Origin of the sequence: Ensifer sp. Root423, assembly GCF_001426275.1 — a bacterium.
GTDB lineage: Bacteria > Pseudomonadota > Alphaproteobacteria > Rhizobiales > Rhizobiaceae > Ensifer > Ensifer adhaerens.
On sequence record NZ_LMEG01000015.1, the window covers coordinates 57,168 to 105,464 of the forward strand.

Annotated in this window: 49 protein-coding genes, 3 tRNA genes and 2 pseudogenes; 29 read left to right on the forward strand and 25 right to left on the reverse strand. The window is 61.2% G+C overall.

Annotation, left to right across the window (positions count from 1 at the left end; translation table 11 throughout):
• Positions 1 to 685: 685 nt before the first annotated feature.
• Positions 686 to 1,327 (reverse strand): recombinase family protein, encoded by a 642-nt coding sequence (locus tag ASD01_RS16035; protein WP_060644139.1) that lies wholly within the window; start codon positions 1,325 to 1,327, stop codon positions 686 to 688.
• A 187-nt stretch (positions 1,328 to 1,514) separates the two neighbouring features.
• On the opposite strand from ASD01_RS16035, the gene ASD01_RS16040 reads away from it, so the two are divergent.
• Positions 1,515 to 1,871 (forward strand): hypothetical protein, encoded by a 357-nt coding sequence (locus ASD01_RS16040; protein ID WP_060644140.1) that lies wholly within the window; start codon positions 1,515 to 1,517, stop codon positions 1,869 to 1,871.
• Between the two features lie 211 nt (positions 1,872 to 2,082).
• Positions 2,083 to 3,672 (forward strand): DUF262 domain-containing protein, encoded by a 1,590-nt coding sequence (locus ASD01_RS16045; RefSeq protein WP_060644141.1) that lies wholly within the window; start codon positions 2,083 to 2,085, stop codon positions 3,670 to 3,672.
• A 168-nt stretch (positions 3,673 to 3,840) separates the two neighbouring features.
• On the opposite strand, the gene ASD01_RS16050 is transcribed toward ASD01_RS16045, so the two are convergent.
• The 3 genes from ASD01_RS16050 to ASD01_RS16060 all read right to left on the reverse strand — a co-directional run bounded on the left by ASD01_RS16050 (position 3,841) and on the right by ASD01_RS16060 (position 6,842).
• Positions 3,841 to 5,211 (reverse strand): DUF6538 domain-containing protein, encoded by a 1,371-nt coding sequence (locus ASD01_RS16050; protein ID WP_060644142.1) that lies wholly within the window; start codon positions 5,209 to 5,211, stop codon positions 3,841 to 3,843.
• A gap of 277 nt (positions 5,212 to 5,488) precedes the next feature.
• Entirely contained in the window at positions 5,489 to 6,091 is a 603-nt protein-coding gene (locus ASD01_RS16055; RefSeq protein ID WP_127889043.1) for a hypothetical protein, read from the reverse strand.
• A gap of 118 nt (positions 6,092 to 6,209) precedes the next feature.
• Positions 6,210 to 6,842, reverse strand: a complete 633-nt coding sequence (locus tag ASD01_RS16060) for a hypothetical protein (protein ID WP_127889042.1) — start codon at positions 6,840 to 6,842, stop codon at positions 6,210 to 6,212.
• Between the two features lie 323 nt (positions 6,843 to 7,165).
• Between ASD01_RS16060 and ASD01_RS16070 the strand changes: the two genes are divergently transcribed.
• Positions 7,166 to 7,462, forward strand: coding sequence for a hypothetical protein (locus ASD01_RS16070; RefSeq protein WP_034791202.1), 297 nt, complete (start codon positions 7,166 to 7,168; stop codon positions 7,460 to 7,462).
• A gap of 236 nt (positions 7,463 to 7,698) precedes the next feature.
• Positions 7,699 to 8,421 (forward strand): transcriptional repressor LexA, encoded by a 723-nt coding sequence (lexA, locus tag ASD01_RS16075; protein ID WP_034791199.1) that lies wholly within the window; start codon positions 7,699 to 7,701, stop codon positions 8,419 to 8,421.
• A gap of 88 nt (positions 8,422 to 8,509) precedes the next feature.
• Here lexA and ASD01_RS16080 read toward each other — a convergent pair whose 3' ends face one another.
• The 4 genes from ASD01_RS16080 to ASD01_RS16095 form a co-directional block, all read right to left on the reverse strand.
• A complete protein-coding gene (locus ASD01_RS16080) occupies positions 8,510 to 8,851 on the reverse strand; it encodes a hypothetical protein (RefSeq protein WP_034791197.1) in 342 nt (113 codons plus the stop codon).
• 197 nt (positions 8,852 to 9,048) lie between these two features.
• A tRNA-Cys gene (locus tag ASD01_RS16085) sits at positions 9,049 to 9,122 on the reverse strand.
• 152 nt (positions 9,123 to 9,274) lie between these two features.
• Positions 9,275 to 10,009, reverse strand: a complete 735-nt coding sequence (locus ASD01_RS16090) for a thermonuclease family protein (protein ID WP_034791192.1) — start codon at positions 10,007 to 10,009, stop codon at positions 9,275 to 9,277.
• A gap of 211 nt (positions 10,010 to 10,220) precedes the next feature.
• A complete protein-coding gene (locus tag ASD01_RS16095; RefSeq protein ID WP_034791391.1) occupies positions 10,221 to 10,514 on the reverse strand; it encodes a hypothetical protein in 294 nt (97 codons plus the stop codon).
• 150 nt (positions 10,515 to 10,664) lie between these two features.
• Between ASD01_RS16095 and ASD01_RS16100 the strand changes: the two genes are divergently transcribed.
• The 5 genes from ASD01_RS16100 (at position 10,665) to ASD01_RS16120 (ending at position 14,403) form a co-directional block, all read left to right on the forward strand.
• Positions 10,665 to 10,739 (forward strand) — tRNA-Asn (locus tag ASD01_RS16100).
• 98 nt (positions 10,740 to 10,837) lie between these two features.
• Positions 10,838 to 12,301 carry a cryptochrome/photolyase family protein gene (locus ASD01_RS16105; protein ID WP_034791171.1) on the forward strand — a complete coding sequence of 488 codons (1,464 nt, stop codon included), beginning with the start codon at positions 10,838 to 10,840 and terminating at the stop codon, positions 12,299 to 12,301.
• An 85-nt stretch (positions 12,302 to 12,386) separates the two neighbouring features.
• Positions 12,387 to 13,640 (forward strand): SAM-dependent methyltransferase, encoded by a 1,254-nt coding sequence (locus ASD01_RS16110; RefSeq protein ID WP_090428172.1) that lies wholly within the window; start codon positions 12,387 to 12,389, stop codon positions 13,638 to 13,640.
• Positions 13,641 to 13,718: 78 nt separating this feature from the next.
• Positions 13,719 to 14,090: an SMR family transporter gene (locus ASD01_RS16115; RefSeq protein ID WP_034791133.1), complete on the forward strand. Its 372-nt coding sequence runs from the start codon at positions 13,719 to 13,721 to the stop codon at positions 14,088 to 14,090.
• The gene (locus tag ASD01_RS16120) at positions 14,077 to 14,403 is read left to right on the forward strand and encodes an SMR family transporter (RefSeq protein ID WP_034791131.1); all 327 of its coding nucleotides are present in this window, start codon (positions 14,077 to 14,079) and stop codon (positions 14,401 to 14,403) included. The genes ASD01_RS16115 and ASD01_RS16120 overlap by 14 nt, the downstream gene beginning before the upstream one ends.
• Here the strand turns inward: ASD01_RS16120 and ASD01_RS16125 are convergent.
• Positions 14,391 to 15,233 (reverse strand): SDR family NAD(P)-dependent oxidoreductase, encoded by an 843-nt coding sequence (locus tag ASD01_RS16125; RefSeq protein ID WP_051659213.1) that lies wholly within the window; start codon positions 15,231 to 15,233, stop codon positions 14,391 to 14,393. The genes ASD01_RS16120 and ASD01_RS16125 overlap by 13 nt on opposite strands.
• 304 nt (positions 15,234 to 15,537) lie before the next feature.
• Between ASD01_RS16125 and ASD01_RS16130 the strand changes: the two genes are divergently transcribed.
• From ASD01_RS16130 to ASD01_RS16150, 5 genes are all read left to right on the forward strand, one after another.
• Positions 15,538 to 16,578 (forward strand): cysteine synthase A, encoded by a 1,041-nt coding sequence (locus tag ASD01_RS16130; RefSeq protein ID WP_034791127.1) that lies wholly within the window; start codon positions 15,538 to 15,540, stop codon positions 16,576 to 16,578.
• 7 nt (positions 16,579 to 16,585) lie between these two features.
• Complete coding sequence (locus ASD01_RS16135) at positions 16,586 to 17,335, forward strand: alanyl-tRNA editing protein (RefSeq protein WP_034791125.1); 750 nt, start codon at positions 16,586 to 16,588, stop codon at positions 17,333 to 17,335.
• A gap of 16 nt (positions 17,336 to 17,351) precedes the next feature.
• The gene (sseA, locus tag ASD01_RS36750) at positions 17,352 to 18,206 is read left to right on the forward strand and encodes a 3-mercaptopyruvate sulfurtransferase (RefSeq protein ID WP_034791123.1); all 855 of its coding nucleotides are present in this window, start codon (positions 17,352 to 17,354) and stop codon (positions 18,204 to 18,206) included.
• Between the two features lie 4 nt (positions 18,207 to 18,210).
• Positions 18,211 to 18,774, forward strand: coding sequence for a GNAT family N-acetyltransferase (locus ASD01_RS36755; RefSeq protein ID WP_034791121.1), 564 nt, complete (start codon positions 18,211 to 18,213; stop codon positions 18,772 to 18,774).
• Between the two features lie 92 nt (positions 18,775 to 18,866).
• The gene (locus tag ASD01_RS16150; protein WP_034791118.1) at positions 18,867 to 19,334 is read left to right on the forward strand and encodes a DUF1203 domain-containing protein; all 468 of its coding nucleotides are present in this window, start codon (positions 18,867 to 18,869) and stop codon (positions 19,332 to 19,334) included.
• A gap of 53 nt (positions 19,335 to 19,387) precedes the next feature.
• On the opposite strand, the gene ald is transcribed toward ASD01_RS16150, so the two are convergent.
• The gene (ald, locus tag ASD01_RS16155) at positions 19,388 to 20,506 is read right to left on the reverse strand and encodes an alanine dehydrogenase (RefSeq protein ID WP_034791117.1); all 1,119 of its coding nucleotides are present in this window, start codon (positions 20,504 to 20,506) and stop codon (positions 19,388 to 19,390) included.
• A gap of 155 nt (positions 20,507 to 20,661) precedes the next feature.
• Here ald and ASD01_RS16160 point away from each other — a divergent pair, with 155 nt between their 5' ends.
• Positions 20,662 to 21,123, forward strand: a complete 462-nt coding sequence (locus tag ASD01_RS16160; protein WP_034791115.1) for an Lrp/AsnC family transcriptional regulator — start codon at positions 20,662 to 20,664, stop codon at positions 21,121 to 21,123.
• 14 nt (positions 21,124 to 21,137) lie between these two features.
• On the opposite strand, the gene ASD01_RS16165 is transcribed toward ASD01_RS16160, so the two are convergent.
• Together ASD01_RS16165 and ASD01_RS36010 are read right to left on the reverse strand one after the other, a co-directional pair.
• On the reverse strand, positions 21,138 to 22,385 hold the full coding sequence (locus ASD01_RS16165; RefSeq protein WP_034791114.1) for a GGDEF domain-containing protein: 1,248 nt from the start codon (positions 22,383 to 22,385) through the stop codon (positions 21,138 to 21,140).
• 23 nt (positions 22,386 to 22,408) lie between these two features.
• Positions 22,409 to 22,585: a hypothetical protein gene (locus ASD01_RS36010; protein ID WP_156552957.1), complete on the reverse strand. Its 177-nt coding sequence runs from the start codon at positions 22,583 to 22,585 to the stop codon at positions 22,409 to 22,411.
• Between the two features lie 42 nt (positions 22,586 to 22,627).
• Here ASD01_RS36010 and ASD01_RS16170 point away from each other — a divergent pair, with 42 nt between their 5' ends.
• A complete protein-coding gene (locus ASD01_RS16170; RefSeq protein WP_034791390.1) occupies positions 22,628 to 24,601 on the forward strand; it encodes a bifunctional 2',3'-cyclic-nucleotide 2'-phosphodiesterase/3'-nucleotidase in 1,974 nt (657 codons plus the stop codon).
• A 171-nt stretch (positions 24,602 to 24,772) separates the two neighbouring features.
• Here ASD01_RS16170 and ASD01_RS16175 read toward each other — a convergent pair whose 3' ends face one another.
• Positions 24,773 to 25,093 carry an HlyU family transcriptional regulator gene (locus tag ASD01_RS16175; RefSeq protein WP_034791108.1) on the reverse strand — a complete coding sequence of 107 codons (321 nt, stop codon included), beginning with the start codon at positions 25,091 to 25,093 and terminating at the stop codon, positions 24,773 to 24,775.
• 74 nt (positions 25,094 to 25,167) lie between these two features.
• On the reverse strand, positions 25,168 to 26,415 hold the full coding sequence (gene ilvA, locus ASD01_RS16180) for a threonine ammonia-lyase (protein ID WP_034791101.1): 1,248 nt from the start codon (positions 26,413 to 26,415) through the stop codon (positions 25,168 to 25,170).
• 155 nt (positions 26,416 to 26,570) lie between these two features.
• Between ilvA and ASD01_RS16185 the strand changes: the two genes are divergently transcribed.
• From ASD01_RS16185 to ASD01_RS16205, 5 genes are all read left to right on the forward strand, one after another.
• Positions 26,571 to 28,025 carry a TrkH family potassium uptake protein gene (locus ASD01_RS16185; RefSeq protein ID WP_034791099.1) on the forward strand — a complete coding sequence of 485 codons (1,455 nt, stop codon included), beginning with the start codon at positions 26,571 to 26,573 and terminating at the stop codon, positions 28,023 to 28,025.
• Positions 28,026 to 28,106: 81 nt separating this feature from the next.
• Positions 28,107 to 28,697, forward strand: coding sequence for a hypothetical protein (locus tag ASD01_RS16190; protein WP_034791097.1), 591 nt, complete (start codon positions 28,107 to 28,109; stop codon positions 28,695 to 28,697).
• A gap of 4 nt (positions 28,698 to 28,701) precedes the next feature.
• Positions 28,702 to 29,412, forward strand: a complete 711-nt coding sequence (locus ASD01_RS16195; RefSeq protein ID WP_034791095.1) for an HAD family hydrolase — start codon at positions 28,702 to 28,704, stop codon at positions 29,410 to 29,412.
• Positions 29,413 to 29,559: 147 nt separating this feature from the next.
• The gene (locus ASD01_RS16200; RefSeq protein WP_127889037.1) at positions 29,560 to 29,772 is read left to right on the forward strand and encodes a hypothetical protein; all 213 of its coding nucleotides are present in this window, start codon (positions 29,560 to 29,562) and stop codon (positions 29,770 to 29,772) included.
• A 70-nt stretch (positions 29,773 to 29,842) separates the two neighbouring features.
• Positions 29,843 to 29,927 (forward strand) — tRNA-Leu (locus ASD01_RS16205).
• A gap of 84 nt (positions 29,928 to 30,011) precedes the next feature.
• Here the strand turns inward: ASD01_RS16205 and ASD01_RS16210 are convergent.
• The 3 genes from ASD01_RS16210 to wrbA form a co-directional block, all read right to left on the reverse strand.
• Entirely contained in the window at positions 30,012 to 30,230 is a 219-nt protein-coding gene (locus tag ASD01_RS16210; RefSeq protein ID WP_034791089.1) for a hypothetical protein, read from the reverse strand.
• 80 nt (positions 30,231 to 30,310) lie between these two features.
• Complete coding sequence (locus tag ASD01_RS16215) at positions 30,311 to 30,553, reverse strand: DUF2188 domain-containing protein (RefSeq protein ID WP_034791085.1); 243 nt, start codon at positions 30,551 to 30,553, stop codon at positions 30,311 to 30,313.
• Positions 30,554 to 30,782: 229 nt separating this feature from the next.
• Positions 30,783 to 31,382, reverse strand: a complete 600-nt coding sequence (gene wrbA, locus ASD01_RS16220; RefSeq protein ID WP_034791083.1) for an NAD(P)H:quinone oxidoreductase — start codon at positions 31,380 to 31,382, stop codon at positions 30,783 to 30,785.
• 164 nt (positions 31,383 to 31,546) lie between these two features.
• On the opposite strand from wrbA, the gene ASD01_RS16225 reads away from it, so the two are divergent.
• Entirely contained in the window at positions 31,547 to 32,302 is a 756-nt protein-coding gene (locus ASD01_RS16225) for a competence/damage-inducible protein A (RefSeq protein WP_034791070.1), read from the forward strand.
• A 129-nt stretch (positions 32,303 to 32,431) separates the two neighbouring features.
• Positions 32,432 to 32,929: a xanthine phosphoribosyltransferase gene (gene gpt, locus ASD01_RS16230; protein WP_034791068.1), complete on the forward strand. Its 498-nt coding sequence runs from the start codon at positions 32,432 to 32,434 to the stop codon at positions 32,927 to 32,929.
• 68 nt (positions 32,930 to 32,997) lie between these two features.
• On the opposite strand, the gene ASD01_RS16235 is transcribed toward gpt, so the two are convergent.
• Both ASD01_RS16235 and ASD01_RS35605 read right to left on the reverse strand, forming a co-directional pair.
• A complete protein-coding gene (locus ASD01_RS16235) occupies positions 32,998 to 34,473 on the reverse strand; it encodes an NAD(P)H-hydrate dehydratase (protein ID WP_060530032.1) in 1,476 nt (491 codons plus the stop codon).
• Positions 34,474 to 34,567: 94 nt separating this feature from the next.
• Positions 34,568 to 34,717, reverse strand: coding sequence for a hypothetical protein (locus ASD01_RS35605; RefSeq protein ID WP_156552955.1), 150 nt, complete (start codon positions 34,715 to 34,717; stop codon positions 34,568 to 34,570).
• A gap of 99 nt (positions 34,718 to 34,816) precedes the next feature.
• Between ASD01_RS35605 and ASD01_RS16240 the strand changes: the two genes are divergently transcribed.
• The 3 genes from ASD01_RS16240 (at position 34,817) to hspQ (ending at position 37,243) form a co-directional block, all read left to right on the forward strand.
• A complete protein-coding gene (locus tag ASD01_RS16240) occupies positions 34,817 to 35,155 on the forward strand; it encodes a P-II family nitrogen regulator (protein WP_003528058.1) in 339 nt (112 codons plus the stop codon).
• Positions 35,156 to 35,220: 65 nt separating this feature from the next.
• Positions 35,221 to 36,630 (forward strand): type I glutamate--ammonia ligase, encoded by a 1,410-nt coding sequence (glnA, locus tag ASD01_RS16245; protein ID WP_034791062.1) that lies wholly within the window; start codon positions 35,221 to 35,223, stop codon positions 36,628 to 36,630.
• 283 nt (positions 36,631 to 36,913) lie between these two features.
• Positions 36,914 to 37,243 (forward strand): heat shock protein HspQ, encoded by a 330-nt coding sequence (gene hspQ, locus ASD01_RS16250; RefSeq protein WP_034791060.1) that lies wholly within the window; start codon positions 36,914 to 36,916, stop codon positions 37,241 to 37,243.
• 79 nt (positions 37,244 to 37,322) lie between these two features.
• On the opposite strand, the gene ASD01_RS16255 is transcribed toward hspQ, so the two are convergent.
• Entirely contained in the window at positions 37,323 to 37,952 is a 630-nt protein-coding gene (locus ASD01_RS16255; protein ID WP_034791027.1) for an invasion associated locus B family protein, read from the reverse strand.
• A gap of 272 nt (positions 37,953 to 38,224) precedes the next feature.
• Between ASD01_RS16255 and ASD01_RS16260 the strand changes: the two genes are divergently transcribed.
• Together ASD01_RS16260 and ASD01_RS16265 are read left to right on the forward strand one after the other, a co-directional pair.
• The gene (locus ASD01_RS16260; protein ID WP_082572999.1) at positions 38,225 to 40,039 is read left to right on the forward strand and encodes an extracellular solute-binding protein; all 1,815 of its coding nucleotides are present in this window, start codon (positions 38,225 to 38,227) and stop codon (positions 40,037 to 40,039) included.
• Positions 40,040 to 40,127: 88 nt separating this feature from the next.
• Positions 40,128 to 40,790 carry a DsbA family oxidoreductase gene (locus ASD01_RS16265; RefSeq protein WP_034791385.1) on the forward strand — a complete coding sequence of 221 codons (663 nt, stop codon included), beginning with the start codon at positions 40,128 to 40,130 and terminating at the stop codon, positions 40,788 to 40,790.
• Between the two features lie 77 nt (positions 40,791 to 40,867).
• Here ASD01_RS16265 and mfd read toward each other — a convergent pair whose 3' ends face one another.
• Together mfd and ASD01_RS16275 are read right to left on the reverse strand one after the other, a co-directional pair.
• Positions 40,868 to 44,371: a transcription-repair coupling factor gene (gene mfd, locus ASD01_RS16270; RefSeq protein WP_034791384.1), complete on the reverse strand. Its 3,504-nt coding sequence runs from the start codon at positions 44,369 to 44,371 to the stop codon at positions 40,868 to 40,870.
• Positions 44,372 to 44,378: 7 nt separating this feature from the next.
• The gene (locus ASD01_RS16275) at positions 44,379 to 44,684 is read right to left on the reverse strand and encodes an FAD assembly factor SdhE (protein WP_034791024.1); all 306 of its coding nucleotides are present in this window, start codon (positions 44,682 to 44,684) and stop codon (positions 44,379 to 44,381) included.
• 155 nt (positions 44,685 to 44,839) lie between these two features.
• On the opposite strand from ASD01_RS16275, the gene recG reads away from it, so the two are divergent.
• The gene (gene recG, locus ASD01_RS16280) at positions 44,840 to 46,945 is read left to right on the forward strand and encodes an ATP-dependent DNA helicase RecG (protein WP_034791021.1); all 2,106 of its coding nucleotides are present in this window, start codon (positions 44,840 to 44,842) and stop codon (positions 46,943 to 46,945) included.
• 40 nt (positions 46,946 to 46,985) lie between these two features.
• On the opposite strand, the gene ASD01_RS16285 is transcribed toward recG, so the two are convergent.
• From ASD01_RS16285 to ASD01_RS34740, 3 genes and pseudogenes are all read right to left on the reverse strand, one after another.
• Positions 46,986 to 47,687 (reverse strand): DUF502 domain-containing protein, encoded by a 702-nt coding sequence (locus ASD01_RS16285; protein WP_034791018.1) that lies wholly within the window; start codon positions 47,685 to 47,687, stop codon positions 46,986 to 46,988.
• 18 nt (positions 47,688 to 47,705) lie between these two features.
• A pseudogene (locus ASD01_RS16290) lies at positions 47,706 to 48,202 on the reverse strand (GNAT family N-acetyltransferase).
• Positions 48,202 to 48,297: pseudogene (locus tag ASD01_RS34740) on the reverse strand (SIS domain-containing protein); the annotation flags it as partial. The pseudogenes ASD01_RS34740 and ASD01_RS16290, both read right to left, overlap by 1 nt.

Below are 48,297 nucleotides of genomic sequence, written 5' to 3' on the forward strand. Positions count from 1 at the left end.
TCGGTGTGAGCGATGGAATGCTCTTGCGTGGATGCCACGGTGGATCACCTGCGAGAGGGAGCCTCAGGACGGCCCATGACGGTGCCGCAGGTTTGGACCGTGGCTAACTGCGGTGGGGCTCTGGTGATGGGAAGGAGAGGTGATGGCACCCTCCTCCTTTCGAGGGAGCTATGGTCAGGACCCTCAGTGCATCTGGGTGGATACCTAAGCTATAACTATAGATGAACCCCCGGCCCACCTACTGTTGTCCCTATTGCCCGGAGCGCTGTTGTCGGGCTTCCCGGCGCTCCTCGAAGTCTGCCCCGTCTATCTCGACAATCTCCATCCGGTCGGCATCGGGTGGCACGTTTGACCGAGCAATACGCTTGGCGCGGCACAATCGTTTCGAACGGAAGACCGACTGACGGCCTCCACTCACGGTCTCGTCCCCGTCGAAGTATGTCACCGCGAAGTAGCGGACTGGTCGTGATTGCGTGGCATTGCGGGTCGGTGTCATAGCGGCGAAATCCTTTGGTGAGGTCGGCGGGACGTGTGAGGTGCAAATCGAAATGAAATGCTCCTGTTGCCCCTATGGGACCTCGCCTCATGACGCCGTACGGAGCACCTGAGCGCGTTCTGCGGTTCCGGCTGGGGTAGTTGCAGGAAGACGCCCAATGAACTGAAACGCCACCACCGCACCGTCAGGTCAGCTTTTCGTCGGCTCGGCGACCACGGCCCCAGCCCTAACCCGCTGCAAGAGACGGGACAGGGTGGACCTTGAGCAACCGGTTGCCGCAATGATGCTGGCCCAACTTTGGCCGTTCGCGAGCATCGTCATGATGGCCGCATTGCGCTCGCTATCCTCTGGTCTACCCTTGTAGGTACCATCGGCCTTGGCTTTGGCAATTCCCTGCGCTTGCCGCCTTCTGCGATCCTCGTAGTCCTTCCGAGCAATTGCCGCTAACATGTCGAGCATCATGCCGTTGATCGCGTCGAGCATCCTGCCCGTGAAGTCGTCGCCAGAGTTGGCCAGTTGGTAGGAGGTCGGGAGGTCCAGCGCCACAACGCGAACCCGCTTTGCAGCTATCTCGGTCTTGAGCTTCGACCAGTCCTCGGCATTAAGGCGGCTCAGGCGATCCACCTGCTCAACCAAGAGAATGTCGCCGGGATGGCAGTCCGACAGTAGCCGGAATAGCTCAGGGCGGGCCAAGGAAGCGCCGCTCTCGTTCTCCACATACCAAGAGACGATCTTCAACCCGCGCTCACCTGCGAACCGCTGGAGGTCATCTCTGGCGCGGCTCGCGTCCTGCTCTTTGGTGCTGGCACGGAGATAGGCACGAAAATGCATCGGGAACCTCTAAGTTCGATTTAGGTGGTTCGTTTATCACCGGTTCCCTTTGGGTTGTCAATCGGCATTTATCGAACCGCCTTTGCACCGGTTCTCTTGAAGCACACCCAAATCGAGCTGGCTCCCAACAGGCATTGCGAACAGATGCGAAAGCGATAACCTGGGCCCTCAGTTCAAGGGGGAAGGAATGAACAGCGTCTTAGTTGTTGCGGTCAGTGCCGGGTGTTTGTTTCTGGCGACCGCAAGTGGTGTCTTCGCTTACTGTTCGGAGCCGTCGACTACAATCTCGCTACCCGACGCGCCCGGGTCTTTCTCGAAGCCTGATGTTCCCCACTGCCTGTCTGACTTCCGCTACTCTGGAGGGCACACCTGTTCGGATTGGGAAATCTCCAGCTACCAAGATGAGGTCGACAGCTACATCAGGAAGCTCAACAACTACGTTAGCGAAGCGGCGGACGCTGCAAAGGAAGCGGCAGACTTCGCAAGCGAAGCTGAGCAATATGCCCGATGTGAGGCTGAAGAGGTTGCCACCCAACACAAGTAGCCCCCCGATCTGGGATCACCTGCCCCCAGCCGGGGGGGGGGAAACTTTGTGATCTCACGATCTGAATGGGGCTCTCAAATATTTGCGTTGAAAATTCCGGGCAGCTTGAAGAAAGAGCTATCCGAATCCTGCGCCATCGTGCTTTCTGGATCAACCCAGAGTAGGCTCCGTTCAGCACGGCAAGCCTTCAAGTTAGCATAAGGACATGTAAATGGTGGCGCACGTAAGGGGCAGACTGACGACTGACCCTCTGAACTTCGAAGACATCATCGCTGATATTCGAAAAGGCGAGATCAAGATTCCGAAATTCCAACGTCCGTTCGTGTGGAAAGAGGACCAAGCGATCAAGTTGGTCGACAGCATTGCTCGGGGTTATCCTGTGGGGAGCGTCTTGCTCTGGAGAACTGCTGACAAGCTCAATTCCGAAAGAGAGCTCGGGACGTTTCAGCTACCGCAGACGGATGAGATGACGCCAACCAAGTATGTCTTGGATGGGCAACAGCGAATCACTGTGGTCTACTCATCGTTTGGTGCCGCCCCGACAGACCCGGGTTTCAAGCCCGTATACGATTTGCGCAACGAGACGTTTCACGTAGGCACCGACGCACTGCAAATTCATCACTTCCCTCTTCGCTACGTTTACAGGACGACAGACCTTCTCAATTTCCGAACCGCCCTTCAGACACTTGATGATCGAGAGGTCCTGCAGGAGCGACTTGATGCGTTGATCGGGGCAATTACCGGCTATCGCATTCCAGTCGTGGAATTGCGCGACCTTACCGTTGAAGAGGTCTGCCCAATCTTTGAAAGGATCAACAGTTCGGGGACACGACTGTCCACCTTCGACTTAATCGCTGCGGCAACTTGGTCAAAGACATTTGATTTGGCCGCCCACGCGGAAGGAATAGCCAGCGAGCTCGCCCCAAAGGGGTTCGATGGGATTTCGAACGAAACGATCCTCAAGTGTATCTCTGTTGTCCTGATTGAAAGCGTGAAAAAGGAGGACGTTCTCCGCATTCGAGAGCTCGGGGAGCAGAGAATATCTGATGCTACAAATCGGACGAAGGAGGCTCTCCGCAAGGCGATTGACCTACTTCAGAAAGAGTTCTCGATCCAAGCCATGTCATTTCTGCCCTACGAGGCTCACATGATTTGCCTTACGAAGGTGTTCAGTGAGGTCAAATCTCTCGAAGCGGCCCAATTGAAGCGGTTACGGCAGTGGTTCTGGCTAACTTCGTTCTCAGAACATTTCAGGGGTGCATCGGAAGCGTTTGTCACTTCGTCCAGCAGGGAGGCTGTAAACTGGATCGTAAAGGGTGAAGGGGAGTGTGCCAGGTTCGGGAGAGCGCCCACCGCCGCAAACCTAATTGACACCAAGTTTCACTTCCGCGCCGCCGTGGTGAAGGCTTACGTGATTGCGCTGGCCAAAGCCAAGCCCCGAAACATCACGAATGGCGCGACGGTGGACTTGGTGGAGTGCCTTTCGTCGTACAACGCTAAGCAGTTCCATCATATTTTCCCCCAAGCGTGGCTCAAGCGGGAGAATAAGAAGAACATCGATTCACTGGCGAACATCTGTATGCTGGCAGCCGCAGAGAATCTCGCAGTCTCAGATACGCCAGCGACGGAGTATATCCCGAAAGCGATTGCAGGGCACGGTGTGGACGTCGACGATGTGTTCTTTGCAAACCTGATGCCGTCGACTACCGAGCTCGACTACTCCGCCGTCGACTATGAGACCTTCCTGAAAAAAAGAGGTGAGAAGATCGCCACGCACATCGGGAAGCTCTGCGAAGGCTAACTCAAGTTCGCCTGACACGTTCGAAGTACATATCACACCGGGGTGGCAGAGTGGGTCCACCCCGGAGTTGACTGTATTTTGCTTCTGAGACATCAGTTGCCCACAGTCACATACCTGACCCGGACTTGGACCGCCGCCGCTATGACGGATGCTCGCTGGGGCGAATGATTAAATCGGCAGCTTCACGGCCTCGACACACTGACGGGCCTGTTCCAAGAGCGGTCCAGCGGAATAGAGCCCAAGCGTGATACCGCTCCGCTTCTGGCCGACGACTGCGGCAATGATACTTTCAGGCTGTCCCGCCTGTTCCGCCTTCGTGATGAACCAGCGGCGGAACGAGTGGAAGTTGACGAGGCTGCGGCGCTTCCCTTCCCTCTGATCGTCGACACCAACGTCTCGCCGGTAATCGGTGAACTGGTTCGATGTCTTGAATGAGCGCTCACGCAGCGAGCCGGGTTTCTTCGGCCCCGGCCATTCGGGGAAGATGTCGTCCATGTCTTGTTTGCCTTCAGACCTCCGAGCGATGATCGCTGCCAAATCAGGATGGATCGGACAAAGGCGCGACCCGGGTTCCTTCTTCTGAGGCTTGAAAGTGAAGGTGTCGTTCTGGCAGTCTTTCACCTTGAGGCAAACGATGGCGTCCAATCTTGCGCCCGTGAGCGCCCCTATTCGCATAACGTCGTGCATAGCTTGGGTGGCCGGCCCCATCAGCAGCTTCCGCATCTCCTCGTTCGTGAACGGTCGTTCCTTGTCATCCGTTATCTGTAGTGGCTTCTTGAACCTGCGGCCCTGCCAGATGTTGGTGTCCACCACATGCCGCCTTTCGAGCCAGCCCCAGTACACGGAAAGACGACCGATGTACTTGTTCAGTGTCGCAGGGTCTGTCTTGCCGACGAGACCGGGAAGGTCGTCACAGAACCGGACCGCTTCCCGTTTTGAGATGGCCTGAAGGTAAGGGGGCACACCATTCGCCTTGCACCAGTCCTTCAGATACTTGATGGCTCGTTTGTCGTCGGCGGCAGTTCGGGCCTTCACCTGAGACATCGACATGTACTTCGCATGTTCGAAATCGACAGGAGTCCTCTTGCCCTTTGCAACAGCGAGAAACTCCATCGCAAGGGCATCGCGTTCCGGTTCATGGATCGGGTGACCGTTATCGCCAACTTCGACCGGATCGCCAGCCAATGCTTCGGCATAGTCCTCAATCGCGTCATCGACCCGTCCGCGCTGCTCGGTGCCGAAGGCCACCACTCGCTGTTGAGAGAGCCGCCGCGCTTCCTCCATGGCTTTCACCCGGGCGCTGGCAAGAGCTGCTTCCTTCGAGACATTCGGACGCCTCGCTTGATCGATGGTCGCTCTAAACTCTGCCACAACGTCCCACTTCAGGCGGTTGGCCTCGCTGAGGCTATCCGTCCCCAAAGACCGCTTCAGTTTCGTCCCGAGCTTTCCCTGGAGTTGCCTCGGCACGTTGAAGACCACCCGCCACTTGCTGCCGTGTACTTCGAGATATCTGGTATCGGCTGACGATGGGGCTGGCATGAAATCCTCGGTGAGTACCCAAAAAAGTACCCAGACTTAGTCCCAAAGACTGTTGAAATTCAACAACAATTTGAAAAGAAACGAGAAAAGAGGTGGAAAGGTTGCCCTCCCTTCGGCTCCACCAAAACGATCAGAAGGTGCCCGGTTGCCGAGGTATCGGAACAGCGGCTGATTTGTCATCAGCAGATCGCCAGTTCGAGTCTCTCTGGGGACACCGCCATGCTAAGCCACCGTCCGGCCTTCGCGAAACGCTGCCCGATCCCGTGGCCACCTGCTTTCAGAGGCTGAACGGATCCCGCGCCGAGCGCTTCTCGCTCGGTGCATTGAACGGGTCGGCTTTCTTCTCCTTGGACTTGCGGCCCTCGTCGGCGATAATCTCGTCGACCGCCCGCTGGCACTTCATCAGCTCGTCGGCCGCCGGGCCGGTGCCGCGCAGGCTGAGATTTGCGATGACGCGATCTTCAAACGCGATGGCCAAGGCCCGCTTGCGCACGAAGCCCGTCAGGAACTCGGCGTCGGTGACGTTCACGAACAGAAACTTTCCGCTCGCATCACCGGCAGCGGTCGCCGAAGCGCTCCAGGGATCGGTCTTGTCGAAGCGGAAGGTCAGGTCGTACTCTTTGCCGACCTCAAGCGACCTCCAGTCGTCGCTGGCGAAGCTCATATAGAGCGGCGACTCGGAGCCCTTGGGATAGAACCCAAGGCGCAAGGTGACCCCGCCGTCGAATACCGATGAGATGAAGCAGGAGCCCTCCATCGAGGTGTCGGAAGCAACGGTCCAGCCGTCGACATCCTTCCACTTGATGATTTCGGACTCCTCAGCCGCGGCCGATCCCGCGGCGATCAGACAGCTTACCAATCCGACCAGCAATCTACGCATGCAAAACCCCCGTTTGCCCGCATTTTGATAGGTCCCCCCGTCACTGTCGAGGGTACCTAGCCGATCCCAGGCAATATTTTAGGAATATTCACCTCTCTGCGGCAAGCGGACGCGCCCATCACATGGCGAAAGGATCTTTCGACGACTTGGTCTGGCCGCCGCCGGCAAAGGGATCGTTGTTCGGCGCATTGCCACCGGCACCCGCAAAGGGATCGTTCGCCGCTCCCTGACCGCCATTCGGGATCAAGGCGCTCACCGCCTCCTGGCACTTGAACATCTCGCTTACCGCCTTCATCGAATCACGCAGGCTGAGGCTCGCGACGACGCGCCCCTCGAAGGCCAGCGCCAAGGTGTTCTTGCGAACGAATTCGGTAAAGAAGTCGGTGTTGGAAAAGTTGACGACAAGGGCCCTGGCGCCGGTCAGATCAACACCGAACGCAACGGCCGGCCACTGACGACCACGGTCGAGCTGCAAGGCAACATCGTATTCCCGCTGCGGCTCGATGGACTTCCATTCGGCATTGCCGATCGAAAGAAACGCCAGGTTCGTCGATCCCCGCGGATAAAAGCCGATACGAAGGATAGCGCCGGCGTCATAGCTCGTCGCCGCGTAACACGAGCCGCCCAGGGAGCGATCGGATCCCACCGTCCAGGCGTTGATCCGTTTCCAGATATTCGAACGCCCTTCTTCGGCAGACGCCGCTCCAGCCGTGAGCAACAGGCCGAGCACCACCAACGACAATCTATGCATGCAACCACCCCACTTTCCACGCAAAGTTATCTTTTTTTAGAGGCCTGTCGAGACGGTGAAGGCCCTTCCCCGCAGGGATTTTTGCGCGCCCCAGGCCCGATGCGAAAGCTGGCAGCTCCGATGCATTCTCCGCGCCGGTCCATGAAGAACGGCCGAGACGAGGTTGAGATCGAGCGGCTGGCGCAAATCAGCCACAGCCTGCGGGCAAAGAGCTGTTGAACATGGCAGAGTGATCGCCATGCTTGCTGGACTTCGGAACGAAAGCGCGGTTCACATCGTTTACCAACCCGTAGTCCCACCCCTTCATCAAGTGGACGATCACCGTGCTTGCCGCCCTGCTTCTCGCTTCGATAGTCGCATCGCCCAATATGCCTGACGTCAAGCTCAGTGCCGCGACGGTGGATGAACTCCAGACCGATTTCGAACGGGCCGTGCCGTGCCATCAGATCGATGGACGCAATGTTTGGAAGGGCGCGCTCGCCTTCTACATCCAGTCCTTCGTTTATGACGGCGATACGCCCGTTGCGACCGATGCGGCCGACGCAGTGCTTCCGGAAGACAACAGCGCCGAAACGGTGAAGGAGTTCGAAGACGCCTGCTCGGCCTCGCAAGCGACTTAAGTCTCTCCGCGAAGAGAGCCGCGATTCGTTCGAATCACGCGCGCGATTGACCTGCCCGGCGCTGTTTTGGGACGCAACCGTCGCCGAAAACCGCCCCGCTCCCGCAAAAGTGACCAATCGCCCCCCACAGAAGCAGCCAATTGCCTGAATTCACGGAATTTTAGGCACTTGCGGAACACATATGGAACAGATAGTGTCTGTTCTTGATTTGTTTCACGCCTCTGGAGCGACGTGCCATGCTGACCCGCAAGCAACAGGAATTGCTTCTGTTCATCCACGAACGCATGAAGGAGTCGGGCGTACCGCCGTCTTTCGATGAAATGAAGGATGCGCTCGACCTTGCGTCGAAGTCCGGCATTCACCGTTTGATCACGGCGCTCGAAGAACGCGGGTTCATTCGCCGGTTGCCGAACCGGGCGCGCGCGCTCGAAGTCATCAAGCTTCCGGAAGCCTACGCCGCCGGCCAGCAACAGCCGCGCAGGGGCTTCTCGCCGAGCGTGATCGAGGGCAGCCTCGGAAAGCCGCCGGCCGCCGCTCCTGCCACGCCGAAGCCGGCGCCGGTCGCCGAAAGCACGTCTGTTTCCGTCCCGGTGATGGGGCGCATCGCTGCCGGCGTGCCGATCTCGGCGATCCAGAACAACACCCATGACATTACCGTTCCGCTCGACATGATCGGCAGCGGCGAGCATTACGCCCTCGAAGTAAAGGGCGATTCGATGATCGAGGCCGGCATCTTCGATGGCGACACGGTGATCATCCGCAACGGCAACTCGGCCAATCCCGGCGACATCATCGTGGCGCTCGTGGACGACGAGGAAGCGACGCTGAAGCGCTTCCGTCGCAAGGGCGCGTCGATTGCGCTCGAAGCGGCCAACCCCGCCTACGAGACGCGCATTTTCGGACCGGATCGCGTGAAGATCCAGGGCAAGCTCGTCGGGCTGATCCGCCGCTACCATTGAATTCCAGGCAGAACGCCGAATCAAAAGAGCCTCGCCACTGAAAGTGGCGAGGCTCTTTCCGTTTAAGGCGACCTGAAATCCAGATCGCTTATTCGTGGATCGTGTATTCGCCGAGTTCGCAGAGATCCTGCGTGTCCTCGGTCGTATCGAGGGCCGAGCCTTCCTCGAATTCGAATCGCATGTCGTATTTGCAGACGTCCCGCCCGTCGGCAATGGTGATCTCCATGCTCTCGCCGGGGTTCAGGACCTGCCGACCGAAAACATCGTCTTCCCATTCATTGACGCCGACCGGCGACGTATAGAAATTCGTCAGTACCGCGCCGGTGTTGTTCTTCAGCTGGAAAACCAGGTCGTCCGCGCGCGCCTCCATAGCGGTCGCCGCAAAACACGCCAACGCCGTCAGGATCAGTCTCTTTTTCATTGATGCCATTGCCTCCGTTCTTAATGTTGACGGACGCTACCGATACGGTTGATCTCAGCGGAGTCATCGTTCCCCCTCTACCGAATTCACCGAAGCGATAAGATCCGACGGAGGCATAGGCGACGTGGCTTGCGCGGACGTGTCGCGAATTTTACCGCGCTGCCCTAAGGCAGAACGCCAAACCAAATTTAACGAGGTGAGATTATTGGAGGCCTCGCCCGGAATTGAACCGGGGTACAAGGATTTGCAGTCCTCTGCGTCACCACTCCGCCACGAGGCCTCACAGCTCGGATAACCAAGCGTTGGCGCGGATTTAGAATGATTGCAGAAAAACCGCAAGAGGCATTTTCTGAAAAACGCGCCGTCGATTTGCAGGACGGATACTTTCCACAGAACGATCGACGATGTCCGCCGATCGTCTCCCAGCTGATCTCAGCACCAGGGCGTCGGGCGCCCTTCCCACGGCCGCACGAGCCCCTCGGAAACGAGTACACGTCCAAGAGATTGGTCACCGCGGGTGACCAGGCGCAGTTTCTCGCCGGCCTTGGCATCTGATCGCCCTCCCGCCGAGATCAGCCTGAAGTCGCCTGCATTCAGCAATTCGCGCAGGCGCTGCTTGGCGTAGAAGCCGCGCGAACGCTCCTTGTCGCAGCTTGCCTGGCGGATTCGCGGCGCATCGACATCGGCGACGCGGATCGTCTCGCCATGGAAGACGAAGGTCGCGCCATCGATCACGCAGTTGTCGTTGCGAATGCCGCAAAAATAGAACTGATCGGTACGGATGGATGCCGTCTTCACCTCTTCATTCGGCCGCACGAGAGGGGTTGGCGGCGTGACGCCGACATTCACCGACGGCACCGGGGCGGCCAGGGCAACCTTCGTCGCCGGGTTGGGCTTCGGATTCGGTTTGTGCCTATCCGCCTGCTGGGCAACGCGCTCCTGCGCTTCAGGAACCGCGCGCTGAGGCTTCGGCTTCGTTTCCGATCGCGATGCAAAGGCCATGACATCGGAAACCACCGGCCAGTGCCGCAACTCGGCGCGATGGTCGTAGGCCATGACGCCGCCAAGGGTGAGCGCTGCGGCCAGATACCACGGCGCCATGCCGCCCTGTTTGCTGGTGCTTCGGCCCGAACTGCGGCGTCGACGTTTCGTAGTGGCTTTGGCCATCGGTCCCCATCCTGATTCGAGACCGCATTATGCGTTTGATGGGTTGCCGAAAAGTTTTCGAGGGCACCCCAACAGAGGGGAAGACCGCCAGGAACCGGTCATTCGCCTGCGCGGCCACGGCCCTTGTTGAGAGATTCGGAATTGCTACGGGACGGCCAAAACTGCCGACCGCCCTGCCCTCGACAACAAGATCGTTAAATCGGCGTCCGCCTCAGGAGCCGTTCGACGAGTTGGCCTTCCCGCGCCAGCGCGCCCACCAGACGGCCAGACGACGACGGCGGCGGCGAACCGAGGGAATGTCGTGGGAAAGCACGATCAGGCCCAACGGTATCATCCAGAAGCCCAGCACGGGCAAGAAACCGAGAAAACCACAAAACACCAGCAGCGAACCCAGCAGGATGCGCAGCAGGGGCGAGTCGGGCAACGCGATACGCCATTTTCCCAGCACGATCTGTCGTGTTTGCGGATCAATGCCGAAATGCGTCTGCTTCCTGTTTTTATTCATCATTCCCTATCCGGCGTGTTTTCCCACAATTGGGGACTTCTCCACAGCCTCGCAACGGAACTTGTCATTTTTTTTGAAAAAAGCGCTTGGCAAATCAGAAAAGCATGCGTATTAGCAGCCTCACTTCTGAAGCGCACACGGCGCGGATGATCCCTGGTAGCTCAGCGGTAGAGCATTCGACTGTTAATCGACAGGTCGCCGGTTCGAATCCGGCCCGGGGAGCCACTTTCTAAAAGAGCCATTTGCAGCGATGCGAATGGCTCTTTTTCATTTTGCACCTATGTTCTCCAGGTGATCAATCCCCAACCTCCCGATGGTTCTTCATGACAAAGGCCGCGGCGCCGCCCATCATCGTCTGGTTCCGCAAGGATCTCCGCCTGGCCGACAATCGCGCCCTCTCGGCTGCCGCCGGCGAGGCAGCCGTCATTCCCCTCTATATTCGCGAACCCGCCGACAGCGGCAACGGTGCGCTCGGGGCGGCGCAGGCGTGGTGGCTGCACCATTCGCTCGAGGCCTTGGGCGCAAGTCTCGCGCGGCACGCTTCTCGCCTCGTTCTTCGATCAGGCGCGCCGCTTGACGTGATTGTCGAGATTGCGCGCGCAAGCGGTGCGGAGCGCATCTACTGGAACCGGCGCTACGACCCGAACGGCATCGCCACGGATACCGCGCTCAAGAAGGCGCTGGCCGAGCGGGGAATCATCACGGAGAGCTTTGCAGGACAATTGCTGCATGAGCCCATGCGGCTGCTGACGACGACGGGCGGCCCCTACCGCGTGTTCACGCCGTTCTGGCGCGCGCTCGAACTGAAAAACGAGCTGGCACCGCCGATCGACCGGCCGCACCATATCGCAGCCCCGGGAGCATGGCCGCGATCGGAACGCCTTGACGACTGGTCGCTGCTGCCGACGAAACCGGACTGGGCGGCGACATTCAGCGAGGTCTGGACGCCGGGCGAAGACGGTGCGGCCACCCGTCTCGAAGAATTCGTCGATGAGAAGCTCGACGCCTACAAACGCTGCCGCGACATTCCCGACGCGGATGGCACATCCCTGCTCTCGCCTCATCTCGCCTTTGGCGAAATTTCGCCGGCGCAGGCCTGGCATGCGGCAGCTGGGCCCCAGGCCGATAGCGGCGAAGGGGCGGCCACCTTCCGCAAGGAACTCGCCTGGCGCGAATTCTCCTATCATCTGCTGTTTCATTATCCGGAGCTTGGCCGCCGCAACCTCGACCGTCGATTCGACCGCTTCCACTGGCTGAACGACGAGGACGATTTTACTCGATGGACCAGAGGGCTCACCGGATACCCGATCGTCGATGCCGGCATGCGCCAGCTATGGCGCCACGGCTACATGCACAATCGCGTTCGCATGATTGTCGCCTCCTTTCTCATCAAGGACCTGCTCGTCGACTGGCGCAAGGGAGAAGCCTGGTTCCGTGACACGCTGGTCGACGCGGATCCGGCCAACAATGCCGCAAGCTGGCAATGGGTCGCCGGATCGGGCGCGGACGCCGCACCGTTCTTCCGCATCTTCAACCCGGTCCTGCAAGGGGAGAAATTCGATCCCGACGGTCTCTATGTGAAGCGCTTCGTGCCGGAGCTGGAGCGCCTCCACCCGCGCTATGTCCATCGCCCCTTTGCAGCGCCCGCCACGACCCTTGCCGAAGCCGGCATCGAACTCGGCACGACCTACCCGAAACCGATCGTCGACCATGCCCTTGCCCGCGATCGGGCACTGGCAGCCTTCCGGCAGATCACAAGCGCAGCGGGACTCTCCGAGGAGACGTAGAGCCTCCGGTAGAATTCCTCAGTTGGCGTCTCGCCCGATTGCGGCTAGGCTCACGTTACGGATGCAACAGCTGAGGGGGTGGTGTATGCGTAACCTGGAAGCCGATTTTGCTGCATTTGCCGGTGCGGTGGAGCTATCTTCCGAAAATCTGGCGACGGCCGTGCGGGATTTCCCGCTCAAGGCGCGCATGGTGCTTGGCGCCCTGGTGCACCTTCAGGTGGGAACGTTGATGCTCGCCACGCCAGACGGCCGCAGGCTGGTGATCAAAGGCGCCAGGGCCGGCCCCAGCGCCATCCTCAACCTCAACAACTGGAACCTGCCGCAGCGTGCTATCTCGGGCGGCACCATCGGGGCTGCGGAAAGCTACATCGACGGCGACTGGGACAGTCCCGATGTCGGCGCCTTTCTCGAACTGTTCCTCGTCAACGCCGAAATCGGCAGGAATTTTCCGAACCGTGCGCGCGGGCTCCTTCGCCTTTTCGACAAGTTCCTGCACTGGCGCAATGCCAACACCCACTCCGGCGCGCGCCGCAACATCTCGGCCCATTACGACCTCGGCAACGCCTTCTACAGCGAATGGCTGGATCCGAGCATGACCTATTCGTCTGCGCTTTATGCAACGGGCGCCAATGATCTTCGCTCAGCGCAGAAAGCCAAATACCGCGCGCTCGCGGAAGCGACGAACCTGCGCACCGGCGATCATGTGCTTGAGATCGGCTGCGGCTGGGGCGGCTTTGCCGAGTTCGCGGCAACGGAAATCGGCTGCAAGGTCACGGGGCTGACGATCAGCCGCGAGCAACTGGCCTTCGCACGCGAACGCATGCAGCGTGCGGGCCTTGCCGACCGGGTCGAATTGAAGTTCCAGGACTATCGTGAAGAAAAGGGTACCTATGACCGCATCGTCTCGATCGAGATGTTCGAGGCCGTCGGCGAAAAATTCTGGGCAACCTATTTCTCGCAGCTGAAGCGGTGCCTGAAACCCGGGGGCAAGGCCGGACTGCAGATCATCACGATCAAGCCCGAATCCTACGAGGAGTATCGTTCCAATCCGGATTTCATCCAGAAATACGTCTTCCCGGGCGGCATGCTGCCAACGCGCGAGCATCTGGTCGAGCTTGGCCGCAATGTCGGCCTGCGGATGATCAACGACTTCGGCTTTGGCGTCGACTATGCCCGCACACTCGGCGAATGGCGGGAGCGGTTCTGGGCGGTCTGGAACAGGATCGAGCCGCTCGGCTTCGACCTGCGCTTCAAGCGGTTGTGGGAGTTCTACTTCTACTACTGCGAGGCCGGGTTCCGTGCCCGCAACATCGACGTCCGGCAGATCGTCTTCGAGTGAAGCGCACGGCGCGTCTTTACCGCGTCACCCGTAGCGCTTAAGAGGCGGTCGATCCAAGTTTCTGTTCAAAGGTACAGCATGCGTCTTGCATGGTTTTTCCTCGCGCTCGCCATCGCGACCGAAGTGGTGGGCCTGACGGTGATGAAGGCCGCTTCCGAAAGCGGCTCCTATCTCGGCCACATCGTCATGTATGTCTCGATCGCACTCTCCTACGTCTTCCTGGCAAAGGCGGTGAAGACGATATCGGTCGGCGTCGCCTATGCGATCTGGGAAGGTTCGGGCGTCGCCATCATCACCCTGGTTTCGGTTTTCGTCTTCGGCCATGTGCTGACCGGACGCGAAATGCTCGGGCTTTCGATGGCGATCGTCGGCATCCTGCTCGTCAATGCCGGCGAGTATCATGACGAGGACGAGGCAGCGCGTGAAGGAGCCACCGATGAGCGCGCCTAGCATCTACTTCGTTCTCGCGGTCGTGGCCGGCATCCTCGATATTGCGGCCAACCTCGCCTCGACGAAATCGGAAGGGTTCGCCCGCCGCGGCTGGGGCATCCTTTCGATTCTGCTAGTGCTCGCCGCCTTTGCCTTCCTAGCGGAAGCCATCAAGGGCATGGAGCTCGCCATCGCCTATGCGGTGCTTGGCGCAACCGGGATCTTCGGGACGGCCATCTGCGGCCGCTTCCTGTTCGGTCAGAAGCTGAAGCCGATCGGCTGGGTCGGACTGGCGCTCATCTTCGGCGCGGTGCTAGTGCTTCACACCGCCTGACGCGGGCGGCCGCCGGGTCCGGCGCGCTTCTGTCCTTCCATGGCCTCCGCCTTGCCGCGGGTCAGCCAGTTCAGCAGGCGGAAATAGAGGCTGTAGGGCAGCAGGTCCATGAGCTTCACCGCGTAGGCAAACCGGCGTGGGAAGGCAATTTCGAACCTTCGCGACTTCAGGCCGGCAACGATGCGCCTTGCCGCCTCTTCACTGTTCACCGGCGCCGGTCGCAGAAAGCGAATGCGCGCGGTCCCGGGCGTATCGACGAAGCCGGGGCTGATGATCTGCAGCCGGACGCCGAGCCGGTCGAGATCGAACTTCAGGCTTTCCGCCATATTGATCAGCGCGGCCTTGGTGGCGCCATAGGCGGCACTGGTCGGCAGTCCGCCGTAGCCGGCCACCGACGAGACGATGGCGATGTGTCCGTACCCCTGCGTCTTCATGTGGTCCACCGCCGGCAAGAGACAGTTGACGACGCCGTTGAGGTTGACGGCAAAGCTCTTCTCGAAGGCCTCGCGGTGAAGCTCGTCTCCGCGCACCGGCAGCGCGACCCCGGCGTTCAGCACCACGAGCGAAAGGTGCCCGTGATCATATTCGATCGCCGCCATCACCCGCTCCATGTCGGCAGGGTCAGTGACATCGCCGTCGAGCACGGTGATCCGCCCTTCGCTTGCTGCTTCATGCTGCAGGTCCACGAGCCTGTCGTGGTTTCTCGCCGTCACGACGACGGAATAGCCTTCCCGCACCAGCGCGAGCGCCAGTGCCCGCCCGGTTCCCGAGCTTGCGCCCGTCACCCAAGCCAGTTTCTGTTCCGATTTCGTAGATTGAATACTCATCACTCACTCCTCGGCACGCGCCGGGAAACACGTACGCATCTCCTTCTGTGGGCGAAAAATGACTTGCCCGGCCCTTCTTCGCGGCAGCGCTCCTTGCCGCCGGCTCTCGCAGTCCCTGGAGACGATTTTTGTTCGGGACAGAGCGACGGCGAAACGCTATTTCTTGCCTGAAGTGCAGGCTGAGCCGAAAACACGCCAACATTTCGGCGGTCCCGGAACGTTGTCGATATTCGCTGTCCGCCGTTCGCTTTTACCTGGTACGTGCCGCCTTACCGCGGTGCCTGTCCTCAAACACGAGGTTCTGAAAATGGCCATTTTCCCGTCCGTGCTCGAAGCAATCGGAAACACGCCTCTGATCCGGCTGAAATCCGTATCCGACGCGACAGGCTGCACGATCCTCGGCAAGGCCGAGTTTCTGAACCCCGGACAATCGGTGAAGGACCGCGCGGCGCTCTGGATCATTCGCCATGCGGAGCGCACCGGCCAGTTGCGGCCGGGCGGTGTCATCGTCGAAGGCACGGCCGGCAATACCGGCATCGGCCTGGCGCTGGTCGGCCAGGCGCTCGGCTACCGCACCGTCATCGTCATTCCGGAAACCCAGAGCCAGGAAAAGAAGGACGCCCTGCGGCTGCTCGGCGCCGAGCTGGTCGAAGTGCCGGCCGTTCCCTACAAGAACCCCAACAACTACGTGAAGATCTCCGGCCGCCTCGCCGAGCAACTGGCCAAGACCGAGCCAAACGGGGCGATCTGGGCCAACCAGTTCGACAACGTCGCCAACCGTGACGCCCATGTGGAGTCCACGGCGCCCGAGATCTGGCGCGACACGGACGGCAAGGTCGACGGCTTCATCTGCGCTGTCGGCTCCGGCGGCACGCTGGCCGGCGTCGCCCAGGGCCTCAGAGCGAAAAACCCCTCGGTCAAGATCGGCCTGGCGGACCCGCAAGGGGCGGCCCTCTACAATTTCTACGCCAATGGCGAACTGAAATCCGAAGGAAGCTCGATCACCGAGGGCATCGGCCAGGGCCGAATCACCGCCAATCTGGAAGGCTTCACTCCCGACTTCTCGTACCAGATTCCCGATTCGGAAGCCGTGCCTTACGTCTTCGACCTGATCGAGCGGGAAGGCATTTGCGTGGGTGGCTCGACGGGCATCAACATCGCCGGGGCCGTGCGGCTCGCCAAGGACCTCGGGCCGGGACATACGATCGTGACGATCCTGTGCGACTATGGTAACCGCTATCAGTCGAAGCTCTTCAACCCGGACTTCCTCGCCTCCAAGGGGCTGCCGGTGCCGACGTGGTTGAAGACGGCTTCCAACATTGCAGTGCCATACGAATCAGTTGGATAGGAATGCGATGACCAGGACCGTGACTGCCCTCTTCCGTGACGACTTCTACCTCTCGACATGTGAGGCCAGCGTCACCGGAATCCTCGAAGATGGCGGGATCGAGCTTGATCAGACCTGCTTCTATGCCACCTCCGGCGGCCAGCCTGGCGACACGGGTTTTCTGGAGCGCGCCGATGGCAGCCGCATCGACATCGCGGTCGCCCGCCATGGGGAGACCAAGGATATCATCATCCATGTGCCGGCCGAGGGCCAGCCGGCGCCCGAGATCGGCGAGAAGCTGGTTCTGCACATCGACTGGCCGCGCCGCTACCGGCTGATGCGCATGCACACGGCCTGCCATCTGCTTTCGGTCGTCTGCCCCTTCCCGATCACCGGAGCGTCGGTCGGCGAGGACGAGAGCCGTGTCGATTTCGACATGAACGAGACGATCGACCGGGACGAGGTCACAACAGCGCTGATGAAGCTCGTCGACGAAAACCACCCCGTTTACGTTCAGTGGATTACCGACGACGAGTTGGCCGCCAACCCCGGCATCGTCAAGTCGAAGAATGTTCGCCCGCCGATCGGCCTGGGGCGCGTCAGCCTTGTCTGCATCGGCGAGAACTCGGCGGTCGACAGCCAGCCCTGCGGCGGTACGCATGTGTCGGAGACGCAGGAAGTCGGCGCCATCCACATCGCCAAGATCGAGAAAAAGGGTAAGGAGAACCGCCGGTTCCGTATCCGCTTCGGCACCGCCGAAGACCGCGCATCAGTTTGAGTAAGGAGTTGCGATCGTGACCAACAACAAGAGCGCCTTTGTCGTTTCCGCCGATTGGCTGCAGGAGCGCCTCGGCGATCCCTCGATCCGGATCCTCGACGCGTCGTGGTACCTGCCGGCACAGAAACGCAACCCGAAGGTGGAATACGACGCCGGCCACATTCCCGGTGCTGTCTTCTTCGACCAGGATGCCATTGCCGACCATACGAGCGGCCTGCCGCATACGCTGCCTTCGCCGGAAGCCTTTGCTGAAGCCGTCGGTACGCTTGGCGTCAGCGAGACGGATACGATCGTCGTCTATGACGGCCCGGGCATCATGACGGCGCCGCGCGTCTGGTGGGAACTGCGCATCATGGGTGCCAAGAATGTCTATGTGCTCGATGGCGGCATGGACGGCTGGAACCGGGAAGGCCGACCCGTCAGCACGGATGTGCCCTCGCCCAAGCCGGCCACGTTCAAGCCGAGCTTTACGCCCAGCGCCGTTACCTCCTTGGCCGGAATGAAGCAGATCGTCGCCGACGGCGCGATCCAGATCGCCGATGCCCGTGGCGCCCCGCGTTTTTATGGCGAGGAAGCCGAGCCGCGTGCCGGCCTTCGTTCCGGTCACATGCCCGGCGCCCACAGCCTTCCTTCAGGCGTCTTTTCGGAAAACGGGAAGCTCAAGGATCTTGAGAGCCTCCGCCAGACCTTCGCAGCGGCCGGCGTCGATCTTTCGAAGCCCGTGGTCACGACCTGCGGATCGGGCGTAACTGCCGCCATCATCACCCTGGCGCTACAGTCGCTCGGCCACACCGACAACACGCTCTATGACGGATCCTGGTCGGAATGGGGTGGCCGCACCGACACCGCCGTCGTCACAGGTCGCGAGTGACGCCATGCGCCCTCCGAAGCTCGCCTCACTGACGGCGCACGTCACCGAACTCGAAATGACCGCTCCGCCGAAGCAGAGCCTGCCGATGCCGGTCAATATCCAGACGGCGATCCTGCGCGTCTCCGACATTCCGCTCGGCTACTATCGGTTTCTCTATCTGCGCGTCGGACGTCGCTGGCACTGGACCGAACGGCTGCGGATGAGCGACGAGGATCTGGCAGCACTGCTTGGCGACAAGCGGAGGAGCGTGACGGTTCTTTACGTCAACGGCGCGCCGGCCGGATTCTTCGAACTGCATCAGGGCGACGACGATGTGGTCGAACTTGTGCATTTCGGGCTGATGGAACACGCACTCGGCCTCGGGCTCGGCAAATGGTTCCTGCTGCAGACGCTGTTTGCCGCCTGGGCGCTGAATCCGAGCAAGCTGAAGGTGACCACCAACAACCTCGACCATCCCCGCGCGCTGCAGCTCTATCAGCAATTCGGCTTCTCGCCAGTCGCGACCCGCGAGGCCACGGTCGAGCCTTTGACCGATGCCGAGCTTCTGAGCCTGGTGAAAAACCTCTGACGAACACCATCCGGCAAGTTCCGGGTGTCCCGATGGCTGCGGCCGGTGCACTCTCCTGATCGAACAATTCAAGCCGATCAAGGAGATACACGATGTCGCTGCGCTATATTCCGATGTCTGACGCGGAAGCCCGCCGGATGAGAGAGGGCGGGCTGGACGCGTATGGCAATGCGCCGGAGCGACAGATCTCCGATGGCGACGGCGTACCGTGCCGTCATTGCCTGGATTATGTCGAAGCCGGCGCGCCCTATTTGGTTTTCGCGCTTCGACCGTTTTCCTCATTGCAGCCTTATGCGGAAACCGGCCCGGTGTTCATGCACGCCGAGGCGTGCCCGGCGCATGATGGCGAAACCCTGCCGCCGATCCTGAGCTCGCGTGACAGCTATCTCCTGCGCGGCTACGGCCCCGACGAACGGATCGTCTATGGGACCGGTGACGTCATCACCAGGGAACAGCTTGAAACTCGAGCGAATGAACTGCTGGCACGATCCGACATTTCAGCCGTCCATGTGCGCTCGACCAAGTACAGCTGCTACCAGTGCCGGATCGTCACCGCCTGACGCCTTCGTGGCAACCGGCCCGGCATCGCTGCCGGGCCGCTGGATCAATTCCGTCAGGCGACGTTCAGCACCGCTTCCGGCGCATAGGCATCATAGCCGAGTGCTTCAGCGACGGGTGCGTTTGTGACGCGACCGCGGTGCACGTTGAGGCCGGCGCGCAGATGCCGGTCTTCGGCAATCGCTTTCAGGCCCTTGTCGGCGAGTTGCAGACCATAATGCAGTGTCGCGTTGTTGAGCGCATGCGCCGAGGTCACCGGCACGGCACCCGGCATGTTCGCAACGCAGTAATGCACGATGCCGTCGACTTCATAGGTCGGATCGGAATGGGTCGTGGCATGCGAGGTTTCGAAGCAGCCGCCCTGGTCGATGGCGACATCGACGATGACAGCCCCCTTCTTCATGCCGGTCAGCATTTCGCGGGTCACAAGCTTTGGTGCTGCTGCCCCCGGGATGAGCACGGCGCCGATGACAAGATCGGCTGAAAACACTTCCTCTTCCAGCGCGTCAATGGTCGAATAGCGCGTGTGCACGCGGCCGGCAAAGAGATCGTCGAGCTGGCGCAGACGCGGGATCGAGCGATCGATGATGCTGACGTCAGCGCCAAGACCCGCCGCCATGCGGGCGGCATGCAGGCCGACGACACCGCCGCCGATGACGGTCACCTTGGCCGGCAGCACGCCCGGCACGCCGCCGAGCAGGATGCCGCGGCCGCCATTGGCCTTTTGCAGCGAGGTCGCACCGGCCTGGATCGCCAAGCGCCCGGCAACTTCCGACATCGGCGCAAGCAGCGGAAGGCCGCCGCGATCGTCGGTGACGGTTTCATAGGCAATCGCCGTGACGCCGGAATTCAACAGGCCCTTGGTCTGTTCCGGATCGGGCGCAAGATGCAGATAGGTATAGAGAATTTGGCCTTCGCGCAGTTGCGCCCATTCGGAGGGCTGCGGCTCCTTGACCTTGACGATCATGTCCGACTTTTCGAACACGTCCTTCGCCGTCGCGACGATTTTCGCGCCAGCGGCACGGTACGCATCGTCGTCCGCGCCGATCCCTGCCCCGGCCTTGGTCTCCACGATTACCTCGTGGCCATGGGCAACATATTCACGCACCGAGCCGGGCGTCAGGCCGACACGATATTCATGGTTTTTGATTTCCTTCGGGCAACCGACACGCATCCTTGCGTTCCTCTCCTGTTGGGCTTTGCGCCGCTTTTGACGAGGCAATCAGCAAAACACGCCGACAATCGAATGTCCTTGCAAAGACGAAAGCCAGCGCGCATTGATTTCGAAGAATGTTGCGACAATAGGCGCAGGATTGAGGGAAATCACGAATGAGCGAACTTGATGCCATCGATCATGCGATTCTGCGCATTCTTCAGCAGAACGGCCGGATCTCGAATGCCGACCTCGCAGCGAAGGTCGGACTCTCTCCGTCCGCCTGTTCTCGGCGCGTCGACATCCTGGAAAAATCGGGAACGATCGCCGGCTATCATGCGCGGATCGCCCATAAGGCGCTCGACTACCAGATCATGGTCATCGTGCATATTTCGCTCTCGGGGCAGTTCGCAAAGACGCTCGCCGAATTCGAGGCAGCGGTAAAGCTCTGTCCGAACGTGCTTGTCTGCTACCTGATGTCGGGAGAATATGACTACATCCTGCGGGTCGCGGCCAAGGATCTGCAAGACTACGAACGCATTCACCGTGACTGGCTTTCGGCCTTGCCCCATGTGGTGAAGATCAATTCCAGCTTCTCGCTGCGCGAAATCATCGATCGGCCGAATGTCGGCATCTGAAAGCGGCCGAAAACCTATCGGCCGACGACGCAATTGCGGCCGCGTCCCTTGGCGGCGTAGAGCCTCAGATCGGCCTGCGCCAGTAAATCCTCGACAGAGACCCCATCGGCAGGCGTCGAAGAAAGCCCGATACTCGCCGTAACCGAGCGACCGTCCGGCGTCGCAATCTGATCTGAGATCGCAATCCGGATCTCCTCGGCGCGGCGCAGCGCATCGGCATGCATCATTGCCGGACACAGGATCACGAATTCCTCGCCGCCATAGCGAAACAGCCGGTCGACCGGGCGCAATTTCGACTTCACCGTTTCCACCAGACGCTGCAACACACGGTCCCCTTCCAGGTGGCCAAATCGATCGTTCACACCCTTGAAGTGGTCGACGTCGATGATCATCAGCGTCACGGCTGCGTTTTCGGCGCTCGCGGCGCGCAGCATTGCCGGTGCCTCGGCCTCGAACCGGCTGCGGTCGAGCGAGCCCGTCAGCGTGTCCTGCCCGGAGCGCGACAAGAGGTCCTCGTAGCGCTCACGGAAGGTCAGCGTGTTGAAGATGTCGCCAAGCGGCCGGTCCGACATGGCAAGCGACGGGTGGCGCGAGAGGTTGAGATAAAGGCCGACGGCAATGGCATAGAAGGGTGCTGCCAGCATTTTCGCCATCCAGCCGCCCCAGAAGACCTCGGCCGGCGCGCCGTTCCACCAACGCAGCGCCGCATAGAAGGCGGCCTGATCGAAGGTGAGCACCACGAAACCGCAGATGAGGAAACGGACGGTCACGAAGTGACGCAACCACCGCCCGAGGCGCTCGTAGAGCAGGATGATCATCAGCGCATCGAAGTAGAGGATCGTCGTTCCCCAGACCATCAGCCACCCCATCTCGTCGATGAAGGCGAGGTCGGCGGAGCGCTCCGCGACGATCGACACCGTATCGTGCTGCCGCAACAGAAGGCTGAGCGCCACCGTCAGGAAATTGCCGGCGAGCAGACCATAGATCGGCTGGCGCACCGTTGCTGCGTCCTCCTTCACATAGAGGAGGAGGATCATCATCAGCTTACCGGAGAACAGCACGGCCGATCCGGGCGAAATCACGCCGAACGGCAGTTGCACATAAAAGACCGCGGCAAGATAGGTCTCGATGAAGTGCATGACGCCGAGGGCCGCGACAAAGACCCCGAGACCCAACCGGGCACGAAGGTGCAAAAGCCCGATCATCGCCGTGACGTAGACCAGTGCCTCGCCGACGAAGAGAATAAGGTTGGCGTTTGGCATGTGCTTGAGAAGGTTCCGTTTCCTCAAGCACCGTTAACCAGGAAACTTGAAGAAAACTTTACCGGGTGTCCGCTGTTGCTCGACCTTTCAGTGCGAAAATCTGCCGCTTTCGGAAACGCCAGCTTTCCGGCATATTCAGCGCCAACCCACCGTCGTTCGCCCGCCAGCGAACAAAACCCCCAATTGTATTCCTTTTCCATGAAGACCCGCATTCTTGATCAATGGAGGACCGCATGACATCGATGACTTCCCCGCTTAACCTCACGCGCCGCTCGCTTCTTGCGGGGGCCGCAGCGTCCTCGGCACTCGTCATGTTGCATCCATTCTCGGTTCGCGCTGCCGCCAACCAGGCGCATCTCAGGATCATGGAAACGACGGACCTGCACGTCCACGTCTTCCCCTACGACTATTACGGCGACAAGCCGAACGACACGGTCGGCCTTGCGCGCACCGCCTCCATCATCGACGCCATCCGCGCCGAAGCGACCAACTCCATCCTCGTGGATAACGGCGACTTCCTGCAGGGTAACCCGATGGGCGACTACATCGCCTACCAGCGTGGCATGAAGGACGGCGATCTCCACCCGGTGGTCGCGGCCATGAACGTGCTCGGCTATGACTGTGGCACGCTCGGCAACCACGAATTCAACTATGGCCTGGACTTCATGTTCAAGGTGCTGAACGGGGCGAACTTCCCGCTCGTCTGCGCCAACCTGACGAAGGGAGCGCTTGCCGCCAATGCGCGGGAGGACGAGCTGTTCCTGAAGCCCTATGTCATCCTCGACCGCAAGGTGAAGGACGGTTCCGGCCAGGAGCATCAGATCCGCATCGGTCTCATCGGCTTCGTACCGCCGCAGATCATGACCTGGGACGCCAAGCACCTGGAGGGCAAGGCCGATGCCCGCGACATCGTCAAGGCGGCGGAAGCCTGGGTGCCGCAGATGCGCGAGGAAGGCGCCGACATCGTCGTGGCGCTCTCCCACTCCGGCATTGGCCAGGAAGCCTATGCGGAGAACCTCGAGAACGCATCCGTTCCGCTCGCCGCGATCGAAGGTATCGATGCGATCGTCACCGGTCACAGCCATCTCGATTTTCCTGGGCCGAAGTTCGACGGCGTTGGCGGCGTCGACAACAAGAAGGGCCTGATCTCCGGCAAGCCCGGCGTCATGGGCGGCTTCTGGGGTTCGCATCTCGGCCTGATCGACCTCTTGATCGAGCGTGAGGGTGGAGCTTGGCGCGTCGTCAGCTCGACAAGCGAAGCGCGGCCAATCTATCGCCGCGTTGAAAAGAAAGTCGTGGCTGAAGTCGCCGATCGACAAGACGTTCTGGCCGCCGCACAAAAGGACCACGAGGCGACGCTTGCCTATGTGCGCACGCCCGTCGGCAAGACCAGCGCGCCGCTCTATTCCTACTTCGCCCTGGTTGCCGACGACCCGTCGGTCCAGATCGTCAGCCAGGCGCAGACCTGGTACATCAAGGACATGCTGAAGGACACCGAGCACCGCGACCTGCCGGTGCTTTCAGCCGCGGCCCCCTTCAAGGCCGGCGGCCGCGGCGGCGCCGATTACTACACCGACGTTCCGGCCGGCGACATCGCGATCAAGAACGTCGCCGATCTCTACCTTTATCCGAACACGGTGCAGGCCGTGGTCATAACAGGCGAACAGGTGCGCAACTGGCTGGAAATGTCGGCCGGCATCTTCAACGAGGTCAAGCCGGGGGCTTCCGACGCGCCGCTGATCAACGGCGGCTTCCCGTCCTACAATTTCGACGTCATCGACGGGGTCACCTATCAGATCGACCTTTCCGTACCGCCGAAGTTCGACAAGGACGGCAACACGATCAACGCCGCATCGAACCGCATCAAGAACCTGCAGTTCAATGGACAAGCGATTGATCCGGCGCAGAAATTCGTCGTCGCCACCAACAACTACCGGGCCGGCGGCGGCGGCAACTTCCCCGACATCACCGCCGACAAGGTGGTGTTCGTGGCTCCCGACACCAACCGCGATGTGGTGGTGCGCTACATCATCGACCAGGGCACGATCAATCCGTCGGCCGACGCCAACTGGACCTTCGCTCCGCTCGCCGGGACGAGCGTGACATTCGACAGTGGACCGAAGGCACGGCAGTTCCTGGCACAGGTGAAGGGCGTGACGATCGAGGACGCTGGCGACGCCGCCGAGGGTTTTGCGCGCTTCCGCATCAAGCTCTGAGCCCCCAACCGATCAGTGTGGGCTGCCGCTTGCGGCGGCCCACGCACTTGGCGCGCAGTCGACCAGCTGGCTGAACCGCCGACACAAGCCAACGGCACTCCTACCGAAAAACATGAGTTTCGACAGGCAAGCTTATGTTTACATTAGATTATCTTGAAGAGACAAGCCGGCTCAGACCTGGCGCGACGAGGCGTCGTCGGAAAACAGCGACGGGCCGGTCTGGTCGATGATCTGGCGCCCCTTGCGCAGCGCCGCGTCGATCGCGTCCTGCTCGGACGCGAAGAGATCGGCACGGATGAAGCTGCGAACCTTGGCGCCGCCTTCGGCCGAGACCTTCTCGATGTTGCCCGCCAGACGGAACTGCGAGCCCTCGCGCATCGGCGTCGCACGGATGGTGCAATCCGCATAGGCCTCGGATTTCCCCGGTGCTGCCTGCGCCTGGTCTTCGGAGTTGCCGGAACGGCCGAACAATTTCGAGAAAAACGATGCCATGCCCAAGACTTAGACGCCGCGGCCAACACTGTCAAAGCCTAAGTGCCGATAATTGACCGCGACGCCCACTCCCGTCAGATGATGAGGTTGGAAAGGATCTCGTTCTCGGTAATGTCCTGGTAGCGCAGCCCCGCGGCGTCGAAGCGAGCCTTCAGCACCGGGAAATTCTCGGCATGTTTTGTCTCGATGCCGATCAGGATGGAACCGAAGTTGCGCGCTGACTTCTTCAGATATTCGAAGCGCGAGATGTCGTCCTCGTCGCCGAGCAGGTTGAGGAAGTCGCGGAGCGCGCCCGGCCGCTGCGCCATGCGCAGGATGAAGTACTTCTTGAGGCCGGCGTGGCGCATCGCCCGCTCCTTGACGTCAGGCAGGCGCTCGAAATCAAAGTTGCCGCCGGAAACGACCGCGACCACCGTCTTGCCCGCAAGCGTCTCCGGTCCCAGCGCTTCCAGCGCCGAGATCGAAAGAGCGCCAGCCGGCTCAAGCACGACGCCTTCGACATTCAGCATGTCGATGATCGTCTGGCAGATCGCGTTCTCCGACAGCAACATGACCTGGTCAGGCGAGAAACGCCGAAGTGCCGCGAAATTGAGGTCGCCGATGCGCCCAACCGCGGCACCGTCGACGAAGTTGTCGACCTGATCGAGGGTCACGACGCTGCCGGTTTCCAGGCTTTCGCGCAGGCTCGGCGCACCCGACGGCTCGCAGAAGATGAAGTGATCGGCTGCAACCTTATCCTTGAGGTAGCCGGTGACGCCGGCGGCAAGACCGCCACCGCCAACCGGCAGCACGACGAGATCCGGAACCACCTCTTCCGGCAGTTGCCAGGCAATTTCCGCCGCGACGCTTGCCTGTCCCTCGATGATGTCGGCGTGGTCGAAAGGCGGCACCATGACGCCACCGATCGCCTCCACGTGGTCGCGGGCAGCCTTGTAGCACTGGTCGAAGATATCGCCGACCAGCTTGATGGTGATGAACTCGCCGCCGAACATCCTGGTCTTGTCGATCTTCTGCTGCGGCGTCGTCACCGGCATGAACACGACACCCGGAACGCCGAAATGGCGGCAGACGAAGGCGAAGCCCTGGGCATGGTTGCCGGCCGAGGCGCAGACGAAGGTCTTACCCGAGGCGCCGGCACCGATCGCCTTGCGGAAGAAGTTGAAGGCGCCCCTGATCTTATAGGAGCGAACCGGCGAAAGATCCTCGCGCTTCAGGTAAATATTCGCACCGTAGCGTGCGCTCAAATGTTCGTTGAGCTGCAGCGGCGTCGGCGGGAAGATCTCCCGCAAGGCTTCGGTTGCGGTTTCGACATCCTGCTTCATCACGTGCGGTCTTCCGTTGAGTTGGTCGCTGGCCGTCGCTATTGCACATCGCAACGCCCGAAGCCATGGCTTTGACTCGAATCGGGCCGACGTTGAAAATGACGCACTGACCGTTCCACCGGCACGGCCACATTGTTCTTCCGGGAAATAAACGCTTGAACGCAACCCTGATCCGGCATGCCGTGCACATTTCGGCGATCCTCGGCATATATCTTGCCTGCGCCATGTTGGTGCCGGCGATGGTCGATCTCTATTACGGCCATTCGGATTGGCAGATCTTTGCCGCTTCGGCGTTCATGGTCGGCGGCCTTTCGCTTGCGACCTTCATGGCGACGCGCATGGGCCCGCCGCCCTTCTCCAAGAAGTTCGGCTTTGTTCTCGTCAATATGCTGTGGGCCGTGTTCTCGGTTGTCGGCGCGATCCCGCTCTGGCTGTCATCGATGAAGCTCGATTTTGCCCAGGCACTGTTCGAATCCGTCTCGGCCATCACGACGACCGGTGCGACAGTGATCGTCGGTCTGGACGATGCGCCGCCCGGGCTCCTCCTCTGGCGGTCACTTTTGTGCTGGCTCGGCGGCATCGGCATCGTCGTGCTCGGCCTGTTCATCATCCCCTATCTCAGGGTCGGCGGCATGTCGTTCTTCAAGATGGAATCCTCCGACACCGGCGACAAACCCTTTGCCCGGCTCGCGAGCTTCAGCCGCGCTTTCCTCGCGATCTATGTCGTCATCACGCTTCTCTGCACGATCGGCTATTTCCTGACGGGCATGAACCGCTTCGATGCGATCAACCACGCGATGTCGACGGTGGCGACGGGTGGCTTTTCCACCCATGATGCATCCTTCGCCTATTTCGGCAGCATTCCGCTGCTCTGGACCGCCACCTTCTTCATGGCGCTTTGCAGCCTACCCTTCTCGATCCTGATCGTGCTCGTCGCCCGTGGCAGGCTGGATGCGCTGCGCGACCCGCAGATCATCGTGTTCCTCGGCTATCTCTCGGCCTTCTCGATTGCCGTTGCCGTCTATCATCGGCTCGCCAATGGCGTGGAATTCCATCTGGCGCTGGCACACTCCTTCTTCAACATCACCTCTATCCTCTCGACCAGCGGCTATGCCAGCCAGGACTACAGCCTCTGGGGGCCCTTCGTCGTCATCGCAGCCTTCATCGCCACCTTCATGGGCGGTTGCTCCGGCTCGACCGCCGGTGGCATCAAGGCCTATCGCTTCATCGTGCTCTTCAATGCGATCCGGTCGGGTCTGAACAAGATCGTCTATCCCAATGCGATCTATGCGGTGCGCTATGGCGGCAACACCGTCGACGCGGACACGCAACGCTCCATCTTCCTGTTCTTCATCACCTATATGCTGCTCTGGGTGCTCGGCAGTCTCGCCATGGGAGCGCTCGGCTACGATCTGGTCACCGCCACCTCGGCCGTCATTACCTGCCTTTCCAATGTCGGCCCGGGCCTTGGTCCGATCATCGGGCCGGCCGGCAACTTCTCGACGCTCGGCGATCCCGAACTCTATCTGCTGTCGCTGATGATGCTGCTCGGTCGTCTCGAAGTGCTGACCGTGCTGGTAATCCTGACGCCGGTCTTCTGGAAGCATTGACCATTCGCCTGGCGGCCCTATCGTCTTGACTCGGTGCAGCAGATGCCGAAAGTCGGTCGAAACCGGCGATGGGGGAACGTCATGGTGAAACATATACGTCGTCTGGCGATGCTGACCGCCGCCGTGACGCTTTCGGCTGGTCTCGCGGCCCATGCCGGCCCGCTTGCCGACGCGGCGGTGCAGGCCGAAAAGCTCGCGGCTTCCGGCGACGCGGCGAAAGCCCATGACCTGCTCCGCCAGGCGATGAGCGACTTTTCGCAAACGTTGCCGCTGGCGATCGGCAAGGCGGTTTTCGTGACCAAGGCGCCGACTGGCTACGCCATGTACGATCCGCGCGAGGGCGCAGTCTTCAAGGAGGGAGAGTCGCTGATCTCCTATATCGAGCCGATCGGCCTCACCTGGAAGGATTCGGCAACGAAAGGCCAACTCGAAAGCCACTTCACCGTTGATTTCGATATTCTCAATCCGAAGGGCGACGTGCTCGCCGGCCAGAAGGCGTTCGGCGATTTCACCTTCACCGGCCACCTCAGAAACCAGGAAATCTATTCGACGCTGACCATCGACGTTTCCGGCGCGCCTGCCGGCGACTATGTGCTGCGCTTCCACTTCAATGACGTCAACAGCGGCAAAAGTGCCAGCGTCGACCAACCCTTCAAGATTGCCGGACCGTAATATTATGCCCCATACTGTAACGACCGTCGGCTTCGATGCCGACGATACACTCTGGCAGAACGAGCAGTTCTTCCGGCTGACGGAAGCGCGCTTCGCCGAGCTTCTGAGGCCGCACACCGACACCGAACATCTCTCCGACCGGCTGCTTGCCGCAGAGAAGCGCAACCTTGGGCTCTACGGCTTCGGCATCAAGGGCTTCGTGCTCTCCATGGTCGAAACCGCCGTTGACGTTACCGGTGGCAAAGTCCCCTCCTCGGTCATCGCAGAAATCCTCGCCGTTGGGCGCGACATGCTCGTGCACCCGGTCGAGCCGCTGCCGCATGTCAAGGAAACCCTCGAGGCGCTTCACGGCCATTTTCGACTTGTCATGATCACCAAGGGCGATCTCTTCGACCAGGAGCGCAAGCTCGCCGCCTCCGGCCTTGGCGACTATTTCAACGCCGTCGAGATCGTCAGCGACAAGACCGTCGCCACCTACGAGCGCATCTTCAAACGTCACGGCGATGGAGCGCTGAAAAGCATGATGGTCGGCAATTCGCTGAAGTCGGATATTGTGCCTGCACTCGGTGCCGGAAGCTGGGGTGTCTATGTCCCGCACGCGCTTACCTGGTCGTTCGAACACCACGATAAGCCGGAGGACCATCCGCGTTTTCGCGAGATTGCGGATCTCGGCGGGTTGGGCACGGTCCTTGAGCGCTTGACACTGAAGGCTTGACTGTCGTCCGCAAGCGCCAAGTCGATTGCAACTATAAGATGATCCGTATCGATGATACACGAGTCAGCTTATCGTCCCCATGGTGGCTTAGATGAGGGGAACCAATGTTGGCGCTTGTTTTCAGCGATATCGATGGTGGTGGTGGGCATGCTCATTGGATGGCTGCTGAGGAAGGTTTCGGCTTTGAGCGTCTTTTCCTCGCGCCTCGCGGGTTTGGCGGTTCTGTTGTTTCCCGCACCCGCCATCTACTCGTTCAATTCGGGCTGGCCGTTTGTCGACGCGCTTATCGTCTACGGCCTTGGGGCGCTGATTGCCGCGGCCGTCTTCACTTTCATGAAGACGAGAGAACAGCGCGCCTAAGCGCGTTGTCCACCCCGAAACCCCCGATCACCCTTGACTGTTTGACCTGAGTGTTTGATCTAGGCTGTATGCGGGCGTGGCGAAACTGGTAGACGCAAGGGACTTAAAATCCCTCGGCCTTGGCTGTGCGGGTTCGATCCCCGCCGCCCGCACCAGGCAATCGGTTTTCAAGGATCAACAGGATAGGCGCATCCGACGCTCTCAGGAGAGCGAGACGTTGCGCCGGCGAGACTGGCCGCTCAGTTGTTGTAGTAATAACAATCGCATTCCGCCTGGTAGGCGTCGTCGTGCCAGACGCGGACGGCGAGTTTCGTTGCGCATCCCTGGTTTTCCAGCCTGAGGCCGAGAAGCGAGACCGCTGCCGCCTTGGAATTGGGGGCGTCCACCTCGATTGCCGATCCGACCTGGTGGACACCCTGCCGCGGGGTCCAGGTGAAGATCTGAACGCTGTAGTGCATCGAATATCCTCCGTGGAGAGATGGTGTGCACGCAATACTAAACGCTATGTGTTCGCAATGAGCCGGTCGCCTTGACCGTTTCAGCCGTCTTCGACGGTCGCTTCAGGCCGATCGCCGCCATCCGTGTGTTCGAAGTGCCAGTGGCCCTCTTCGTCCTGGAAGCTGATCTCCTCGTCGTCGCCGCCGACTTGCTGTTCGGCGGCGGCGGCCTTGGCGGCGGCAAGCGCCGTTTCGCGGTTGGGAAAGGGTTCCGAAAAGGCGTCGGCGGCCTTATAGGCCCATCCGCCGTCATGAGGAACGATGGTGTACGTAATTCGCGCCATACTTCCCTCCCGATAATCCGAAAGACGTTTCCGTCTTCGGCGGGCCGTTGCCGCACGGCCCTGCATTCCTCCTCGTCAAAGGCATACTCAATGCCGAACGCCGCGGATATTAGCACAAGTGTGGTACGAATTGCCACATTCGCGAATCACCCGGAAAGGCTAGCCGCAAAACAAAAAGGCGGCCCCTTGCGGCGCCGCCTAAGCTCTTGAAACGATTGCGTCGAAATGATCAGGCCGAAAGCTTCGCAGCGATCTTGGCGACGTGTGCGCCCTGGAAGCGGGCCGCCTGGAGTTCGACCTCGGACGGCTGGCGCGAGCCGTCGGCATCGGTGATCGTCGAGGCGCCATAGGGCGAGCCGCCCTTGATTTCGTCGAGGCCCATCTGGCCCTGGAAGGCATAGGGAAGACCAGCGACGACCATGCCGTGATGCATCAGCGTCGGAATGAAGCCGAGGATCGTGGATTCCTGACCGCCATGCTGGGTGGCCGAGGACGTGAAGACCGAGCCGACCTTGCCGACCAGCTTGCCAGACGCCCACAGGCTGCCCGTCTGATCGATGAAGTTGCGCATCTGCGAAGCAACGGTGCCGAAGCGCGTCCCGGCGCCGAAGATGATCGCGTCGTATTGGGCAAGCTCCTCGACATGGGCGATCGGCGCGGCCTGGTCGAGTTTGAAATGAGAGGCCTTGGCGATCTCGTCCGGCACCAGTTCCGGAACGCGCTTGACGTCGACTTCGGCGCCGGCAGACTTGGCGCCTTCGGCCACGGCGTAAGCCATGGTTTCGACGTGTCCGTATGCCGAATAGTAGAGAACGAGAACCTTGGCCATAATTGCTCCTTTGGATACAAGCGATCCCACTTGATCACTGCTGCGCGGAAGATTTATCAAAATGCAGCCGCATGCCAGGAGCCGTCCGGGAAACAGACTGTTCTCGCAATGTGAACAATAATAATTCACTGTTAAATGACTGACTAAACAAACAGGATCACCCGATGAGCAGCATAAAAGTCGTCACTGCCGCCATGGTCGCCATCGGCGACGAACTTTTGTCGGGGCGAACCAAGGACAAGAACATCGGTCACCTCGCCGACATGATGACCATGGTCGGCATCGACCTGAAAGAAGTGCGCATCGTCGCCGACGACGAGGCGGCGATCGTCGAGGCGATCAATGCGGTGCGCAGCCGCTACGATTACGTCTTCACATCCGGCGGCATCGGCCCGACGCATGACGACATCACGGCCGACGCCGTGTCTCGCGCCTTCGGCGTCGAATGCATCTACGAGTCCGAGGCGATGGCGCTGCTCGGCGCCATGTACGAACGCCGCAACATGGAGTTTACCGACGCGCGCAAGCGCATGGCGCGCATGCCACTCGGTGCACGCCATATCCCCAACCCGGTATCGACAGCGCCTGGCTTCGCCATCGGCAACGTGCATGTCATGGCCGGCGTGCCGCAGGTCTTCCAGGCCATGCTCGACGCGCTGCTGCCCGGCCTGAACGTCGGCTCGCCCCTCCTCTCCCGCACCGTACGCTCGCCCTTCGGCGAGGGCGATATCGGCAGCCCGCTGACCGAAGTGCAGAAGAACCATCCGGAGACGAGCATCGGCTCCTACCCGAAATTTGACGGCAAGACCTTCTCGACGGATATCGTCGTGCGGGCCCGCGATCCGGAAGCGCTTGCTGCAGCGGAGGCTGATGTCCAGGCGATGATCCAGGCAATCGCCGACGCGCGGGCAAAGGGATAGCGCGAAGCCCTTGCACTCAAGGCCTCAATGCCGTTATTGCATGTCGGCAAATCAGGATGACGCGTTCCCGCCTGCCCGATCTGCCGGACGCTTCGCCTTACCCTCGTTCAGACAAGCCGGAGCCCACCCATGTCGCTGCCCGATAAAGCCTTTCCCGTTTCCTGGGACCAGTTCCACCGCGATGCCCGGGCGCTTGCCTGGCGGCTGGCCGACAACGGCCAGGAATGGCGTGCCATGGTTTGCATCACCCGTGGCGGCCTGGTTCCGGCTGCGATCATTTCGCGCGAACTCAATATCCGGATGATCGAAACCGTCTGCGTCGCCTCCTACCATGACTACGACACGCAGGGGCAGATGAAAGTGCTGAAGGGCATCACGCCTGAAATCACCAAGGACGGCGGTGAAGGCGTGCTGATCGTCGACGACCTGACGGACACCGGCAAGACCGCGGCCGAAGTACGGGCAATGCTGCCGAAGGCGCATTTCGCTGCCGTCTACGCCAAGCCGAAGGGCCGGCCGCTCGTCGATACCTTCGTGACCGAAGTCAGCCAGGACACCTGGATCTATTTCCCCTGGGACTTGGGCTTCACCTACCAGGAGCCGATCGCCAAGGGCACGCGCGGCTGATAGCGCATCTGGGCGGACACCGCGAACGTCGCCTCTCAAGAGGTGGTTTGTCGCCTGTGCGCTCACGATCAACTGATCGGCGGTATCGCGCCGATCAGCGTTTCAGCGGTCAAGCCTGGCCCTGCCTTGGCCCCGGCTGCGCCATGGCGCCAGACCGCTGCGATCGCCGCTTCGAAGGCCGGCATTCCTTTCGCCAGATGTGCGCCGACGATGCCGGCAAGTACGTCCCCCGATCCGGCGGTTGCCAGCCACGGCGGCGCATTGTTGTTGACGACGGCCCGCCCGTCCGGCGCGGCAACGACGGTGTCGGCGCCCTTGTAGACGATCACGGCATGGCTCGCCCGCGCCGCGGCCTGCGCCTTCTCGATCTTCGAAAGCCCGTCGTCACCGGCGATCTCCGGAAAGAGGCGAGCGAACTCGCCATCATGCGGCGTCATCACCATTTGCCCGCCACCTTTCGCCAGCGCCGCGAACAGTTCGCCGGGGTTCGTCTGGAACGAGGTGATGCCATCGGCGTCGAGCACCAGAGAGCGATCGCAGAGCGCAAGCGCAAAGTCCCTCGCCTTCTTGCCGATGCCAAAACCCGGCCCAAGCACGAAGCTGCCCAGGCGCTGGTCCTGCAGCCATTTGGTAAGCTCCCGGCTTCCGTCGATCTCCTTCACCATCACCGCCGTCAGATGAGACGCATTGATGCCGAGCGCGGCCTTGCCGGTGGCGACGGTAACGAGGCCAGCGCCAGCCGCAAGGCCCGCTGCCGCCGAAAGTCGCGCCGCGCCCGTTGCCTGGCGGTCGCCTGAGAAAACGACCAGATGCCCGCGCTTGAACTTGTGCGTCGAGGCCGCCAGGTCACCTCCCCAGCCCGCCCAGAGGAACGGCGCGTTGAGGCGCAGCGAACCTGCGCCGGCACGCACAATGCGCGCGGGAATGCCGATATCGAACACCTTGAGTGTGCCGCAGAGGGATCGCCCGGGCAGAAGCCAATGACCGGGCTTGGGCGCCATGAACGTGACAGTGTGGCGAGTGGCAAAGGCGGCGCCCCGGATCTCGCCCGTCCGGCCGTCGATGCCGCTCGGCAGATCGATGGCAACGACCGGAACGCCGCTGGCATTGACCCGTTCTATAAGGTGAACGACGTCGTCAGGGAGGTCGCGTGACAAGCCCGCCCCAAAGAGCGCATCGATGACGACATCGCCAGCCTGTGGTTCGAATGCAGAGATTGGCGCAGCAGGACCACTCCAGTCGGACCAGGCCCGCGCTGCATCTCCTTGAAGCCTGGCGGGATCGCCGAGGACGAACACCGCGACATCCGCCCCGCTTTCGGCAAGGCCGCGGGCTGCGATGTACCCGTCACCGCCATTGTTGCCTGGACCGCAGAGCACGACGAAGCGGCGGGCATCCGGAAAATGTCGCAGGGCCGCCGCCGTCACCGCCAGTCCGGCGTTGCGCATCAGCGTAAAACTATCGATGCCGGATTGGGCTGCCGCCCGGTCGATTGCCGTCATTTCGGCGGGCGTGATCAACAGGTGCTGAAGGTCGGAGCGCATACGCCAGACTTATCCATGCCCACGCGCGTGAAGCAAGGCCTCAGCGCCGCCACCACGATTGCCTTAAAATCATGCACTTGCACATAATTGTTGCTCAAATAACAAGCTTTGCGTCAGCAATGACGCGGAGACGCCGCAAGAAGCGGGCATCTTTCGATCGGAAATCATAAAAAATAGGCAGATCGCGCCCGCCGAAGGTATGGAAATCCCGCAATCGGCGCGCCGACAGCAGATTTTTTGTCATTCTGACAGATTTTCGCAGAAAAACTGGCATGCAACGTGCATATTCAGGGCGAGCGGGCATGATCCTGCTTTCAAGGGAGAAGCGGAGAGACATTTTCTCATGAAAAAGATCGAAGCGATCATTAAGCCCTTCAAGCTCGACGAAGTGAAGGAAGCCCTTCAGGAAGTCGGTCTGCAGGGTATCACCGTCACGGAAGCCAAGGGCTTCGGGCGGCAGAAGGGTCACACGGAGCTGTATCGCGGCGCCGAATACGTGGTGGACTTCCTGCCGAAGGTAAAGGTCGAAGTCGTGCTGGCGGATGAAAACGCGGAGGCCGTCATCGAGGCGATCCGCAACGCCGCGCAAACCGGCCGCATTGGTGACGGAAAGATTTTCGTTTCCAATGTGGAAGAAGTCATCCGAATTCGCACGGGCGAAACCGGCCTCGACGCCATCTGACATCACGGGCCGTTCGGCCCGGTTCTTTTCAAATCCTCGTCATCTCACACAGGGAATAACGGCAAATGACGACTGCAAGCGATATTCTGAAGCAAATCAAGGACAACGACGTCAAGTTCGTCGACCTGCGCTTTACCGATCCGAAGGGCAAGCTGCAGCACGTAACGATGGATGTGGTCTGCGTCGACGAAGACATGTTCGCCGATGGCGTCATGTTCGACGGTTCCTCGATTGGCGGCTGGAAGGCCATCAACGAGTCCGACATGGTGCTGATGCCCGATCCGGAAACAGCGCATATGGACCCGTTCTTCGCGCAGTCGACGATGGTCATCATCTGCGACATTCTCGATCCGGTTTCGGGCGAATCCTACAACCGCGACCCGCGCGGCACGGCCAAGAAGGCTGAAGCCTACCTCAAGGCATCCGGCATCGGCGACACCGTCTTCGTTGGCCCGGAAGCAGAATTCTTCGTCTTCGACGACGTCAAGTACAAGGCCGACCCGTACAACACCGGCTTCAAGCTCGACTCCTCGGAACTGCCGTCGAACGACGACACCGATTATGAGACCGGCAACCTCGGCCACCGCCCGCGCGTCAAGGGCGGCTACTTCCCGGTTCCGCCGATCGACAGCTGCCAGGACATGCGCTCTGAAATGCTGACGGTCCTGTCCGAAATGGGCGTCACCGTCGAAAAGCATCACCACGAAGTGGCCGCCGCCCAGCACGAGCTCGGCGTCAAGTTCGACGCGCTGGTGCGCAACGCCGACAAGATGCAGATCTACAAGTACGTCGTGCACCAGGTCGCCAATGCCTATGGCAAGACGGCAACCTTCATGCCGAAGCCGATCTTCGGCGACAACGGCTCGGGCATGCACGTACACCTGTCGATCTGGAAGGACGGCAAGCCGACCTTCGCCGGCGATGAATATGCCGGCCTGTCGGAATCCTGCCTCTACTTCATCGGCGGCATCATCAAGCATGCCAAGTCGCTGAACGCCTTCACCAACCCGTCGACGAACTCCTACAAGCGTCTCGTCCCGGGCTATGAAGCACCGGTTCTGCTCGCCTATTCGGCACGCAACCGTTCGGCTTCGTGCCGCATTCCGTTCGGCACCAACCCGAAGGCCAAGCGCGTCGAAGTCCGCTTCCCGGACCCGACCGCCAACCCCTACCTCGCCTTCGCAGCCATGCTGATGGCCGGCCTCGACGGCATCAAGAACAAGCTGCACCCCGGCAAGGCCATGGACAAGGACCTTTATGACCTGCCGCCGAAGGAACTGAAGAAGATCCCGACCGTTTGCGGCTCGCTGCGCGAAGCGCTGGAAAGCCTCGACAAGGACCGCAAGTACCTGACGGCCGGCGGCGTCTTCGACGACGACCAGATCGATTCCTTCATCGAACTTAAGATGCAGGAAGTCATGCGCTTCGAAATGACCCCGCATCCGGTCGAGTACGACATGTACTACTCGGTCTAAAACCATTGGAACCGGCGGCATCGGCAACCGGTTCAAGCCGTGCTCAAGGGCCGGCGGCTCCTCAAACGGAGCCGCCGGCCTTTTCTTTGGCGCGCACGATTGCGAGCGCCCTGAACAAGGAGCGGCACGAAACCGTCGAATTGTGTGATATTATGTTGCCAACAACTTTTGCGCGTCCGCGGGACACGCGCGGCGAGATCGATCAATGGAGGGTGTAGGGAATTCCCTATTGATGTTTTGGGTTCGCCAACCCAGATAATCTCCTGAAAGGATGTGTTGCGTCATGAAACAGAGAAACGCCAAATTCGAGATCGGACAGGTGGTTCGCCATCGGGTTTTCCCGTTCCGCGGCGTCATTTTCGACGTCGACCCGGAATACGCCAACACCGAGGAGTGGTGGAACGCCATTCCGCAGGAGATCCGCCCGAGCAAGGATCAGCCCTTCTATCACCTGTTCGCCGAGAACGACGACAGCGAGTATGTCGCCTACGTCTCCGAGCAGAACCTGGAATTCGACGACAGCGACCGGCCGATGCGCCACGCGCAAGTCGATGCCCTGTTCGACAAGGATGGCGTCGGCCACTACAGGCCCAAGGCGACGTTCCGGCACTAAGGCAACTGCGCTCTCGAACAAATGAAAACGCCCGGACCGCGAGGTCCGGGCGTTTCTTTATGAGTTTGCGGAGGACCGCTTAGTTCTGCTTGGCAGCCTTCTGGGCTTCTTCAAGCTTCTTGCGCGCGTCCTCGGCCTTCTTCTGCATCTCTTCCTGCAGCAGGCGCTGACGCTCTTCGAGCTGCGACTGCTCGATCGGCTCGCCGTCGAACACACCGGTGAAGCCCGTCAGGGCCATCTTGATCGGGTTCGGAGCGCGCTGGAAGTTGACCGAGGTGAAGACGACCTCATTGCCCTTCTTCAGGCTGGCGATCAGCTGGTCGGAAAGCGGCGCTTCTGCAACGCACTTGTCGGGCATGCAGATGGCGTAGTCGAGCTTGACCGGCTTGCCGCCGTCGATCTGCATCTGAACGCCGGTCGGAATGAGGCGCGCGGACGGTACGGAAACCTGCATGATCTTGCGGTTGACCTTGCCGGAGACGGTGATGAGGCCGACAGCGGTCACGAGCTGGCCGTTGTTGGCGGTCAGCAGGTTCTGAACGATGCAGACATCGTTGTCTTCCTGCTTGGTGCAAACCTTGAACCAGCCCTGCGGCGGCTTGCCGCCAGCCTGCTGTGCAGACGCAACGCTCGGAACGCCCGCAGCAGCTACAGTGAGCGCCAGCGCTGCCATGCCCGAACGTTTTGCAATATTCGACTTGAAGATCATTGTGATTCCGTCTCCTGAAATCCGGTAACGGAACAGTTGTTCCGCAGGTGAGTATCGTCAGCCGCCGTTGTCCTGTTGGCCAAATAAGGCAAATGCATGACCCCGTTTCCGGAAACACCTGTTACATTGGCTCGCTTCGATTATCCAGTGTTTCCTGTCATTTTTTGACTTCATACTAGGCGGAATTTGGACCGCGGATCGGTTGGATTCATCCGTCGGCATTGGTAACGTTCGGGGAATCGGCCTGTTGATACCCCTCACGGGAGGTGACCTTGCGTGCAATTCTTTCCGGTCTGGCGCTGATCCTGACCGCCACTTCATTCGGCACTGCTGCGGCAGCCGCTCCCGTGCATGCGATTGCCATGCACGGAGAGCCGGCGCTGCCTGCCGATTTCAAGAACTTTCCCTACGTCAATCCGGACGTAAAAAAGGGTGGAAAGATCTCCTATGGCGTCGTCGGCAGCTTCGACAGCCTCAATCCCTTCATCCTGAAGAGCATGCGCACCACCGCGCGCGGCATGTGGGATCCGGAATACGGCAACCTCGTCTACGAATCGCTGATGCAGCGTTCGCGCGACGAGGCCTTCACCATGTATGGCCTGCTCGCCGAAACAGTGGAGTGGGATGACGACCGGACCTTCATCCAGTTCAATCTCAACCCGAAGGCCCGCTGGGCCGACGGGCAACCTGTTACCGCCGAGGACGTGATCTTCAGCTTCGAGCTGCTGCGTGACAAGGGGCGTGTCCCCTTCAGCAACCGCATGGCCAAGGTGGCGAAGCTCGAAAAGGTCGGGGAGCGCAGCGTGCGCTTTACCTTCACCGAGGATGCCGACCGCGAGCTGCCGCTCCTGCTCGGCCTGTCGCCGGTGCTGCCGAAACATGCCATCGACCTTGCGACCTTCGACCAGACCACGCTGAAGCCGCCGCTCGGCTCCGGCCCCTACCGCGTCGCAGAGGTGAAACCGGGCGAGCGCATCGTCTACAAGCGAAACCCGGACTATTGGGCCAAGGACCTGCCCTCGAAGGTCGGCCAGGACAATTACGACGAGATCTCCGTGGAGTATTTCCTCCAGGAGAACTCGCTGTTCGAAGCCTTCAAGAAGGGCGAGATCGACATCTATCCGGAAGGCAGCGCCACCAAGTGGGCGCGCGGCTACGATTTCCCGGCGGTTCGTTCCGGCGAGGTCGTCAAGGAAACCTTCACGCCGAAGACGCCGTCCGGCATGCTCGGCATCGTCTTCAATACCCGCAGGCCAATGTTCGACAACTTGAAGCTCCGCCAGGGCCTGGCGCTGGTCTTCGACTTCGAGTGGGTCAACAAGAACCTCTTCGACAGCGCCTATACGCGCACGCAGAGCTACTGGCAGAACTCGGCGCTGAGTTTTCTCGGCGCACCGGCCGACGACCGCGAACTCGGCCTGATCGGCGACGCCCGCGATCGAATCAACCCGGCGATCCTCGACGGCACCTATCGCCTGCCGGTGACCGACGCGTCCGGGCGCGATCGCAACGTGCTGCGTGTTGCTGTCTCGCTGATGCGCGAGGCCGGCTATCAGATCAAGGACGGCAAGATGGTCGACCCGCAGGGCAAACCGCTCGCGTTCGAGATCATGAGCCAGAATGCCGGCCAGGAAAAAATCGCCCTCGCCTACCAGCGATTTCTCGCACCTCTCGGCATCCAGGCGTCCGTGCGCACCGTCGACGATTCGCAGTACCAGCAGCGCAGCCAGTCCTTCGACTACGACGTGATCATCAAATCCTTCCCCTCGACGCTGTCACCCGGCATTGAGCAGGCCGGGCGCTGGACCTCACAGGCGCGCGACCGGCAGGGTAGCGACAACTTCGCCGGCGTCGCCGACAAGGACGTCGACCGGATGGTCAATAACATCCTGCAGGCCCGCACGAGCGAAGACTTCACGGCGGCGGTGCGTGCGCATGACCGGTTGCTCGTCAACAATTCCTATCTGGTGCCGCTCTATCACCTCGACGCACAGTGGGTGGCGCGACGCAAGCATATCGGCCGGCCCGATACCATGCCGCTTTACGGCTACCAGCTTCCGACCTGGTGGGATCAAAACGCACAATAGAGGGTTGGTTCCCTTTTGGTAACGCATTGAAAGCCGGATGAAACCGGCTTATCTCGCCTTCAACCGAACAAGGAAAGGCGCCCACACCATGCAAACCGTCAGCATCGATATTGTCTCGGACGTTGTTTGTCCCTGGTGTTATCTCGGCAAGGCGCGGCTCGACCAGGCGATTGCCAATCTTCCGGACGTGCTGGTCACGGTCAACTGGCGCCCCTACCAGCTCAATCCCGACCTGCCGCCCGAGGGGATCGATCACAAGCGGCATCTTGCCGAGAAGCTCGGCGGCCAGGCGGCCGTCGATCGCGCCCACGACACGCTGCGCGAACTCGGCAATGCCGACGGCATCGCCTTCGACTTCGAAGCGGTGAAGATCAGCCCGAACACGCTTGACGCTCATCGGCTTGTCCGCTGGGCCGCGACCAACGGCGAGCAGGCGCAGTCCGCCGTCGTCGGCTTGCTGTTCAAGGCCAATTTCGAAGAAGGCCGCAATGTCGGTGATCACGCGGTCCTGCTCGATATCGCCGAGCAAGCAGGCCTCGATCGCCCCGTCGTTGCGGCTCTGCTTGGCTCCGATGCCGACAAGGATGCGGTCAAGGAAGAGGTTGGCATGGCCCGCGAGATGGGCGTAACCGGCGTTCCCTGCTTCATCCTCGAAGGACAATATGCCGTGATGGGCGCGCAATCGGTCGATGTATTGACGAATGCGCTGCGCGAAATCGCCGAGATGAAGGCGAGCGGCAAGCCGAACTGATCTCGGCACGACCTGAAACAGACTTGCTCGACAGACCTTGACCGTACTGCCGCACCACGCGGCAGTACGGTTTTTTCTTACTTCGCCAGGCCGGCGAGCTGCGTCATCACCATTGCTGCACCGGACAGGCGCTTTTCCGGCGTCGCCAGTTCGCGCTGGAAGAAGATGCTCTGGTCGGGCCGGATCTTCGAAAGCGTGCCTTGCTTGGCGATGTAACCCACCAGTGCCGCAGGGTTCGGGAATTCCTTGTTGCGGAACTGCACGACGACGCCCTTCGGCCCGGCATCGAGCTTCTCGACATTCGCCGTGCGGCAGAGCGACTTGATGTAGACGATCTTCAAGAGATGCTGGACCTCGATCGGCAGCGGACCGAAGCGGTCGATCATCTCGGCGCCGAAGCCGTCGATCTCCTTCAAGTCCGTCAGTTCGCCGAGACGACGATAAAGGCCGAGCCTCAGATGCAGATCCGGAACGTAGTGTTCCGGGATCATGACGGGCGTTCCGACCGAAATCTGCGGCGACCAGCCGGTGTCGTGGATTTCTTCCTCACCCTTGAGTTCGGCGACCGCTTCCTCGAGCATCTGCTGGTAAAGCTCGAAGCCAACCTCCTTGATATGGCCCGACTGCTCTTCGCCGAGCAGGTTGCCAGCGCCGCGGATATCGAGGTCGTGACTTGCGAGCTGGAAACCGGCGCCGAGCGTGTCGAGCGACTGCAGCACCTTCAGCCGGCGTTCGGCCATGCCCGTCAGCGTCTTGTTGACCGGCAGCGTGAACAGCGCAAAGGCGCGCACCTTCGAGCGGCCGACGCGGCCGCGAAGCTGGTAGAGCTGGGCGAGACCGAACATGTCGGCGCGGTGCACGATCAGCGTGTTGGCCGTCGGTACGTCGAGACCGGATTCGACGATCGTCGTCGACAGCAGTACATCGTAACGGCCGTCATAGAAGGCGTTCATGATGTCTTCGAGCTCGGTTGCCGGCATCTGGCCGTGGGCGACGGCTACCTTCAGCTCCGGAACGTCCGATTTCAGGAAATCATGGATCTCCGACAAGTCGCTCAGACGCGGGCAGACATAGAAGCTCTGGCCGCCGCGGTAGTGCTCGCGCATCAGCGTTTCCCGGATCACCAGCGCATCGAAGGGCGAGATGAAGGTGCGCACCGCCATGCGGTCGACCGGCGGCGTCGTGATCAGCGACAGTTCACGCACCCCGGTCAGGGCAAGCTGCAGCGTGCGCGGGATCGGCGTCGCCGAAAGCGTCAACACGTGCACGTCGGACTTCAGCTCCTTCAGCCGCTCCTTGTGCTTGACGCCGAAGTGCTGCTCTTCGTCGATGATCAAGAGGCCGAGATTGGCAAAGTTGACCGACGTGCCGAGCAGCGCATGCGTACCGACGACGACATCGGTCTTGCCATCGGCCACTTCCTTCTTCGTCAGCGCCAGTTCCTTGGAACCGACGAGGCGCGACGCCTGCTGGATGCGGATCGGCAGCCCACGGAACCGTTCGGAAAAGGTCTTGAAGTGCTGGCGGGCAAGCAGCGTCGTCGGCACGACGACCGCGACCTGTACGCCGTTCATGGCAGCGATGAAGGCGGCACGAAGCGCCACTTCCGTCTTGCCGAAGCCGACGTCGCCGCAGACGAGGCGGTCCATCGGACGGCCGCTGCCGAGATCTTCCCGCACCGCCTCGATCGAGTTCAGCTGGTCTTCGGTCTCGTCATAGGGGAAGCGGGCGGCAAACTCATCATAGACGCCGTCCTGTGCGGCGAGCACCGGCGCCCGGCGCGTATGGCGTTCGGCGGCGATGCGAATGAGGCCGCCCGCCATATCGAGCAGCCGCTTCTTGAGCTTGGCCTTGCGCGCCTGCCAGGCGACGCCGCCGAGCTTGTCGAGGATCGCATCGGTGCCTTCTGAACCGTAGCGCGACAGAAGCTCGATGTTTTCGACCGGCAGGAAAAGCTTGGCATCGTCGGCATAGACGAGCTCGAGGCAATCATGCGGGGCGCCGACCGCCTCGATGGTGCGCAGGCCGACGAAACGGCCGATGCCGTGTTCGGCGTGCACGACATAGCTGCCCTCGTCGAGACCAGCCACCTCGGCGATGAAGTCGGCACCGCGCTTGCGCCGCTTCGAGCGGCGGACCATGCGGTCGCCCAGAATATCCTGTTCGCCGATGATGACGAGATCGCCCGTCTCGAAACCGGCTTCGATGCTGAGCACGGCCGAGGCCGCCTCGCCCGGCTTCAGCGACTTGATCTCGGCGAGTGCCTTGATGGGCTTGACGTTGCCGAGACCGTGTTCGGCGAGAACCTGGAGCAGGCGATCGAGCGATCCTTCGCTCCAGCCTGAAATCACCACCTTGGCGCCCTTCGAGCGCCGCTCGGCGATGTACTTGACCGCCTGATCGAAGACGTTGACGCGTTCGTCTTGGGCTTCGCCCTCACCCGCCGACTTCGCCCAACGCATGCCCTGGCGCGCATCGACCGAGATGACCTGGCGGGCCTCGCCCTCGTGCTCGTTGAAGGGCGACAGGCGAATGGCGTCGCGTGAACTCAGGCCGGCGTTGAAGCCCTGCGAGCTCAGATAGAGCAGCTCCGGCGGAACCGGCTTGTAGGGCGTACCCTGGGTGGCCTGCGCCTTGCCCGGAGACGCCGAGGCCAAACGGGCGTCGTAATAGTCGAGAATGAGCTTCGAGCGCTCAGCCGCAGCTTCGCGCGCCAGATGATCGGTGACGATACGGAAGCCGTCGAGATAGTCGAAGACTGTCTCCAGCCCGTCATAGAACAGCGGCAGCCAATGCTCCATGCCGGCATAGCGCCGGCCTTCGGAGACAGCCTGGTAAAGCGCGTCGTCGCGGGTCGTCGCGCCGAACAGCGACAGGTAGTGCTTGCGGAAGTGGCTAATCGTTTCGGGCGTCAGCGACACCTCGCTCATCGGATTGAGATCGAGGGAGCGGACCTGACCGGTCGTGCGCTGACTTGCAGGATCGAACGAGCGGATTGTTTCGAGCGTATCGCCGAAGAAATCAAGGCGCAGCGGCTCGCCGCTCCCCGGCACGAAGACATCGAGGATGCCGCCGCGCACTGCGTATTCGCCAACCTCACGCACGGTCGCGACACGCTCGAAGCCGTTGCGCTCCAGCCGCATCGCGATGTCGTCCATACGCACCTGATTGCCCGGACGGGCCGAAAACGCCAGGCTCTGGATCACGTCCTGCGGCGAGATCTTCTGGAGGGCGGCGTTGACCGTCACCAGCACGATCGCCGCATGCGGCTTCTTCTTGTGCGCAATCAAGGCGCTCAGCGCCGCCAGCCGCCGTGCCGACGTGTCGGCGCTCGGCGAGACGCGGTCATAGGGAAGGCAGTCCCAGCCGGGAAGCGTCAGCACCGGAATGTCGGGCGCGACGAATGAGAGGACCTGCTCAAGATCGGCGATCCGCTGGCCGTCCGATAGAATGTAGGCGACCGGCTGGCCGGCGCGGGCGAGCTCAGCAAGGATCAGCGCCTCGGCCCCGGAGGGCACCGGCCCGATCGTGATCTCTCGCTGTGCTTCGACAATCTTCTTCGGATCAAGGCCAGCCAGCATCATCGGTCTATTTCATCCCTTCGGGAAGCTTGTCGAAATCCGGACGATAGGCAGCGATGCGCTGAAACATCTGCGTCTGATAGCAAGCCGGCACCGGCTGTTCGCCGATGATCCACTTGACGAGATCGTTGTCTTCCTCGCCCATGATCGTCTCGAGTTCATCGAGTTGTGCTTCAGAAAGCGTCGAGAGCTCAGCCTCTGCAAATTGCCCGAGGATCAAATCCATCTCGCGAATGCCGCGATGCCAGGCGCGAAACAGGATCCGCCGTCGACGCGGATCGAGATCGGCGCTGGTGCGAGAGATGCCGGTCATGGGAAATTCCTTCCTGCCGCCCGCGATGACGCCTGCACGCTCGGACGAACGCGCGAGGCCTTTGGGGTACGGTTTGTCGTCAACGGCTCTATAAACTCTGAATAGCCGATTGTCAGCCTTGCCAAAGCCCGAATTATCATCGCAATTTCATCGCCATGCGCCCCGCCCTGCTAGATCCGCTCTTCTCCCCGCTCGACACGCTTCCAGGCATCGGCCCGAAGATCGGCGAACTCTATGCCCGTTTGCTCGGTCGCGAGACGATCGAAGACTGCCGCGTGGTCGATCTCGTTTTTCACGCGCCGCATTCGTTGATCGACCGGCGCCAACAGCCTGGCATCGCCCACGCGCCTCAAGGGGTTATCGTCACCATCACCGGTCGGGTCGATCGCCACCAGCCGCCCCCGCGCGGAAAGCCCAACCTGCCCTATCGCGTCTTCCTGCATGACGAGACCGGGGAGCTGGCGCTCACCTACTTCCGCGTCAAGGGCAACTGGTTGGAAAAATCGCTGCCGGTCGATGAGACAGTCATCGTCAGCGGCAAGGTCGACTGGTTCAACGGCCGCCCCTCCATGGTTCACCCTGACTATGCGGTCCGGGCAAGCGAGGCGGAAAACCTGCCGCTGGTCGAGCCGGTCTACGGGCTGACAGCGGGACTTTCACCAAGGATATTGCGCAAGTCGATCGAGGCCGCCGTCGCCCGCGTTCCGGACATGCCCGAATGGATGGACGACGCGCTGCTGACGCGACAAGGTTTCAGCACCGCAGCCGAAAGTTTCCGCGCGCTGCATGATCCCCGCGACGCGACCGACCTTGATCCGCAGGCACCTGCCCGCCGCCGCCTCGCCTATGACGAGTTTCTCGCCGGGCAATTGTCCCTGGCTCTCGTTCGCCAGCGCCTGCGCAAGGTCGCGGGAGTACCGGTTCACGCGACCGGTGTGCTTTCCCGTCCGGTCATCGACGCCCTTCCCTTTTCCTTGACAGCCAGTCAGTCGACGGCGATCGCCGACATCCTGAAGGACATGGCCGGCACCGAGCGTATGCTCCGGCTGCTGCAAGGCGATGTCGGCTCCGGCAAGACGATGGTGGCGCTGATGGCGATGCTCGCCGCCGTCGAATCCGGCGGTCAGGCGGTGCTGATGGCGCCGACCGAAATTCTCGCCCGCCAGCACCATGCGACGCTTGCAAGGATGGCCGCATCCGCGGGCATCGCCATCGACGTTTTGACCGGCCGCACCAAGGGCAAGGAGCGCGACGCCATTCTCGAGCGCATCGCGTCCGGAGAAACGCGCATGGTGATCGGCACGCATGCGCTTTTCCAGGACACGGTGAGCTACAAGGAGCTGACACTGGCGGTGGTGGACGAACAGCATCGCTTCGGCGTTCACCAGCGCCTGCGCCTGACCGCCAAGGGCATCTCGCCGCATATGCTGGTCATGACGGCAACGCCGATCCCGCGCACGCTGGTGCTTGCCGCCTTCGGCGACATGGACGTTTCGAAGCTCACGGAAAAGCCCGCCGGACGCAAGCCGATCCAGACGGTGACGATCCCGACGGAGCGCGTTGGCGACATCGTCGATCGGCTCGACGCTGCCCTTCGCGAAGGCAAGAAGGCCTATTGGATCTGCCCGCTCGTGGAAGAGTCCGAAGCCGTCGACGTCATGTCGGCCGAAGAACGATACGAAGGCCTCGCCAAGCGCTTCGGCAACAATGTCGGCCTGGTACACGGCCGTATGAACGGGGCGGAGAAGGACGCCGTCATGCTCGCCTTCAAGAACGGCGAGGTCCGCCTGCTGGTTGCGACAACAGTCGTGGAAGTCGGCGTCGACGTGCCCGACGCAACAATCATGGTGATCGAGCATGCGGAACGCTTCGGCCTTGCCCAGCTTCACCAGTTGCGCGGCCGCGTCGGCCGTGGCGACGAGGCATCGACGTGCATCCTGCTCTACAAGGGACCGCTCGGCGAAACCGGCCGCGCGCGGCTCTCGATCCTGCGCGACAGCGAGGACGGCTTCCTGATCGCCGAGGAAGACCTGAAGCTGCGCGGCGAAGGCGAGTTGCTCGGCACGCGCCAGTCAGGCACGCCCGGTTTTCGCATCGCCAGCCTGGAGGCCCACGGCGATCTGCTCGAAATCGCGCGGAAGGACGCCGCCTACGTGATCGAGCGCGATCCGGACCTCACTTCGGAGCGCGGCGAAGCGCTCCGTACGCTGCTCTATCTCTACCGCCGCGATGAGGCGATCCGCTTCCTGCGCGCCGGCTGACCGACCACCCTGCCAAACCGACGATCACGGCGGCCCGGCATCAAGATACGGGAATCTCAGTCTTCTGCTGACCGATTTTCAAAGGTGCATTGGCGAGCGGCTTCTGGTCGGGCGTCACGAGGCCCCCCGAGATCAGGAGCTTCGCCGCGTCCTCCGCGCTCATGTCAAGCGGGATGATCTTGTCGCGCGGGATGAACAGCAGGAACCCCGCCGTCGGGATCGGGGTCGGCGGCAGGAAGACCGCGACCATGTCCATGCCGCGTTCCTTGAATTTCGAGGCGATCTCGCCTTTCACATCCGTTGCGATGAACACCAGCGACCAGATGCCCGGGCTCGGATACTCGATCAGCCCGGCCTTCTTGAAGGAGGAGGACTGTTCCTGCAGCACCGTCTGGAATATCTGCTTGGTGGACTTGTAGATCGTGCGGACGAGAGGCGTCCGATTGAGGAGCGACTCGGCGAAATTCACGATCGACCGACCGACGAGGTTTGCGGTCATGAAACCGACGAAGGTGATCACGAAAATGGCGACGAGCAGACCGAAGCCGGGAATGGCCACGGGCGAATAGGTGTCCGGATTATAGAAGTTCGGCAGGTAGGGCTTCACCCAACCGTCGGCCCAGTCGATGAAGGTGCGCACGAGCCAGACGGTGATCGCGACCGGTGCGCAGATGATCAAACCCGTCAGGAAGTAGTTGCGCAGCCGGGTGCCGATATAGCCGCGTTTCGAATGTTCCGTCATGCTTCTTCCGTCTCAACCTCACTCGACGCCGAAGGCCGGATGATAGGCGACCGTACCGGCCGCCATCGCGCCGGAGAGAGCCAGCGCCATGAAATATTGCGGCGCACAACCGGGGAATACAAGAGCCGATTCGTTACGGAAACCGAACTTTTGATACAAGGCCGGATCACCGACGACAACGCAGCCGGCGGCCCCTTCCGCCCGCAGCCATTCGAGCCCCTCGAGGATCAGCTGCCGGCCGATGCCCTGGGCCTGAACGTCGGCTTGACCGAGACCGGCCCAAGCCCGAACCAGCCGGGCTCTTCCGGCGTCAGAGTGACGGGCGAAAAGGCGATGTGCCCGACGACTTCCTCGTTCATCTCGGCGACCAGCGACACACTCAGCGCACCGGACTCACGCAGTCGCTCGATGATGAAGGGTTCGCTCTGGTCGCTGTGCGGATGCCCTTCGAAGGCGGCCGCGGTCACGGCATGTATCACCGCTTCGTCGCCGGGGCGCTCGTGCCGGACATAGATCATTCGACGGTCACCGATTTGGCGAGGTTGCGGGGCTGGTCGACGTCGGTGCCCATGAACACCGCCGTGTGATAGGCAAGGAGCTGGATCGGCAG

What these genes read in the sequence shown, in the direction of transcription:
- ASD01_RS16035 (WP_060644139.1), bottom strand. Translation starts at nt 1,327, where the DNA reads ATGCATTTTCGTGCCTATCTCCGTGCCAGCACCAAAGAGCAGGACGCG.
- ASD01_RS16040 (WP_060644140.1), top strand. Translation starts at nt 1,515, where the DNA reads ATGAACAGCGTCTTAGTTGTTGCGGTCAGTGCCGGGTGTTTGTTTCTG.
- ASD01_RS16045 (WP_060644141.1), top strand. Translation starts at nt 2,083, where the DNA reads ATGGTGGCGCACGTAAGGGGCAGACTGACGACTGACCCTCTGAACTTC.
- ASD01_RS16050 (WP_060644142.1), bottom strand. Translation starts at nt 5,211, where the DNA reads ATGCCAGCCCCATCGTCAGCCGATACCAGATATCTCGAAGTACACGGC.
- ASD01_RS16055 (WP_127889043.1), bottom strand. Translation starts at nt 6,091, where the DNA reads ATGCGTAGATTGCTGGTCGGATTGGTAAGCTGTCTGATCGCCGCGGGA.
- ASD01_RS16060 (WP_127889042.1), bottom strand. Translation starts at nt 6,842, where the DNA reads ATGCATAGATTGTCGTTGGTGGTGCTCGGCCTGTTGCTCACGGCTGGA.
- lexA (WP_034791199.1), top strand. Translation starts at nt 7,699, where the DNA reads ATGCTGACCCGCAAGCAACAGGAATTGCTTCTGTTCATCCACGAACGC.
- ASD01_RS16080 (WP_034791197.1), bottom strand. Translation starts at nt 8,851, where the DNA reads ATGGCATCAATGAAAAAGAGACTGATCCTGACGGCGTTGGCGTGTTTT.
- ASD01_RS16090 (WP_034791192.1), bottom strand. Translation starts at nt 10,009, where the DNA reads ATGGCCAAAGCCACTACGAAACGTCGACGCCGCAGTTCGGGCCGAAGC.
- ASD01_RS16095 (WP_034791391.1), bottom strand. Translation starts at nt 10,514, where the DNA reads ATGAATAAAAACAGGAAGCAGACGCATTTCGGCATTGATCCGCAAACA.
- ASD01_RS16105 (WP_034791171.1), top strand. Translation starts at nt 10,838, where the DNA reads ATGACAAAGGCCGCGGCGCCGCCCATCATCGTCTGGTTCCGCAAGGAT.
- ASD01_RS16110 (WP_090428172.1), top strand. Translation starts at nt 12,387, where the DNA reads ATGCGTAACCTGGAAGCCGATTTTGCTGCATTTGCCGGTGCGGTGGAG.
- ASD01_RS16115 (WP_034791133.1), top strand. Translation starts at nt 13,719, where the DNA reads ATGCGTCTTGCATGGTTTTTCCTCGCGCTCGCCATCGCGACCGAAGTG.
- ASD01_RS16120 (WP_034791131.1), top strand. Translation starts at nt 14,077, where the DNA reads ATGAGCGCGCCTAGCATCTACTTCGTTCTCGCGGTCGTGGCCGGCATC.
- ASD01_RS16130 (WP_034791127.1), top strand. Translation starts at nt 15,538, where the DNA reads ATGGCCATTTTCCCGTCCGTGCTCGAAGCAATCGGAAACACGCCTCTG.
- ASD01_RS16135 (WP_034791125.1), top strand. Translation starts at nt 16,586, where the DNA reads ATGACCAGGACCGTGACTGCCCTCTTCCGTGACGACTTCTACCTCTCG.
- ASD01_RS36755 (WP_034791121.1), top strand. Translation starts at nt 18,211, where the DNA reads ATGCGCCCTCCGAAGCTCGCCTCACTGACGGCGCACGTCACCGAACTC.
- ASD01_RS16150 (WP_034791118.1), top strand. Translation starts at nt 18,867, where the DNA reads ATGTCGCTGCGCTATATTCCGATGTCTGACGCGGAAGCCCGCCGGATG.
- ald (WP_034791117.1), bottom strand. Translation starts at nt 20,506, where the DNA reads ATGCGTGTCGGTTGCCCGAAGGAAATCAAAAACCATGAATATCGTGTC.
- ASD01_RS16160 (WP_034791115.1), top strand. Translation starts at nt 20,662, where the DNA reads ATGAGCGAACTTGATGCCATCGATCATGCGATTCTGCGCATTCTTCAG.
- ASD01_RS16165 (WP_034791114.1), bottom strand. Translation starts at nt 22,385, where the DNA reads ATGCCAAACGCCAACCTTATTCTCTTCGTCGGCGAGGCACTGGTCTAC.
- ASD01_RS36010 (WP_156552957.1), bottom strand. Translation starts at nt 22,585, where the DNA reads ATGGAAAAGGAATACAATTGGGGGTTTTGTTCGCTGGCGGGCGAACGA.
- ASD01_RS16170 (WP_034791390.1), top strand. Translation starts at nt 22,628, where the DNA reads ATGACTTCCCCGCTTAACCTCACGCGCCGCTCGCTTCTTGCGGGGGCC.
- ASD01_RS16175 (WP_034791108.1), bottom strand. Translation starts at nt 25,093, where the DNA reads ATGGCATCGTTTTTCTCGAAATTGTTCGGCCGTTCCGGCAACTCCGAA.
- ilvA (WP_034791101.1), bottom strand. Translation starts at nt 26,415, where the DNA reads ATGAAGCAGGATGTCGAAACCGCAACCGAAGCCTTGCGGGAGATCTTC.
- ASD01_RS16190 (WP_034791097.1), top strand. Translation starts at nt 28,107, where the DNA reads ATGGTGAAACATATACGTCGTCTGGCGATGCTGACCGCCGCCGTGACG.
- ASD01_RS16195 (WP_034791095.1), top strand. Translation starts at nt 28,702, where the DNA reads ATGCCCCATACTGTAACGACCGTCGGCTTCGATGCCGACGATACACTC.
- ASD01_RS16200 (WP_127889037.1), top strand. Translation starts at nt 29,560, where the DNA reads ATGCTCATTGGATGGCTGCTGAGGAAGGTTTCGGCTTTGAGCGTCTTT.
- ASD01_RS16210 (WP_034791089.1), bottom strand. Translation starts at nt 30,230, where the DNA reads ATGCACTACAGCGTTCAGATCTTCACCTGGACCCCGCGGCAGGGTGTC.
- ASD01_RS16215 (WP_034791085.1), bottom strand. Translation starts at nt 30,553, where the DNA reads ATGGCGCGAATTACGTACACCATCGTTCCTCATGACGGCGGATGGGCC.
- wrbA (WP_034791083.1), bottom strand. Translation starts at nt 31,382, where the DNA reads ATGGCCAAGGTTCTCGTTCTCTACTATTCGGCATACGGACACGTCGAA.
- ASD01_RS16225 (WP_034791070.1), top strand. Translation starts at nt 31,547, where the DNA reads ATGAGCAGCATAAAAGTCGTCACTGCCGCCATGGTCGCCATCGGCGAC.
- gpt (WP_034791068.1), top strand. Translation starts at nt 32,432, where the DNA reads ATGTCGCTGCCCGATAAAGCCTTTCCCGTTTCCTGGGACCAGTTCCAC.
- ASD01_RS16235 (WP_060530032.1), bottom strand. Translation starts at nt 34,473, where the DNA reads ATGCGCTCCGACCTTCAGCACCTGTTGATCACGCCCGCCGAAATGACG.
- ASD01_RS35605 (WP_156552955.1), bottom strand. Translation starts at nt 34,717, where the DNA reads ATGACAAAAAATCTGCTGTCGGCGCGCCGATTGCGGGATTTCCATACC.
- ASD01_RS16240 (WP_003528058.1), top strand. Translation starts at nt 34,817, where the DNA reads ATGAAAAAGATCGAAGCGATCATTAAGCCCTTCAAGCTCGACGAAGTG.
- glnA (WP_034791062.1), top strand. Translation starts at nt 35,221, where the DNA reads ATGACGACTGCAAGCGATATTCTGAAGCAAATCAAGGACAACGACGTC.
- hspQ (WP_034791060.1), top strand. Translation starts at nt 36,914, where the DNA reads ATGAAACAGAGAAACGCCAAATTCGAGATCGGACAGGTGGTTCGCCAT.
- ASD01_RS16255 (WP_034791027.1), bottom strand. Translation starts at nt 37,952, where the DNA reads ATGATCTTCAAGTCGAATATTGCAAAACGTTCGGGCATGGCAGCGCTG.
- ASD01_RS16265 (WP_034791385.1), top strand. Translation starts at nt 40,128, where the DNA reads ATGCAAACCGTCAGCATCGATATTGTCTCGGACGTTGTTTGTCCCTGG.
- mfd (WP_034791384.1), bottom strand. Translation starts at nt 44,371, where the DNA reads ATGCTGGCTGGCCTTGATCCGAAGAAGATTGTCGAAGCACAGCGAGAG.
- ASD01_RS16275 (WP_034791024.1), bottom strand. Translation starts at nt 44,684, where the DNA reads ATGACCGGCATCTCTCGCACCAGCGCCGATCTCGATCCGCGTCGACGG.
- recG (WP_034791021.1), top strand. Translation starts at nt 44,840, where the DNA reads ATGCGCCCCGCCCTGCTAGATCCGCTCTTCTCCCCGCTCGACACGCTT.
- ASD01_RS16285 (WP_034791018.1), bottom strand. Translation starts at nt 47,687, where the DNA reads ATGACGGAACATTCGAAACGCGGCTATATCGGCACCCGGCTGCGCAAC.